This is a genomic window from Mesorhizobium kamtschaticum, assembly GCF_056174585.1.
This window is the reverse complement of record NZ_CM149691.1, coordinates 6378253-6434731: the sequence shown is the minus strand read 5'-3', so window position 1 is coordinate 6434731 and position 56479 is coordinate 6378253. Positions and strand designations below refer to the sequence as shown.

At 63.6% G+C, this 56479-nt stretch carries 51 protein-coding genes and 6 pseudogenes (2 of these 57 running past the window's edge); 31 read left to right on the top strand and 26 right to left on the bottom strand.

Going from position 1 to position 56479, the window contains the following annotated elements; genetic code table 11:
* From ehuC to doeB, 7 genes and pseudogenes are all read left to right on the top strand, one after another.
* Positions 1 to 108 carry the end of an ectoine/hydroxyectoine ABC transporter permease subunit EhuC gene (gene ehuC, locus AC0V7N_RS31960; protein WP_475452228.1) on the top strand. The gene continues 552 nt to the left of window position 1, outside the view, so only the last 108 of its 660 coding nucleotides appear in the window; the start codon falls outside the window, past its left edge; its stop codon occupies positions 106 to 108.
* 34 nt (positions 109 to 142) lie between these two features.
* Positions 143 to 801, top strand: a pseudogene (ehuD, locus tag AC0V7N_RS31955) (ectoine/hydroxyectoine ABC transporter permease subunit EhuD).
* A 3-nt stretch (positions 802 to 804) separates the two neighbouring features.
* A complete protein-coding gene (gene eutA / locus AC0V7N_RS31950) occupies positions 805 to 1581 on the top strand; it encodes an ectoine utilization protein EutA (RefSeq protein ID WP_475452224.1) in 777 nt (258 codons plus the stop codon).
* 183 nt (positions 1582 to 1764) lie between these two features.
* Positions 1765 to 2754, top strand: a complete 990-nt coding sequence (gene eutB, locus AC0V7N_RS31945; RefSeq protein WP_475452222.1) for a hydroxyectoine utilization dehydratase EutB — start codon at positions 1765 to 1767, stop codon at positions 2752 to 2754.
* Positions 2751 to 3743, top strand: a complete 993-nt coding sequence (locus AC0V7N_RS31940) for a cyclodeaminase (protein ID WP_475452220.1) — start codon at positions 2751 to 2753, stop codon at positions 3741 to 3743. Before eutB ends, AC0V7N_RS31940 begins: the two co-directional genes overlap by 4 nt.
* A gap of 135 nt (positions 3744 to 3878) precedes the next feature.
* Entirely contained in the window at positions 3879 to 5057 is a 1179-nt protein-coding gene (gene doeA, locus AC0V7N_RS31935) for an ectoine hydrolase DoeA (protein ID WP_475452218.1), read from the top strand.
* A gap of 5 nt (positions 5058 to 5062) precedes the next feature.
* Positions 5063 to 6067, top strand: coding sequence for a N(2)-acetyl-L-2,4-diaminobutanoate deacetylase DoeB (gene doeB / locus AC0V7N_RS31930; RefSeq protein ID WP_496627503.1), 1005 nt, complete (start codon positions 5063 to 5065; stop codon positions 6065 to 6067).
* Between the two features lie 19 nt (positions 6068 to 6086).
* Here doeB and AC0V7N_RS31925 read toward each other — a convergent pair whose 3' ends face one another.
* Positions 6087 to 6290, bottom strand: a complete 204-nt coding sequence (locus AC0V7N_RS31925; RefSeq protein WP_496628041.1) for a helix-turn-helix domain-containing protein — start codon at positions 6288 to 6290, stop codon at positions 6087 to 6089.
* A 304-nt stretch (positions 6291 to 6594) separates the two neighbouring features.
* Positions 6595 to 7035, bottom strand: a pseudogene (locus AC0V7N_RS31920) (DJ-1/PfpI family protein); the annotation flags it as partial.
* A gap of 145 nt (positions 7036 to 7180) precedes the next feature.
* Between AC0V7N_RS31920 and AC0V7N_RS31915 the strand changes: the two are divergent.
* The 8 genes from AC0V7N_RS31915 (at position 7181) to AC0V7N_RS31880 (ending at position 14988) form a co-directional block, all read left to right on the top strand.
* Positions 7181 to 7819, top strand: a complete 639-nt coding sequence (locus tag AC0V7N_RS31915) for an HD domain-containing protein (protein WP_475452212.1) — start codon at positions 7181 to 7183, stop codon at positions 7817 to 7819.
* Between the two features lie 103 nt (positions 7820 to 7922).
* A complete protein-coding gene (locus tag AC0V7N_RS31910; protein WP_475452210.1) occupies positions 7923 to 8603 on the top strand; it encodes a GntR family transcriptional regulator in 681 nt (226 codons plus the stop codon).
* A gap of 228 nt (positions 8604 to 8831) precedes the next feature.
* Positions 8832 to 9281, top strand: a complete 450-nt coding sequence (locus tag AC0V7N_RS31905) for a DUF3024 domain-containing protein (protein ID WP_475452208.1) — start codon at positions 8832 to 8834, stop codon at positions 9279 to 9281.
* On the top strand, positions 9278 to 10603 hold the full coding sequence (locus tag AC0V7N_RS31900; protein ID WP_496627502.1) for a DUF6880 family protein: 1326 nt from the start codon (positions 9278 to 9280) through the stop codon (positions 10601 to 10603). The genes AC0V7N_RS31905 and AC0V7N_RS31900 overlap by 4 nt, the downstream gene beginning before the upstream one ends.
* A gap of 86 nt (positions 10604 to 10689) precedes the next feature.
* Positions 10690 to 10959, top strand: a complete 270-nt coding sequence (locus AC0V7N_RS31895) for a hypothetical protein (RefSeq protein WP_496627501.1) — start codon at positions 10690 to 10692, stop codon at positions 10957 to 10959.
* 1 nt (position 10960) lies between these two features.
* Positions 10961 to 11542, top strand: coding sequence for a hypothetical protein (locus tag AC0V7N_RS31890; protein ID WP_475452204.1), 582 nt, complete (start codon positions 10961 to 10963; stop codon positions 11540 to 11542).
* A gap of 97 nt (positions 11543 to 11639) precedes the next feature.
* On the top strand, positions 11640 to 12434 hold the full coding sequence (locus tag AC0V7N_RS31885; RefSeq protein ID WP_475452203.1) for a DeoR/GlpR family DNA-binding transcription regulator: 795 nt from the start codon (positions 11640 to 11642) through the stop codon (positions 12432 to 12434).
* A gap of 76 nt (positions 12435 to 12510) precedes the next feature.
* Positions 12511 to 14988 carry a GcvT family protein gene (locus AC0V7N_RS31880; RefSeq protein ID WP_475452201.1) on the top strand — a complete coding sequence of 826 codons (2478 nt, stop codon included), beginning with the start codon at positions 12511 to 12513 and terminating at the stop codon, positions 14986 to 14988.
* Between the two features lie 799 nt (positions 14989 to 15787).
* On the opposite strand, the gene AC0V7N_RS31875 is transcribed toward AC0V7N_RS31880, so the two are convergent.
* The gene (locus AC0V7N_RS31875) at positions 15788 to 16657 is read right to left on the bottom strand and encodes a LysR substrate-binding domain-containing protein (protein ID WP_475452199.1); all 870 of its coding nucleotides are present in this window, start codon (positions 16655 to 16657) and stop codon (positions 15788 to 15790) included.
* A gap of 148 nt (positions 16658 to 16805) precedes the next feature.
* Between AC0V7N_RS31875 and AC0V7N_RS31870 the strand changes: the two genes are divergently transcribed.
* From AC0V7N_RS31870 to AC0V7N_RS31820, 11 genes are all read left to right on the top strand, one after another.
* The gene (locus AC0V7N_RS31870; protein WP_475452197.1) at positions 16806 to 18512 is read left to right on the top strand and encodes a Na/Pi cotransporter family protein; all 1707 of its coding nucleotides are present in this window, start codon (positions 16806 to 16808) and stop codon (positions 18510 to 18512) included.
* A gap of 142 nt (positions 18513 to 18654) precedes the next feature.
* Positions 18655 to 19854, top strand: coding sequence for a 2-aminoethylphosphonate--pyruvate transaminase (locus AC0V7N_RS31865; RefSeq protein WP_475452195.1), 1200 nt, complete (start codon positions 18655 to 18657; stop codon positions 19852 to 19854).
* A 25-nt stretch (positions 19855 to 19879) separates the two neighbouring features.
* Positions 19880 to 21136: a phosphonoacetate hydrolase gene (phnA, locus tag AC0V7N_RS31860; RefSeq protein WP_475452193.1), complete on the top strand. Its 1257-nt coding sequence runs from the start codon at positions 19880 to 19882 to the stop codon at positions 21134 to 21136.
* 263 nt (positions 21137 to 21399) lie between these two features.
* Complete coding sequence (gene phnY / locus AC0V7N_RS31855; protein ID WP_475452191.1) at positions 21400 to 22857, top strand: phosphonoacetaldehyde dehydrogenase; 1458 nt, start codon at positions 21400 to 21402, stop codon at positions 22855 to 22857.
* 73 nt (positions 22858 to 22930) lie between these two features.
* Positions 22931 to 24289 (top strand): (R)-1-hydroxy-2-aminoethylphosphonate ammonia-lyase, encoded by a 1359-nt coding sequence (gene pbfA, locus AC0V7N_RS31850; protein WP_475452189.1) that lies wholly within the window; start codon positions 22931 to 22933, stop codon positions 24287 to 24289.
* Positions 24286 to 24864 (top strand): NAD(P)-dependent oxidoreductase, encoded by a 579-nt coding sequence (locus tag AC0V7N_RS31845; RefSeq protein WP_475452187.1) that lies wholly within the window; start codon positions 24286 to 24288, stop codon positions 24862 to 24864. The genes pbfA and AC0V7N_RS31845 overlap by 4 nt, the downstream gene beginning before the upstream one ends.
* Positions 24824 to 25327 carry a 2-hydroxyacid dehydrogenase gene (locus tag AC0V7N_RS31840; RefSeq protein ID WP_475452185.1) on the top strand — a complete coding sequence of 168 codons (504 nt, stop codon included), beginning with the start codon at positions 24824 to 24826 and terminating at the stop codon, positions 25325 to 25327. The genes AC0V7N_RS31845 and AC0V7N_RS31840 overlap by 41 nt, the downstream gene beginning before the upstream one ends.
* 230 nt (positions 25328 to 25557) lie before the next feature.
* Entirely contained in the window at positions 25558 to 26589 is a 1032-nt protein-coding gene (locus AC0V7N_RS31835) for a 2-aminoethylphosphonate ABC transporter substrate-binding protein (RefSeq protein WP_475452183.1), read from the top strand.
* A gap of 32 nt (positions 26590 to 26621) precedes the next feature.
* Positions 26622 to 27767 (top strand): ABC transporter ATP-binding protein, encoded by a 1146-nt coding sequence (locus AC0V7N_RS31830; protein ID WP_475452181.1) that lies wholly within the window; start codon positions 26622 to 26624, stop codon positions 27765 to 27767.
* The gene (locus AC0V7N_RS31825) at positions 27760 to 28617 is read left to right on the top strand and encodes a 2-aminoethylphosphonate ABC transporter permease subunit (protein ID WP_475452179.1); all 858 of its coding nucleotides are present in this window, start codon (positions 27760 to 27762) and stop codon (positions 28615 to 28617) included. The genes AC0V7N_RS31830 and AC0V7N_RS31825 overlap by 8 nt, the downstream gene beginning before the upstream one ends.
* Before the next feature lie 2 nt (positions 28618 to 28619).
* Complete coding sequence (locus AC0V7N_RS31820; RefSeq protein ID WP_475452177.1) at positions 28620 to 29417, top strand: ABC transporter permease subunit; 798 nt, start codon at positions 28620 to 28622, stop codon at positions 29415 to 29417.
* A gap of 14 nt (positions 29418 to 29431) precedes the next feature.
* Here AC0V7N_RS31820 and AC0V7N_RS31815 read toward each other — a convergent pair whose 3' ends face one another.
* From AC0V7N_RS31815 to AC0V7N_RS31780, 8 genes are all read right to left on the bottom strand, one after another.
* Positions 29432 to 29887, bottom strand: a complete 456-nt coding sequence (locus AC0V7N_RS31815) for a MaoC/PaaZ C-terminal domain-containing protein (protein WP_475460585.1) — start codon at positions 29885 to 29887, stop codon at positions 29432 to 29434.
* On the bottom strand, positions 29884 to 30960 hold the full coding sequence (locus AC0V7N_RS31810) for a Gfo/Idh/MocA family protein (protein ID WP_475452175.1): 1077 nt from the start codon (positions 30958 to 30960) through the stop codon (positions 29884 to 29886). The genes AC0V7N_RS31815 and AC0V7N_RS31810 overlap by 4 nt, the downstream gene beginning before the upstream one ends.
* Positions 30953 to 31282 carry an L-rhamnose mutarotase gene (locus tag AC0V7N_RS31805; protein ID WP_475452173.1) on the bottom strand — a complete coding sequence of 110 codons (330 nt, stop codon included), beginning with the start codon at positions 31280 to 31282 and terminating at the stop codon, positions 30953 to 30955. The genes AC0V7N_RS31810 and AC0V7N_RS31805 overlap by 8 nt, the downstream gene beginning before the upstream one ends.
* A 10-nt stretch (positions 31283 to 31292) precedes the next feature.
* Positions 31293 to 32405, bottom strand: coding sequence for a mandelate racemase/muconate lactonizing enzyme family protein (locus AC0V7N_RS31800; protein ID WP_475452171.1), 1113 nt, complete (start codon positions 32403 to 32405; stop codon positions 31293 to 31295).
* A gap of 5 nt (positions 32406 to 32410) precedes the next feature.
* Positions 32411 to 33508 (bottom strand): ABC transporter ATP-binding protein, encoded by a 1098-nt coding sequence (locus AC0V7N_RS31795; protein WP_475452169.1) that lies wholly within the window; start codon positions 33506 to 33508, stop codon positions 32411 to 32413.
* 4 nt (positions 33509 to 33512) lie between these two features.
* Positions 33513 to 34379 carry a carbohydrate ABC transporter permease gene (locus AC0V7N_RS31790; protein WP_475452168.1) on the bottom strand — a complete coding sequence of 289 codons (867 nt, stop codon included), beginning with the start codon at positions 34377 to 34379 and terminating at the stop codon, positions 33513 to 33515.
* On the bottom strand, positions 34379 to 35275 hold the full coding sequence (locus AC0V7N_RS31785; RefSeq protein WP_475452167.1) for a carbohydrate ABC transporter permease: 897 nt from the start codon (positions 35273 to 35275) through the stop codon (positions 34379 to 34381). Before AC0V7N_RS31785 ends, AC0V7N_RS31790 begins: the two co-directional genes overlap by 1 nt.
* Before the next feature lie 132 nt (positions 35276 to 35407).
* The gene (locus tag AC0V7N_RS31780) at positions 35408 to 36727 is read right to left on the bottom strand and encodes an ABC transporter substrate-binding protein (protein ID WP_475452164.1); all 1320 of its coding nucleotides are present in this window, start codon (positions 36725 to 36727) and stop codon (positions 35408 to 35410) included.
* A gap of 169 nt (positions 36728 to 36896) precedes the next feature.
* On the opposite strand from AC0V7N_RS31780, the pseudogene AC0V7N_RS31775 reads away from it, so the two are divergent.
* Positions 36897 to 37681, top strand: a pseudogene (locus tag AC0V7N_RS31775) (IclR family transcriptional regulator).
* A 65-nt stretch (positions 37682 to 37746) separates the two neighbouring features.
* On the top strand, positions 37747 to 38583 hold the full coding sequence (locus tag AC0V7N_RS31770) for an amidohydrolase family protein (protein ID WP_475452162.1): 837 nt from the start codon (positions 37747 to 37749) through the stop codon (positions 38581 to 38583).
* 6 nt (positions 38584 to 38589) lie between these two features.
* Here AC0V7N_RS31770 and AC0V7N_RS31765 read toward each other — a convergent pair whose 3' ends face one another.
* From AC0V7N_RS31765 to AC0V7N_RS31730, 8 genes and pseudogenes are all read right to left on the bottom strand, one after another.
* Positions 38590 to 39558, bottom strand: coding sequence for an ABC transporter permease (locus AC0V7N_RS31765; RefSeq protein ID WP_475452161.1), 969 nt, complete (start codon positions 39556 to 39558; stop codon positions 38590 to 38592).
* Between the two features lies 1 nt (position 39559).
* The gene (locus AC0V7N_RS31760) at positions 39560 to 40510 is read right to left on the bottom strand and encodes an ABC transporter permease (protein ID WP_475452159.1); all 951 of its coding nucleotides are present in this window, start codon (positions 40508 to 40510) and stop codon (positions 39560 to 39562) included.
* Positions 40507 to 41256, bottom strand: a complete 750-nt coding sequence (locus AC0V7N_RS31755; RefSeq protein WP_475452158.1) for an ATP-binding cassette domain-containing protein — start codon at positions 41254 to 41256, stop codon at positions 40507 to 40509. Before AC0V7N_RS31755 ends, AC0V7N_RS31760 begins: the two co-directional genes overlap by 4 nt.
* Positions 41249 to 41986 carry an ATP-binding cassette domain-containing protein gene (locus tag AC0V7N_RS31750; protein ID WP_475452157.1) on the bottom strand — a complete coding sequence of 246 codons (738 nt, stop codon included), beginning with the start codon at positions 41984 to 41986 and terminating at the stop codon, positions 41249 to 41251. Before AC0V7N_RS31750 ends, AC0V7N_RS31755 begins: the two co-directional genes overlap by 8 nt.
* A gap of 66 nt (positions 41987 to 42052) precedes the next feature.
* Positions 42053 to 43237 carry an ABC transporter substrate-binding protein gene (locus tag AC0V7N_RS31745; protein ID WP_475452155.1) on the bottom strand — a complete coding sequence of 395 codons (1185 nt, stop codon included), beginning with the start codon at positions 43235 to 43237 and terminating at the stop codon, positions 42053 to 42055.
* A 24-nt stretch (positions 43238 to 43261) separates the two neighbouring features.
* Positions 43262 to 44407: an extracellular solute-binding protein gene (locus AC0V7N_RS31740; protein WP_475460583.1), complete on the bottom strand. Its 1146-nt coding sequence runs from the start codon at positions 44405 to 44407 to the stop codon at positions 43262 to 43264.
* A 14-nt stretch (positions 44408 to 44421) separates the two neighbouring features.
* Positions 44422 to 45581 (bottom strand): annotated as a pseudogene (locus AC0V7N_RS31735) (CaiB/BaiF CoA transferase family protein).
* Between the two features lie 2 nt (positions 45582 to 45583).
* Positions 45584 to 46135 carry a MaoC family dehydratase gene (locus AC0V7N_RS31730; RefSeq protein ID WP_475452152.1) on the bottom strand — a complete coding sequence of 184 codons (552 nt, stop codon included), beginning with the start codon at positions 46133 to 46135 and terminating at the stop codon, positions 45584 to 45586.
* Positions 46136 to 46334: 199 nt separating this feature from the next.
* On the opposite strand from AC0V7N_RS31730, the gene AC0V7N_RS31725 reads away from it, so the two are divergent.
* The gene (locus tag AC0V7N_RS31725) at positions 46335 to 47432 is read left to right on the top strand and encodes a lactonase family protein (protein ID WP_475452151.1); all 1098 of its coding nucleotides are present in this window, start codon (positions 46335 to 46337) and stop codon (positions 47430 to 47432) included.
* 37 nt (positions 47433 to 47469) lie between these two features.
* Here the strand turns inward: AC0V7N_RS31725 and AC0V7N_RS31720 are convergent, their stop codons facing one another.
* From AC0V7N_RS31720 to AC0V7N_RS31710, 3 genes are all read right to left on the bottom strand, one after another.
* Complete coding sequence (locus AC0V7N_RS31720) at positions 47470 to 48450, bottom strand: Tim44 domain-containing protein (RefSeq protein WP_475452148.1); 981 nt, start codon at positions 48448 to 48450, stop codon at positions 47470 to 47472.
* Between the two features lie 76 nt (positions 48451 to 48526).
* The gene (locus AC0V7N_RS31715; protein WP_475435466.1) at positions 48527 to 48826 is read right to left on the bottom strand and encodes a TFIIB-type zinc ribbon-containing protein; all 300 of its coding nucleotides are present in this window, start codon (positions 48824 to 48826) and stop codon (positions 48527 to 48529) included.
* A gap of 194 nt (positions 48827 to 49020) precedes the next feature.
* A complete protein-coding gene (locus AC0V7N_RS31710) occupies positions 49021 to 50010 on the bottom strand; it encodes a zinc-dependent alcohol dehydrogenase family protein (protein WP_475452146.1) in 990 nt (329 codons plus the stop codon).
* Positions 50011 to 50112: 102 nt separating this feature from the next.
* On the opposite strand from AC0V7N_RS31710, the pseudogene AC0V7N_RS31705 reads away from it, so the two are divergent.
* Positions 50113 to 51014: pseudogene (locus tag AC0V7N_RS31705) on the top strand (LysR family transcriptional regulator).
* A 185-nt stretch (positions 51015 to 51199) separates the two neighbouring features.
* A complete protein-coding gene (locus tag AC0V7N_RS31700; RefSeq protein WP_475452142.1) occupies positions 51200 to 52846 on the top strand; it encodes an acetolactate synthase large subunit in 1647 nt (548 codons plus the stop codon).
* Between the two features lie 44 nt (positions 52847 to 52890).
* Here the strand turns inward: AC0V7N_RS31700 and AC0V7N_RS31695 are convergent.
* The 4 genes and pseudogenes from AC0V7N_RS31695 to AC0V7N_RS31680 all read right to left on the bottom strand — a co-directional run.
* Positions 52891 to 54005, bottom strand: a pseudogene (locus tag AC0V7N_RS31695) (substrate-binding protein).
* 135 nt (positions 54006 to 54140) lie between these two features.
* On the bottom strand, positions 54141 to 54842 hold the full coding sequence (locus AC0V7N_RS31690) for an ABC transporter ATP-binding protein (protein WP_475452139.1): 702 nt from the start codon (positions 54840 to 54842) through the stop codon (positions 54141 to 54143).
* 2 nt (positions 54843 to 54844) lie between these two features.
* On the bottom strand, positions 54845 to 55549 hold the full coding sequence (locus tag AC0V7N_RS31685; protein ID WP_475452137.1) for an ATP-binding cassette domain-containing protein: 705 nt from the start codon (positions 55547 to 55549) through the stop codon (positions 54845 to 54847).
* Positions 55546 to 56479, bottom strand: the 3' portion of a protein-coding gene (locus AC0V7N_RS31680; RefSeq protein ID WP_475452135.1) for a branched-chain amino acid ABC transporter permease. Its footprint extends 53 nt past the window's final position; 934 of the gene's 987 nt are visible here — the last part of the coding sequence; the start codon falls outside the window, past its right edge — the gene reads right to left on this strand; it ends in the stop codon at positions 55546 to 55548. Before AC0V7N_RS31680 ends, AC0V7N_RS31685 begins: the two co-directional genes overlap by 4 nt.

Below are 56479 nucleotides of genomic sequence, written 5' to 3'. Positions count from 1 at the left end.
TTCACCACCATCCTGATCATCTATTTCATCCTGGCGCTGCTCATCTCGTGGGGCGTGCGCTCGCTGGAGCGCCGGCTGGCGCGTGGCCTTGATGGGGTGCGCGTCTGATGGCCAATACCCTTCTGATAAATCGGACCTGCTGATGGAATGGGATTGGGATTTTGTTCGGCAGATCCTGCCGACGCTGATCCAGGGGGTGAAGATCACCATCCTGGCGACGCTGCTCGGCTCGGTGCTGGCGGCGATCGTCGGGCTTGGCATTGCGCTCGCACGCCGCTCGCCCAACAAGGCCCTGTCGCGCACCGTCGGCTGGGCGGCCGATTCATCCGCGGCACACCGCTTCTGGTGCAGCTCTATTTCATCTTCTACGTGCTGCCCGACATCGGCATTCTTCTGCCGCCGCTCGTCGCCGGTGTCATAGGGCTTGGGCTGCATTACGGCACCTATACGGCCGAGGTCTACCGCGCCGGCATCGACAATGTGCCGCGCGGCCAGTGGGAAGCCGCCAAGGCCTGCAATCTCAGCGCCACGCAGACCTGGACGCACATCATCATTCCGCAGGCCATCCCGCCGATGATCCCGGCGCTGGCCAATTACTTCATCGCCATGTTCAAGGAGACGCCGTTGCTGTCGGCGATCACCGTGCTGGAGCTGATGAACCAGGCGAAGAGCGTCGCCAACACCTACTATCGTTACATCGAGCCGATCACTTTGGTCGGCGCTTTCTTCCTCGCCATCAGTCTTTGCTCGGTCGTGCTGCTGCGCTGGCTGGAACGCCGCTACGGCAAGATCGAGAGGTAGTTCGTGAAACCCTTGCCCGAGATCAAGGTCCACCCGAAACGGCCCACGCTCGATGACCGCCCGCTCGAGCGGCGCGTCGGCCTGATCATCCTTGCCACCGACCACACCAGCGAGCCGGATTTTCGCCGCATGGTGGCCAGCGAGCGCATCGGCGTCTATGTCGCGCGCATTCCCTATGCCAACCCGACGACGCCGGAAAACTTGCGCAAGATGCAGCCGGCGCTGACCGCGGGCGCGGCGCTCATCCTGCCCGACGAGCCACTCGATGCCATCTGCTATTCCTGCACCTCGGCCTCGGTGGTGATCGGCGACGCCGAGATCGAGGCGGCGATCCAGGCCGCCAAGCCCGGTGTTCCCGTCGTCACGCCGCCAATGGCGGGCGTGCGTGGGCTGAAGGTACTCGGGGCGAAAAAGATCAGCATCCTCACCCCCTATACGGTCGAAACCTCCAGGCCGATGGCGGCCTATTTCGCGGCGCGGGGTTTCGAGATCGCCAGCTTCACCTGTCTCGGTTTCGAGGACGACCGCGAGATGGCACGCATTCCGCCGGCGACGCTTGTCAATCTGGCGCGCGAGGCAACACACGCGCAGGCTGACGCATTGTTCGTGTCCTGCACGGCACTGCGCGGTGCGCTCGCGGTGATCGGCATGGAAGAAGCGATCGGCCGCCCGGTGGTGACCAGCAACCAGGCCAGCGCCTGGAATTGTTTGCGGCTGTGTGGTGACGAGACGGCTCATCCCGAATTCGGGCGGCTGATGACGTTGCCGCTGGTGCAGTAAGACCATGTCCTGCATGCACGAGCGACCCCCTCTGGCCTGCCGGCCATCTCCCCCTCGAGGGGGGAGATTGGCTGCCGCGCGGCTTTCGCCAATTACTGACGTCGCAGGAAGAGTGGCAGCGGCGAAGCTGCTGATCTCCCCCCTCGAGGGGGAGATGGCCGGCAGGCCAGAGGGGGTCGCCCGATGACGAGCGCCGTCGCCCTTCAGGACATCCGTATCGCTCGTGACCGTATCGCCAACAAGATCGAGCGGACCCCAGCCGTATTGTCCCATAGCCTGTCGGAGCGTCTCGGCCTCCCCATCCACCTCAAGCTCGAACACCGCCAGACCACCGGCAGCTTCAAACTGCGTGGCGCCTCGAATGCCATCGCTTCGCTGAGCGCGGAAGAAAAGGCACGCGGCGTAGTCGCGGCATCGACCGGCAATCATGGCCGGGCGCTTGCCCATGCGTCAAAGCTCGAAGGCATGCGCGCGGTGATCTGCATGTCGCGGTTGGTGCCTCAGAACAAGCTCGACGAAATCCGCCGGCTCGGCGCCGAAATTCGCATCGTCGGCAACAGCCAGGATGACGCCCAGCAGGAGGTCGAGCGGCTGGTGGCGCAAGAGGGATTGGTGATGCTGCCGCCCTTCGACCACCCCGCCATCATCGCCGGGCAAGGCACGCTCGGGCTGGAGATGATCGAGCAGGTCCCGGACGCTGCTCTCATCCTGGTGCAGCTCTCCGGCGGTGGGTTGGCCTCGGGCGTCGCAGCCGCCATCAAGGGCATCAGCCCCGGTACAAAAGTCATCGGCGTTTCGATGGCGCGTGGTGCGGCGATGAAAGCGAGCCTCGATGCCGGCCGGCCTGTGCTGGTGGAAGAACTGCCGACGCTGGCGGATTCGCTCGGCGGCGGCATCGGCCTCGACAACAGGCTGACCTTTTCCATGTGCCGCGACCTGCTCGACGACGTCATTCTGCTCAGCGAGGACGAGATAGCCGCCGGCGTCCGCCATGCCTACGCTGAGGAGCGCGAGATCGTCGAAGGCGCCGGCGCGGTCGGCATCGCCGCGCTGCTCGCCGGCAAGGTCAAGGCAAACGGACCGGTGGTGGTTCTTCTCTCCGGCCGCAACATCGACATGAATGCGCACCGCAAGATCATCTGCGGCGACGCGATAGCGGAGCGTGCCGCATGAGCCGGATGACGATCCTCACCGAGAGAGAACTGCGCAAGATCGTGACGCTCGACCTCGATGCCGTCGCCTGCGTCGAAAACGCTTTTCGCGCGCTGGCCACCTTGCCGGTGGCGATGCCGCCGATCCTGCGGCTCGATATTCACGAGCACCGCGGCGAGGTCGACGTGAAGTCGGCCTACGTACCCGGTATCGACGGCTTCGCCGTGAAAATCAGCTCCGGCTTCTTCGGCAATCCAAAACTCGGCCTGCCGAGCGGTGGCGGCATGATGGTGCTGCTTTCGGCAAAGACCGGTGTGGTCGAGGCGCTGCTGCTCGATAATGGCTACCTGACCGATGTCCGCACCGCTGCGGCAGGCGCGGTCGCGGCGAAGCATCTGTCGCGCGAAGACTCCGCTGTAGCAGCGATCTTCGGCGCCGGTTTGCAGGCAGGCCTGCAATTGGAAGCACTGCGCCTTGTCAGGCCGATCGTCGAGGCGCGCATCTGGGCGCGCGACGCCGCCAAGGCCGAAGCCACTGCTGCTCGCTTGAGCGAAAAACTGGGCATCATCGTACGCGCCGAGCCCGACGCGGCAAAGGCGGCTACCGGCGCCGACATCGTCGTCACCACGACGCCGTCGACAGAGCCGCTGATCAAGGCCGGCTTCGTCTCCGCCGGCCAGCACATTACCGCCATGGGCTCGGACGCCGAACACAAGAACGAGATCGCGCCGGCGATCCTGCGCATGGCCGATCTCTATGTCGCCGACAGCGCCCGCCAGACACAGCGTCTGGGCGAACTGCACCATGCCATCGCCGCCGGGGTTATGGCAGCCGACGCCGAAGTGACCGAGCTTGGCCAGATCATCGCCGGTGCAAAGCACGGCCGGCGTTCGGCCAGCGACATAACCATCGCCGACCTGACCGGCACCGGCGTGCAGGACACGGCGATCGCCACGCTCGCCCGCGACCGGGCTCGGGCGGCCAATGCCGGAACCATTTTCGAAAGCTGATGCTGGCCAAAGCGTGATCCGGAAAAGTGGGAACCGGTTTTCCGAAAAGATCACGCTCAAACAAGAGACAGACGACGAGTCGGATTCAACGAAGTTGAAACAGGCTCTAGGCCCAACAAACGAGGACCAAGAACAATGCAACCAAACCTGAAATTCTCGCGCGGCGAATTTGCCGATCGCCTCGCCAAAACGCGGCAAGCCATGGAGGTGAAGGGCGTCGATCTGCTTGTTGTCAGCGACCCCTCCAACATGGCCTGGCTGACCGGCTATGATGGCTGGTCGTTCTATGTGCATCAGGCCGTCATCGTATCCCCGTCGGGCGAGCCGGTCTGGTACGGCCGTGGCCAGGACGCCAACGGCGCCAAGCGCACCGCCTATCTCGCGCATGACAACATCGTCGGCTATGCCGACCATTACGTGCAGTCGACCGAGCGTCATCCGATGGACTTCTTGTCCAGGGTGCTCGCCGATCGCGGCTGGGGCAAGCTCACCGTCGGCGTCGAGATGGACAATTACTGGTTCTCGGCCGCCGCCTTCGCCTCGCTGCAAAAACATCTGCCCAATGCCCGCTTCGTCGACGCCACAGCCCTGGTCAACTGGCAGCGCGCGGTGAAGAGCCCGACCGAAATCGACTATATGCGCAAGGCTGCCCGCATCGTCGAAGCGATGCACCAGCGCATCGTCGACAAGATCGAGATCGGCATGCGCAAATGCGATCTCGTCGCCGAGATCTATGATGCCGGCACGCGCGGCGTCGACGGTATTGGCGGCGACTATCCGGCGATCGTGCCGCTGCTGCCGTCGGGCGTCGATGCCTCGGCGCCACATCTGACCTGGGACGACCAGCCGATGAAGCGGGGCGAGGGCACCTTCTTCGAGATCGCCGGCTGCTATAACAGGTACCATTGCCCGCTGTCGCGCACCGTCTTCCTCGGCAAGCCGACGCAGGAATTCCTCGATGCCGAGAAGGCGACGCTGGAAGGCATGGAGGCAGGCCTGGCAGCGGCAAAGCCCGGCAACGCCTGCGAGGACATCGCCAATGCCTTCTTCGCCGTCCTGAAGAAGTACGGCATCGTCAAGGACAACCGCACCGGCTATTCGATCGGCCTGTCCTATCCGCCGGACTGGGGCGAACGCACGATGAGCCTGCGCCCCGGCGACCGCAACGAACTCAAACCCGGAATGACCTTCCACTTCATGACCGGCCTGTGGCTGGAGACGATGGGATTGGAAATCACCGAATCCATCCTGATCACCGAAACCGGTGTAGAGTGCCTGGCCAATGTGCCGCGCAAACTGGTGGTGAAGAATTGAGCCCGATGTCCAGCCTCCGCCCATCGCCGATCGCGCCGACTGTCGATTTCGATCGTGACGGCGTCCAGCACGGTTTCCTGCGCTTGCCCTACAGCCGCGACGATTCGGCGTGGGGCTCGGTGATGATCCCGATCTGCGTCATCCGCAACGGCAACGGGCCGACGGCCCTGCTCTCCGGCGGCAACCATGGCGACGAGTATGAGGGGCCGCTGGCGCTCTACGATCTCGCCCGCACGCTCGACCCGAAAGACGTCAGCGGCAGCGTGATCATCGTGCCGGCGATGAATTATCCGGCGTTCCGCGCCGGCACGCGCACCTCACCGATCGACAAGGGCAACATGAACCGCAGCTTTCCCGGCCGGCCGGACGGCACGGTGACCGAAAAGATCGCCGACTATTTCCAGCGTGAGCTGCTGCCTCGCGCCGACATCGTCTTCGACTTTCACTCTGGGGGAAGAACGCTCGACTTCGTGCCATTCTGCGCGGCCCACACTTTGCCCGACAAGGCGCTGGAGCAGAAAGCTTTTGACGCGGTCGCGGCATTCTCCGCACCCTTCTCGATGCGCATGATCGAAATCGACTCGGTCGGCATGTACGACACGGCGGCCGAGGAAATGGGCAAGGTCTTCGTCAGCACCGAGCTTGGCGGCGGCGGCACCTCGCGTGCGCAAACCGTGCGCGTCGCACGGCGCGGTATTCTCAATGTGCTGCGCCACGCCGGCATTGTCGCCGGTGCGGTCGAGAAGGGCAGAACCCAGTGGCTGGACATGCCGTCCAGCGATTGCTTCTCCTTCGCCGAAGACGACGGCATGATCGAAACCATGGTCGATCTCGGCGAGCCGGTCGAAGAAGGCGCGGTGCTGGCGCGCATTCATTCCGTTGGCCGCACCGGCGTCGCTCCACAGGAGATCCGGGCAAAAATGTCGGGCATGCTGGCGGCGCGGCATTTTCCCGGCCTGGTCAAGGCCGGCGATTGCGCGGCGGTGGTTGCCGTCGAAGTGGAAGGTTAGACGAAAGCAAGCCGCGCTTTCAAAGCACGGTCTGCGTCTCATCGACCTGAACGCGCCGGTAGGCGGCAGGTGTCACCCCGACCTTGCGCTGGAAGGCGCGTCGAAAGGTGTCGACGTCCGAAAAGCCGCATTGATCGGCGACCAGTTTTGGCGCCGCACCGGTTTCCAGCAGGCGCTGCGCCGCCTCGACCCGGATCGCCTCGACCCAGGCTGACGGCGTAATGCCGACCTCCTGGCGAAACAGCCGGGCGAAGTGGCGCGGAACTCATGCCGGCGCGGCTGGCGAGCTGATCGACGCCATGCTCTTCGGCGGGGTTGGCGATCACCCAGCGTTGCACCTGTTGCAGCGCCGACCGTCCGGTCGGGCTGCCGGCGCCCTTGCGGCTGTACTGAAGCTGGCCGCCGCTACGGCGAAAATACATGACGAGCTGAGCGGCGACGCGACGCGCGATCTCGGCGCCGAGATCCTCCTCGACCAGCGCCAGCGCCAGATCGAGTCCGGCGGTCACGCCGGCCGCCGTCCTGATCTTGCCGTCGCGGGCGTGGATGGCGTCGACATCGAGGATCACCTCGGGAAAGCGCTCGGCGAGCCGGTCGGCCACGGCCCAATGCGTGGTGGCGTGGCGGCCGTCGAGCAAGCCGGCTTCCGCCAGCAGGAAGGCGCCGGTGCAGACCGATCCATAGCGTCGGGCAGTGGTGCTGACGGCGCGTAGCCAGTCGAGCACAGGCGCACTGTGTCGCGATCGTCCCAGATGCGGCGCGCCGGCCACCAGCATCGTGTCGAAGCGTGGCATGCCAGCCTGTCCGATGACGAAATCAGGCAGCAGCCGTGCCCCCGAGGAGCAGGTTACCGGGCCGTCCACCGCTGCAACGACCGATAGGACATAGGCTTGCCGGCCGGCCTGCAGATTGGCCTCGGCGAAGACATCGAGCGGCCCGGAGACGTCGAGCAACTGCGCGCCTTCCATGGCGAGGATACCGATCCGCAAAGCCATCTGTCCGCTCTCCAGGTCTGTTTTCTCAGTGTTTTGGCAGAAATCATCGCAACAAAACAATTTCTGCCATAGCCGATAGCGCCTAGATTGTCACCTCAGATCATCAGGAGACGACATCATGGCCACCATCCCCAACGCCGCCGCTATTCCCGACAGCAGACTGGCGCGCGCCATCACCACCTTCATCCACGACACCGAGACCGAACTGCTCTTCAACCATTCGAGCCGTGTCTATCATTTTGGTGCGCTGGCCGGCCTGCATCGCGGGCTCAACTTCGATCGTGAACTGCTCTATGCCGGTGCGATGTTCCACGACATCGGGCTGATGCCGAGTCACTCAAGCCAGCATGAGCGTTTCGAGGTCGATGGCGCTCACGCCGCGCGCGACTTCCTGCGCAGCCATGGCATTGCCGAGGAGGATGCCTACACGGTCTGGACCGCGATTGCGCTGCACACCACGCTGGGCGTCCCGGTTCACATGCATCCTGTCGTGGCGCTGGTGACGGCCGGCGTCGAGATGGACGTGCTCGGGCTGACCCACGCGCAATATTCCGACGAGGAGCGTGAAACGGTTGTGCAAGCCTTCCCACGGACGCCGGCCTTCAAGGAAGACATCATCCAGGCCTTCTATGACGGCATCAAGCACAAGCCCGACACCACCTTCGGCAACGTCAAGGCCGATGTGATCGCCGACAAGGAACCGCATTTCCACCGCGGCAACTTCTGCTCGGTGATCCGCAATTCCGCCTGGCGGTAGGAGCGGCAGGGTCTCAACGCCCGTGTCGGATCGTACACGAGGATACTCATATCCAGTTCCGCGGTTTTTCATTACGCTGCACCCCGTGACAGGGGAGCATCGATTGCGCGGATTTTCCGAAGGCTTGATTGAAAGACCGCAGACGGTGGCGGAGCAGGTCGCCAACGTTCTGCGCGAGGCCATTGCCAGCGGCACCTTGAAGGCCGGCACCGCGCTGCGCCAGGACGAACTGGCCGAGCAGTTCGGCTTCAGCCGCATGCCGATCCGTGACGCGCTTCGCCAGTTGGAAGCCGAGGGCATCGTGTCCATCCACCCGACCAAGGGCGCGCATGTCGCTCGGATGGACGGCGCCGAAATCAGCGAAATCTACGCGGTGCGCGGCCTGCTCGAATGCGAAGCGCTGCGGCTGTCTGTTCCCACCTTGTCGGACGGCAAGCTCGATGAGGCCGGGCAGGTGCTCGACCAGATCGACGCCGAGCGCAACGTCGGCCGCTGGGGCGCGCTGAACCGCACCTTTCACCTCTCGCTCTACCATGCTTGCGGCAACCAGCGTCTGCTCAGCCTGATCGAGGCGCATCACAACGCCGCAGATCGCTATGTCCGCATCCTCTTGTCGAACCTCGACTATCGCACCCGCTCGCAAAGCGAGCATCGCGACCTGCTGGCCGCTTGCCGCCAGCGCGACGGCAAGAAGGCCGTGAGCGTTCTGCGACAGCATCTTCGCGAAGGAAGCGAAACCCTCGTCAAGGCGATAGAGGGCGGCGGCCTGTCGCGAAAAGCCTAGGCTCGGCTGAAAGCGAATTTTAGCCCTCGTTGGAGATCAACGATGCAGTGTTCGCCAGAACGTAGCGGCTCCGCCGTGGCCGTCTAGCTTGGCGGGAAACCCTCGCTGCTACCCGGAAGCCCGATGTTGTGGTTTCCCCAGTGGGCAGGTCAATGGGTCACGCTCCCGCAAATGATGCTTGGTGTGTGTTGATCCAAAAGCATTGCCTCGCAGGATCGGTCGATTATCATGTTCTATGTTGAGTCCGGAGCTCTTGGCGACAGGTGGCGCGGAAAGATCGCGATGGCGAAGCGGGCAACGCAACGGATGTGGGTCAAAGAGCTTTCGTCCGACGAGAGGCTGGCCATCGCCGCTGCCTGCGAGCGTTTCATCGCCGATGTTCTGAAACCGCGGTTCATCCCCGGTCAACCGAATCGGTTCGACCATCTAGCCGACATCTTCGGGAAGTGGCGAGGAAGCAAATACGGTTTCTCCGCGCGCTACCATTCGGATGACGGCGAAGCATTCGACGCCCCCTTCGCCCGGCTCGACCATGTGGAGGAGCATCGCGCCGAGACCCGGTTCGACCTCATGTGGCACAGACACACCGGAGCATGGTGGCGGCTGCATGCGAACCTTGCGTTGGACGAGGCCCTGCGTCTTATCGCGGCTGACTCGAGGCTCCAGCCGTCACTATGAACCGCAAGAACAGCCGCCCTCGCTTCGATGTCGACGCCCTGCGCGATCTTGTCGGCAGCAAGGTCTTCTCGCGCGGCGAGACCTATTGGCGTGACGGGCTGGTGAAATTGTTGATCGTTGGGCCGAAGCGGGTGTTGGCCCAGGTTGCCGGTACTGAGGACTACCGCGTGGAACTGCTGGGAAGTGGCGAGTCCGTTGACGGTTCTTGTTCCTGTCCCGCCTTTGGCGATTGGGGCTATTGCAAGCATTTGGTGGCGACGGCGCTGGCAGCAAATGCGGCAGGCAGCGACACGGAAGCAGAAAGCCTCGACGTCTTCGCGGGTATTCGCCAATATCTGAATGGCAAGGACATTCCAGCGCTCGTCGAGATGATCATGGATTGTGTTGAGCGCGATCCTGTCCTGTTTCGGAGGCTGGAGACCGCCACGCTTGCTGCACATGGCGACAAAGCGACCCTCGAGACGCGTCTCGGCAAGATGATCGGCGCCGCCACCGCCACCAATGGCTTCGTGGACTACAGCGAAGCCGCCGACTGGGCGCGAGGTGTCGACGAGGCACTCGACCTGATCGCCGAACTCTCGGGCAAGCATGCCGGCGTCGTGATGGGGCTGGCGATGCGGGCCATCGATCGGATCGAGAGCGCCATCGACGATATCGACGATTCCGACGGCCATTGCGGCGCGCTTCTCGACCGGGCATGTGAGATGCACCGAACTGCCGCCCAGGCGGCACCGCGCGACCCCTTGCCTCTCGCACGCGACCTTTTCGCCCGCGAGATGAGCGGAAACTACGACACCTTTGCTGGCGCGGCCGGGCTCTATGGCGATATTCTTGGCGAGGACGGATTGGCCGAATATCGTCGCCTCGCCACCGAGGCCTGGGACAAGCTTCCCGCGACCTCCAGCAAGGACCGCGCTGGCATGGGGCCGCCGATGGACCATTTCAGGCTGCGGGAAATCCTCGATTTCTTCGCCGAACGCGATGGCGACGTGGAGGCGCGCATCGCGCTTCGTGCCAAGCATCTGGCCTCACAGGGAAGCTATCTGCAAATCGCAAGATTCTGCCTCTCGCAGGATCGGACGGAAGAGGCCTTGCGTTGGGTGGAGGACGGCTTGTGGATGTTCGAGGACGATCGGCCGGATGAGCAGCTCATTGCCCTTGCAGTCGACCTGCTCTCCAAGGCCGGTCGGGTCGCGAGGCCGAGGCGCATTTGTGGCGTGCCTTCGAGAAGGCGCCGAGCCTCGAACTGTATCGGCGGCTGTGCAAGGCGGCTGGCGCGGCCGCGCGCGACAAAGCGATCGAGCGCCTCCAATCCAGGCTGACGCACGGAAAGCCTTCCGCCTGGCATTTTCCGGCCGATCTGCTCATCAGCGTCCTGATTGAGGAGAAGCAGTTTGAAAAGGCTTGGTTGAATGTGCACGAATATGGAGCTTCGGAAGGGCTGAAGCAGAAACTTGCGCAGGCCAGTGAAGCGACGCATCCGCGCGAGGCACTGAAGGTCTACGCGGCACGCGTCGACCAGATGGCCCAACTTGGCGGTAATGGCGGCTATGCGGAGGCGGCAGCACTGATCGGTCGCATGGCCGGCCTGCGCGGCGCGTCCGAACATGCCGCTTACCTGACGGATGTGAAAGCCCGCTTCGGCCGCAAACGCAATTTCATGAAACTGTTGGCCTGAGATGCGGCGCGCGGCTATCGAGCAACAAGACCGATACATGCTGGAACGCCAGCGGCAGTTTCGTGCGGCGGCGGATGTCGTCACCGATGCCTGGACACGCTTCCAGGAAGTGGCTGCGGTGGCTGTCATCGGCTCCGTCGCGAAGCCGCTTTGGAAGGAGGTGCCGCGCTTCAGCGAATTCCGGCGCGCACGGATCGAGGTCTGGCATGAATGTGGCGATCTCGATCTGGCGCTGTGGCTCGATTCGCAGGAACGGCTTGGCGAACTGCGTCGCGCCGCAGCACTCGCCCTGCGCCAGGCGTTCGAGAAAGGAACCGGGATCAGCGTTGCCGATCACCAGCTGGACGTCTTTCTGATCGAACCAGGCAGCGATGCCTATCGCGGTCGGCTCTGCAAATTCAGTCAATGTCCGAAGCAGAAACTTGACTGCCTGGTTCCCGGTTGTGGCGAGATCGCCTTCAATAGGCGCATCGCCGAATTCACGCCGCATGCCGATCTGCTCGCCCTGGCCGAAGGCGCTATGCTCTACAAGCGCGGCGTTGGCCGGATCCGCTCTGCGCTTGATCTGCCCCAGACCCGTTGAAGTCCTTCACCGGTCATCGGGAAGCTTGGCGAAAGTTTGCGTCTGCTCACATTAACTGCCACATATTGCAACATCAATGCTCGACTCGAGGATCGCCATGTCTCCCGTCAGTCGCCTGCCGGCACGCGCCCTTGCCCCGCGCCGCCACGACGAGATCCTGAGGCGGCTGAGCGCCCAGGGTTCCGTCAGTGTCGCCGAGCTGGCCGCGTTCTTCGATATTTCGCGCGAAACCATCCGTCGTGACCTGAAGCTGCTTTCGGACCAGGGCAGGCTGGGCATCGTGCATGGCGGTGCTGCTCGCTTCGAACCGAGCGAACCAGCGATGAGCCTGCGCAGCCAGGAAAATGCCGGTGGCAAGGCGGCGATCGGCAAGGCGGCCGCCGGCCTGGTCAGGGATGGAATGGTGGTCTTTCTCGATTCCGGCACCACCACCTTGGCCGTCGCGCAGGCCCTGGCCGGACTGCGCGATCTCACCATCTGCACCGCCAGCCTGAAGATTGCGCTGCATCTTTGCCATGTCCCCGGCATACGCGTGCACATGCTGGGCGGCGAAATCGATCCGGGCGAGGAGGCGGCTTCCGGTATCGACACGCTCGATGCCATGGCCCGCTTTCGCGTCGATATCGCCTTTCTCGGTGGCGGCGCCCTATCCCCCGACGGTGAGGTCACGGACTTCACCCGCGCCGGCGCCGAGCAACGCGGCCGCATGATCGCGCTCGCCAGAAAAGCCTATTTCGTGCTCGACAGCAGCAAGTTCGGCAAGCTGACGCCGCTCAGGGTTCCGAATTTCGAACGCGCTGCCGGCGTGATCGTCGACGCCGATCCCGAACCCGCCCTTGCCGGGGCGCTTTCGCAAAAGGGGCCTGAACTCATCGTTGCGACCCTGATGTGATATTTTGTGACTTTTTGAGTTGATATTTGGTTTTGGTGTGTTAGTCTCCGCCATCCCTTCAAATGGCGGAACGCTCATGGCACATGAATTTCCCACCCAGGCCCGTGTTGTCATTGTCGGCGGCGGCATCATCGGCTGTTCGGTCGCCTACCATCTGACCAAGCTCGGCTGGACCGATGTCGTGCTGCTCGAGCAGGGACAGCTCAGCGGCGGCACCACCTGGCACGCCGCAGGCCTTGTCGGCCAGTTGCGCAGCCATTCCAACATGACCAGCCTGATCCGATATTCGACGCAGCTCTACAGTGAACTGGAGGCCGAGACGGGGCTTGCTACCGGCTGGAAGAATTGCGGCTCGCTGTCGGTGGCGCGAACGGCCGATCGAATGACCGTGCTGAAGCGCACGGCCGCGTCGGCGCGCGCGCAAGGGGTGGAGATCGATGTCATATCGGCGAAGGAAGCCGGCGATCTCTGGCCTGTGATGGCGACGGACGACCTGGTCGGCGCTGTCTGGTTGCCTGGCGACGGCAAGGCCAATCCAACCGACTTGACGCAGTCGCTGGCCAAGGGTGCGCGCAACCGCGGCGCGAAAATCTTCGAGCGGGTCAAGGTCACCGGCATCAGCGTCAAGAATGGCGTCGCCTGCGGCGTCGAGACGGACCGTGGCGACATCGCCGCCGAGATCGTCGTCAACTGCGCCGGCCAATGGGCGCGCAAGGTCGGGCTGATGTGCGGCGTCTCGGTGCCGCTGCATTCGGCCGAACACATGTACATCGTCACCGGCAGGATCGAGGGCGTGCATCCGGACTTGCCGGTCATGCGCGACCCCGACGGCTTCATCTATTTCAAGGAAGAAGTCGGCGGCCTGGTGATGGGCGGCTTCGAGCCGCATGCCAAGCCGTGGGGCATGAACGGCATCCCTGAGAATTTCGAGTTCGCACTGCTGCCCGACGATTGGGACCAGTTCGAGATCCTGATGGAAAACGCGCTGATCCGCGTGCCGCAACTGGCCGAAGCCGAGGTCAAGAAATTCTACAACGGTCCTGAGAGCTTCACGCCGGACAACAATTTTCTCCTCGGCGAGGCGCCGGAGTTGAAGAATTTTTATGTCGGCGCCGGCTTCAACTCGATGGGCATCGCCAGCGCCGGCGGTGCGGGCAGGGCGCTGGCCGAATGGATCGTCAACAGTGCGCCGACCATGGATTTGTGGCCGGTCGACATCAGCCGTTTCGCCTCGTTCAACAACAATCCCCGCTGGCTGCATGACCGGGTCAAGGAAACGCTCGGCTTGCACTACGCCATGCCGTGGCCGAACCGCGAACTGGACACGGCACGGCCCTTCCGCCGTTCGCCGCTCTACGACCGGCTCTCGGCAAAAGGCGCCTGCTTTGGCTCGAAAATGGGCTGGGAGCGCGCCAACTGGTTTGCGGCGCCGGGCGAGAAGGCCGAGAACGACTATGCGTTCGGCCGCCAGAACTGGCACGAGGCCGTCAGGCGCGAGATGAAGGCGACGCGTGAAGCGGTTGCCATCTTCGACCAGACCTCCTTCGCCAAGCTCCTCGTCCAGGGCCGCGACGCCTGTGCCGTGCTCAACCGGATCTGCGCCGGCAATGTCGATGTGCCGGTCGGCACCTCAGTCTACACAGGCGTGCTCAACGCGCGTGGCGGCTACGAGAGCGATCTCACTGTGATGCGGCTGGCTGCCGAAAAATTCCTCATCGTCACCGGCTCGGCGCAAGCGGTTCACGATGCCGACTGGATCGTCAAGAACATCCCGTCCGATGCCCATGCCATCCTGACCGACGTCACCTCATCATACGCGATGCTGGCCTTGATGGGGCCGCGCTCACGCGATCTCCTGAGCAAACTGTCCTCGGCGGATCTCTCCAATGCCGGCTTCCCCTTCGCTACCATGCGCGAGATCGATATCGGCTACGCCACCGCCTATGCCAACCGCATGACCTATGTTGGCGAGCTCGGCTGGGAACTGATCGTGCCGACCGAATTCGCCGTTGGCGTCTATGAAGCGCTGCATGAGGCGGGCCGTGAATTCGGACTGCTGGATGCCGGCTACTACGCGCTCGACGCCTTGCGCATCGAAAAAGGTTTTCGCGCCTGGGGGCGTGAGTTGACGCCTGATATCAACCCCTGGCAGGCCGGGCTAGGCTTTGCCGTGGCCATGGACAAGCCGGGTGGTTTCATCGGCCACGACGCGCTGCTCGAGGCAAAGTCGTCGGCGGCACCTGCCAGGCGCGTCGTGCTGTTCACCCTCGACGATGCCGATCCGATGCTGTGGGGCGGTGAACTGATCCTGCGCGACGGCAAACCGGTCGGCGAAGTCCGTTCGGCTGCTTACGGCCACACGCTTGGCCGCTCGGTGGCGCTCGGGCTGATCGAGAATGAAGCCGGTGTCGATGCCGCGTTCCTCACCGGCGGCCGTTTCGAGATCGACCTTGCTGGTGTGCGCCATGCTGCGACAGCGCACCTGCGCAGCCCTTACGATCCGAAGTCGGAGCGTGTGAAGGCGGATGTGGTGGAGGTGAGGGCGGCGGCTTAGGATCAAAACTCAATCAGCTGGCCGCCCAACGGCCGAGATGGCTGCAATGCTGCCATTCGTTTCGTCGTTGGGACCTGGCAAATAGTGCCGAGGCTGACCTGAGACTAAGGAACGCCTGTGGCCCAGGTCGGCTTCTGATCTCTGCTAGCTAGCAATTCACAAATGCGTACAATATTACAAAATAGAACCAAGCGTTGAGACACCATATGGACGAAGAGGTCGAACAACTTCGTGCTGCCGCTCGAGCCATGGTTGTGACAAAAGTGCGTAACGCTAAGCTGCTAGATGCAGCGTTTGCAATTGTCACTTACAACAGCTCTCATCGACGGTTCGGCCCACTCCGTGAGCCGCCGCTTCCGATTGACTTACGTGTGCTGAGGGATCGCTTTTCGGAGAGCGAAATCAATGACGCACGTCGCCGGGTGCGCGCACTTTTCCGTGACGCTTACCAAGCCGGCGAGGATGTACTCTCGCATCGACTCACACATGCGGAGACAGTCAGTAGGCTTCGCCAGGGTCATCCCGGCTTTTCCGACAATTGCTACGAGGAGACGATTCATCAAGGATGCCTTATGGCCCGCTGACGTGGCGGTCGCCAATTCGCTCCCTTAGGTGCTCTCTCGGCGTGAGCACAAGTCGGAATTACTCTGTATGTCTGCGTTGGGGTCAGGTTTGCTGTAAACCTCTCTGGCGAAGGCATAGCTGGGGAACTCGGTCGTTTAGACTTGTGTGATTTGATTCTGGACAAAGAGCATAATCCCGAAAAGTGGGAACCGGTTTTCGGAAAGATCAGGCTCGCCTAATCCGCCGACATCGATCTTGCCATGTCGAGGAAGGCGCGCACCAGCTTGCCGCCGCTGCGTTCGCGCAGGCAGATCAGCGCTTCGTCCATCAAGGTTTCAGGGGCGTCGATGGTGATCGGCACCAGCCGCGAATCCTGGCCGAATTCGGCCGCCGAGACAAAGCCGATGCCGGCGCCCGAGGCGACGATCTCGCGGACGGCTTCGCGGCCTTCGGCCTCGATCACGGGCCTCAGTTCGATCTTCGAAGCAGCGGCCAGGTCTTCGAGCTTCTGGCGCGTCTTCGAACCGCGTTCGCGCATCACCAACGATTCCTGCGCGAGTTGTTTCAACGTCAGCGATGTCTTGCCCGCCAGCGGATGATCGACGGAGGCGAAAGCGATGATCGGCGTAGAGTTCAGTTTCAGCACCTCGAAATCGCGCCCGGTCGGCACCTCGCCCAAGACGCCGATGTCGGCATCGTAGCTGTAAAGACTGCTGATCACCGTCTCGGTGTTGCCGGCGCGCACCGAGACCTGGACGCCGGGATAGCGAGCCCGGAAACTGCCAAGGATGTGCAGCAGATGGTGCGCGGCGTCGGCGACAATGCGCAGCGTGCCCGAGCGCAGCGCGCGGGACTCCGTCAGAAGTTCGAGCGCCTGCTGTTCGGTATCGAACATGCGGTGGGTTATCTCGAGCAGCTTCTGGCCCGAATGAGTCAGCGTGACCTGCTTCTTGTTGCGGTTGAACAGCAGCACATCATACTCTTCCTCGAGCTTGCGCACCTGGTCCGAGATCGCCGGCTGGGTCAGGAACAGCGCCTCGGCGGCGCGTGAAAAACCACCGGAGATGGCCACCTGATGAAAGGCCCGAAGCTGAACGTAGCGCATCTTCTCCGCCTCCGAGACGCTGAAATCGACCGGACCTTATCATAAGGTGAGCTAACTAAAAGATAGAAACGAACGATTTGACTTATGTCGAGTCGGTCATCACCCTTACCATGGGTCGACGTCCCTGCCGGCCGTTGGAGGCGTCGCCATGCAATTTTCCATTATCCTGCTGCATCTGGCGGGTGCCGTCATGCTGCTGCTCTGGGCCGTGCGCATGGTGCGCACCGGTGTCGAGCGCGCCTGTGGTCCTGCATTGCGCGATGCGCTGAGACAAGCCCGGAGTGCCCGGGTTCGGTCGGCTTGCGTCGGTACGGTGCTTGCCGTGCTGCTGCAGAGTTCCACCGCCGTCGCCATCCTCGCGGCCGGCTTTGCCGCCAGCGGCATGGTCTCGGTATCCGCGGGACTGGCGATCCTGCTTGGCGCCGACCTTGGTTCGGCGCTGGTGGTGCAGGTGCTGTCGTTCGACCTCAGTTGGTTGATACCGGCGCTGATCCTGATCGGCGGCGCGATGTTCCTGAAGTTCGAGGTGCGAGGTATCAAGCAAGGCGGGCGCATCCTGATGGGTGTGGCGTTTGTTCTGTTGTCGCTGCACATGATCGGCGAGGCGACCGCGCCGATGCGCCAGAGCACGCTGCTGCCCCTGGTGATTTCCTATCTGCGCGCCGACTATTTCACCGCCTTTGCCGCCGCAGCGCTGTTCACATGGCTGATCCATTCCAGCGTGGCAGCGATCCTGTTGTTCGTCACGCTTGCGGCGCAAGGTGTCTTGCCTGTCGAAGTCGGCCTGTTCTTCATCCTCGGCGCGAATTGCGGCGGCGCGCTGATCGCCGTGTGGCTGACGCGCGGCGAGGCCGTCGAGGCGCGCCGCGTCCCGCTCGGCAATCTGATCTTTCGTGGCACGGCCGCGCTCGGCGCCCTGTTCGCGCTTCAGGCTGTGGCGTTCCCCACGGCTCTGTTCGGCGCAACCGAAGGCCGGCAACTGGTCAATTTGCATCTTGCCTTCAATCTGGCGCTTGTCGTCTGCTGTCTGCCCCTCACCGGCTTGATGGAAAGGCTGGTCACCTTGCTGATCGTCGACAAGCCGCCGGCAAAGGCGGAGGAGGGGACGGACCTCATGTCGCGTCGCAGCAGCGCACTTGATCGCACCGTCATGCGCACGCCTGGCCTTGCTTTGGCTAGTGCGACGCGCGAGTTGCTGCGCATGGGCGAGGTTGTCGAGGTGATGCTGCGCCCGGTGATGGATTTCTTCGACGCCGGCACCACTGAGCAGATCCGCCAGGCACAGAAGCTCGATGAAGAGGTCAACCGCGCCCACACCGACATCAAGCTCTACATTGCCGAGGTCAATCGCGGCAGCATGACCGCGACCGAGGCCCAGCGCGGCATCGAACTCACCGATTTCGCTATCAATCTCGAACGCGCCGGTGACATCGTCGCCAAGAACCTGCTCGTGCTCACCCAGGAATTGCGCGACAAGAACCTGCGCTTTTCACGCGACGGCTGGAGCGAACTGTCCGGGCTTCATAACCGTGTCATGGCTAACATGCAGCTTGCGCTCAACGTGCTGGTCTCGAGCGATCTCGAATCGGCGCGGCAACTCGTCGTCGAGAAGGAGCGGATGCGCAAGCTGGAACGCATGAGCCATGACCGTCACCTCAAGCGCCTGCAGTCGGGAATGCCGCAAAGCATCGACACCAGCGACATCCATCTCGAGGCGGTCAGGGCGCTGAAGGAAATCAACTCGCTGATGGCCTCGGTCGCCTATCCCTTGCTGACGCAAAGCGGCGATCTGCTCGAAAGCCGGCTGGCCAAGGGCGGCGGGGTCGCGGACGAGATGGCTTCCGCAGTGGCATGACAGGGCGGAACCACTCGATGAAGCCGGCAAACTTATCCATCGCCTAAATCGATACTTCGATACAAAATAACGATTTTACAAATATGTCGTTCGGGCCGAGACTAAGGCCATATCAAAAAGCAGCGATCTGTCGGAGGACACCATGCTCGCCGAGACCAAATTTGCCGCGGAGCCGCTGGCCAGTCCGGCGCTGGGCGAGCCCTATCTGCTGACCCCGGGACCACTGACCACGGCCTATTCGGTCAAGCAGGCGATGCTGCGCGACTGGGGATCCTGGGACGGTGATTTTCGCGGCATGACATCAGACATGCGCCGCCGCTTGCTGGCGCTGACCGGCGACGCGCGTGACGAGTTCGACTGCGTGCCGATGCAAGGCAGCGGCTCCTTCTGTGTCGAAGCAATGCTCGGCTCGTTCGTCCCGAAGGACGGTAAGGTGCTGGTGCTGGCCAACGGCGCCTACGGCCTGCGCGCCGCGCAGACCATGCAGTATCTTGGCCGCGCCTATACGCTGATCGACAAGGGCGACTATCTGCCGCCGCGCGGCGACGAGGTGGCGGCCGCGCTTGAGGCCGACCCCGCCATCACCCATGTCATCGCCATCCATTGCGAGACCAGCTCCGGCATTTTGAACCCGGTCGCCGAGATTGCCGAGGCCGTCCATGCCAAGGGCCGCAAGCTGCTGGTCGATTCGATGAGCGCCTTCGGTGCCGTCGCACTCGACGTCAACGAGATCCACTACGAGGCGATGGTCTCGTCCGCCAACAAATGCATCGAGGGTGTGCCCGGCTTCGGCTTCATCATCGCCCGCAAGAGCGAATTGGAGGCCGCCAAGGGCCGCAGCCATTCGCTGTCGCTCGACGTTCACGCCCAATGGGCGCACATGAACAAGACCGGCCAGTGGCGCTACACGCCGCCGACGCATGTCGTTGCCGCCTTCCTCGAAGCGCTGCGCCAGCATGAGGCCGAGGGCGGCGTCACTGGGCGTGGCGCCCGCTACACCAGGAACCGCGACGTGATGGTGGCCGGTATGCGCGACCTCGGCTTCGAGACCTTGCTTGGGGATCGCTGGCTGTCGCCGATCATCGTCACCTTCTTCAACCCCGCCCACGCCAACTTCGCCTTCGACCGCTTCTACGAGCTGATGAAGGACAAGGGCTTCATCATCTATCCGGGCAAGCTGACCGCCGTGGATAGCTTCCGCGTCGGCTGCATCGGCCAGATGGACGAACATGTCATGCGCCGCGTCGTCGAGGCGGCGGCTTTCTCGCTTCATGAAATGGGCGTCGACACCGCCGCTCCACCCGCAGCCGCACTCGCCGAGCGCGCCAAACTCGCCGCCTGAAGCGGCCGATCTCGAGGATTTTTCAATGAACCAGATGTCTCCCATCAACGTCGCCGTCAACGGCCGCACCTACGCCTGGCCGCGTGTGCCGGCGATCGCCATCTGCCTTGACGGCTGCGAGCCGGCCTATCTCGACGAAGCGATAGAGGCCGGGCTGATGCCGGCTCTGGTCAGGATCAAGCAGAAGGGCACGGTGCGCTTTGCCCACTCGGTCATTCCGAGCTTCACCAACCCCAACAATCTGTCGATCGCCACCGGCCGTCCGCCATCCGTGCATGGCATTTGCGGCAACTATCTCTACGAGCGCGAGACCGGCAAGGAAGTGATGATGAACGATCCGCGCTTCCTGCGCGCGCCGACGATTTTTCAGGCCTTCTACGATGCCGGCGCCAAGGTGGCCGTGGTCACCGCCAAGGACAAGCTGCGCGCCCTGCTCGGCAAGGGACTGGCGTTCGACGAAGGCCGCGCGCTGTGCTTCTCGGCCGAAAAGTCCGACACCACCACCAAGGCCGAGCATGGCATCGACAATGCCTCGAAGCATTTCGGGCTGCCTGTGCCGGAGGTCTATTCAGCCGAACTGTCGGAATTCGTCTTTGCCGCCGGCGTCCAGCTGCTGAAGGAGTTCCGCCCCGACATCATGTACCTGACCACCACCGACTATGTGCAGCACAAATACGCACCGGGCGTGCCGCAGGCCAACGCCTTCTACGAAATGTTCGACAAGTACCTGACCGAGCTCGATGCGTTGGGCGCGGCCATCGTCGTCACCGCCGACCATGGCATGAAGCCCAAGCACAAGGCCGACGGCTCACCCGACGTCGTCTATGTCCAGGACCTGCTCGACGAATGGCTGGGCAAGGACGCGGCCAGGGTCATCCTGCCGATTACCGACCCCTATGTCGTGCATCACGGCGCGCTCGGCTCGTTCGCCACCGCCTATCTGCCTGATGGCGCTGACAAGGCCGATATCATGGCCCGGCTCGCCAAGATCGACGGCATCATGTTGGTCGTCGACAGCCCGACCGCTTGCGAGCGCTTCGAGCTGCCGGCTGACCGCATCGGCGACATCGTGTTGATCTCGACCGAGAACAAGACCATCGGCACCTCGGAACATCGCCACGATCTGGCAGCGCTCAACGAGCCGCTGCGCTCGCATGGCGGGCTGACCGAGCAGGAGGTGCCGTTCATCGTCAACCGCGTGCTGCCGGATTTACCGAATGAGCCGACCTTGCGCAACTTCGACGCGTTCTATTGCGCCACCATGGCAGCGGCACTGGCGTGAGGGTTGAGTTGGGCGCCGGTAGGACGTGTAGCCATCCATGATAGTGCTGGTCGAGCCCCACTCCGGCCCTTCGGGCCACCTCTCCCCCGATCGACGGGGAGAGGAAGGGCGCTGAGCTCGACAGCCTTGGCTCCCTTCCTCTCCCTCCGGAGGGGAGAGGTGGCGCCGCGGAGCGGCGACGGAGTGGGGGAAGCCATTGCCGAGACGCGATGGCCTAGCCGACAAAAGACCAATGTGGCTCACTGAGCACTGGGAAGACTCACATGACCAAGCTTGACCCTGCCATCAAAGTTCGCCACGAGCCGATGCGTATCGCCGGCAAGAAGGTCGATGCCGACGGCGTCGTCGAGGTGCGCTATCCCTGGAACGACACCGTTATCGGCACCGTGCCTGCCGGCCGCGCCGAGCATGCGCGAAAAGCCTTCGAGATCGCCGCCGGCTACAGGTCGAAGCTGACCCGTTACGAGCGCCAGCAGATCCTGTTTCGCACCGCCGAAGCTCTGGCGTCGCGCCGCGAAGAAATCTCCGATCTCATCACGCTGGAACTCGGCATCTCCAAGACGGATTCGCTCTATGAGGTCGGCCGGGCCTATGACGTGTTCACGTTGTCGGCGCAGATGTGCATCCAGGATGACGGCCAGATCTTCTCCTGCGATCTCACCCCGCACGGCAAGGCGCGCAAGATCTTCACCACGCGCGAGCCGCTGAAGGCGATCTCGGCGATCACCCCGTTCAACCATCCGCTCAACATGGTCTCGCACAAGGTGGCGCCGGCGATCGCCACCAACAATTGCGTGGTGGTCAAGCCGACCGAACTGACGCCGATGACGGCGCTGCTACTGGCCGATATTCTCTACGAAGCCGGCCTGCCGCCGGAAATGCTGTCGGTAGTGACCGGCTGGCCGGTCGATATCGGCAACGAGATGATCACCAACGAGAATATCGACCTGATCACCTTCACCGGCGGCGTGCCAGTCGGCAAGATGATCGCCCGCACCGCCGGCTACAAGCGCCAGGTGCTGGAACTCGGCGGCAACGATCCGCTGATCATCCTCAATGATTTGTCGGACGAGGATCTGGCAAAGGCGGCGGACCTGGCGGTGGCCGGAGCGACGAAGAACTCCGGCCAGCGCTGCACGGCGGTCAAGCGCATCCTCGTCCAGGAAAGCGTCGCCGACCGCTTCGTGCCGCTGGTGCTGGAGCGGGCAAAAAGAATCCGCTTCGGCGATCCGATGGACCGCTCGACCGACCTCGGCACCGTCGTGCACGAGAAGGCGGCAGCACTGTTCGAAGCGCGTGTCCATATGGCGGCCGAGCAAGGTGCCGAAATCCTCTACAATCCGGGCCGCCGGGGCGCACTGTTGCCGCCGATCGTCGTCGATCGCGTGCCGCACACATCCGAACTGGTGATGGAAGAGACGTTCGGGCCGATCATCCCGATCGTGCGCGCACCGGACGACGACGAGGCGCTGATCGCACTGTCCAACTCGACCGCCTTCGGCCTTTCGTCGGGCGTCTGCACCAACTCCTTTCCCCGCATGCAGAAATACATCGCTGGCCTGCAAGTCGGCACGGTCAACATCTGGGAAGTGCCGGGCTACCGGATCGAGATGTCGCCCTTCGGCGGCATCAAGGACAGCGGCAATGGCTACAAGGAAGGCGTCATCGAGGCGATGAAGAGCTACACCAATGTGAAGACATTTTCGCTGCCCTGGTCCTGACCGGACCATAGCAACTGACAGACCAACCGAGGGGGCGTTTTGACGCTCCCTCATTCGCGTTTCGGAGACCATGATGGCCGCGATATCTGAGCTTGTGCACACCGAGGGCGATTCCAACACGACAGCGGCACGCGGCCGCTGGGATGCTGGCCAGGACGATCCCCGCATTCGCGGCCTGCTCGATCGCGATGCGGCCGCCTTCATGCACCAGAGCCTGTCCAGCCCCTGCCTTTCGACGATCGCCAAGGCGGAAGGCATCTGGATCGAGGACACCGTCGGCCGCCGCTTCATGGATTTCCACGGCAACAGCGTGCATCACCTCGGCTATGGCCATCCAAGACTGGTGGCCGCGATCAAGAAACAGCTTGATGACCTCTGCTTCGCGCCGCGCCGCTTCACCTGCGAGCCCGCTGTCGAACTGGCGGAGAAGCTGGCAGAACTGGCACCCGGCGATCTCGGCAAGGTGCTGTTCACCACCGGCGGCTCGGACGCCATCGAGGTGGCGCTGAAGATCGCGCGCGCCGCGACCGGCCGCTTCAAGACGGTGTCGTTCTGGGATGCGTTTCATGGCGCCGGCTTCGGCGCCGCAAGCGTTGGCGGCGAGGCGACCTTCCGCTCGCACATCGCCGGCCCTATGATGACCGGCACCGAGCATGTCGCGCCCTGGGACGGCTATCGTTGCCCCTATGGCCACGATTCGCTGGAAGCCTCGGGACTCGCCTGCGCCAACATGATCGCCTATGTGCTTGGCCGCGAACAGGACGTGGCGGCGGTCGTCGCCGAGCCGATGCGGGCGACGCCCAACCCGCCGCCGCCCGGTTTCTGGAAACGGGTGCGCGAGGCCTGCGACCGGCACGGCACACTGCTGATCTTCGACGAGATCCCGACCGGCCTCGGCAAGACAGGAAAATTCTTCGCGCATGAGCATGATGGCGTGACGCCCGACATCGTCGTTCTCGGCAAGTCGCTCGGCGGCGGCATCCTGCCGATCGCCGCCGTCATCGCCCGCCGCGACCTTGACGTCACCGGCGGCTTTGCCATCGGCCACTACACCCATGAGAAGAACCCGGTGACCACGCGCGCGGCGCTGACCACCATCGACATCATCCTGGAAGAAGGGCTGGTCGAACGATCGGCCGAGCTTGGCCGGCATATGCTCGGACGCATGCAGGACCTGATGGCCCGCTCGCCCCATGTCGGCGACGTCAGGGGCAGGGGGCTGATGGTCGGCGTCGAACTGGTCGAGGATCGCGCCACGCGGCGGCCCGCGCGGGAGCTTGCTGAGCGCGTCTTCTACGCCTGCCTGGAGCAGGGCCTGAGCTTCAAGGTCAGCCAGGGCAATGTGCTGACGCTGTCGCCACCGCTGGTCATTTCGAAAGCCGACCTCGACCGCGCGCTCGACATTGTCGAGGCCGCCGTGCTGGCCGCATGATCGTGAAGGCCATCCGCACCGATCGGGAACTCGAGTGCCCCGGCATCGATGCCGGCTTGCGGGCGCGGGGCGTCGAGCTGGTGACGCTGCCTGACGGCATTGCCGAAGACGATCTCATCGAGGCCGTCGCCGACGCCGATCTTCTGCTGATGTGCTACACGCCGATCACGGCGCGGGTGATCGAGGCCGCTCCCAAATTGAAAGGCATTGTCAAATACGGCGTCGGCATCGATGCCATCGACATTCCTGCCGCGATGCGGCGCGGCATTCCTGTCGTCAATGTGCCCGAATATGCCGAGGAAACCGTCGCCGAAGGCGCCTTCGCCCTGATGATCGCGCTGGCCAAGCGGCTGCCGGCTATAACGGCGGCGGTGTCGCGCGATGGCTGGGTCTGGCCCGAACAGCGCTGGCTCGGGCGCGACATTTCCGGCGCCACGCTTGGCCTCGTCGGCTGCGGCAAGATCGGGCGCAGCGTGGCGCGCATGGCAGGCCAGGGATTTCATACCCGGGTTCTCGGCTTCGATCCCGGTGTCGATGCCGCGACCATGCACGCCCGCCGGCATCGAGAAGGTTGACGACCTGCAAGCCATGCTGCGCGTCTGCGATTTTGTCTCGATCCATTGTGTGTTGAACGACAAGACGCGCGGCCTGATCGGCAAGGCGGAACTCGCCTGCCTGAAGCCTTCCGCCATCATCGTCAACGTCTCGCGCGGCGCGCTCATCGACGAGGCGGCGCTTGTCGAGGCTGTTGTCGCCGGGCGCATCGGTGGTGCCGGGCTCGACGTTTATTCGGTGGAGCCGCTTTCCAGGTCGGCTCATCCGATGCGTGAGCTCTTTGATCGCGACAACGTGATCCTGTTTCCGCATCTCACCTTCTTCACGCACGAGGCGATGCGTCGGCTCGAGGAAGACACGCTCGCGCGCTGTTTCGAGGTCATCGAGGGCCGGCCAGTGACCATCCGCTCAAATGACCACGTTTGCGGGCGCAGACGTCAGGCGTCCAGTTCAGCTGATAAAGCATATCTTTCAACGGGATAGGCGCCTTCCGCGTCGCCGCAATCGCGCCCGCGACAGCGATGCGACAGTTCCATGACAAATATCAGCAGAAGCTTGCCTGTCATAAAATAAATAGATTTTACTTATCGATCGCCGATCCCCAGAGTTGTCACAACGACGACATCCAATCGGCTCAACGTCCGCCAGAGACACGAAGCCGATCGGTCCTAGTGCATCGCAGAATGTGCCATCAATCACAGGGGAACTGATCCATGAAATCGCGAAACACAACCATCGCAATGGCCTTCGCCGCGTCGCTCTCGGCGTCGTCGGCTCTCGTCGCACCGGCGTTCGCCGACGGCGTCGTCACCATTTATTCCGCCGACGGCCTGCATGACGGCAATGGCAGCTGGTATGAGACTGAATTCGCCGCTTTCACCAAGGCAACCGGCATCACCGTGCAGTATATCGAGGCCGGCTCCGGCGGTGTTGTCGAGCGCGTCGCCAAGGAAAAGTCGAACCCGCAGGCCGACGTGCTGGTGACCTTGCCGCCCTTCGTCCAGCGCGCCGCCGCCGACGGCCTGCTGCAGGACTACAAGCCGGCAGGCGCTGACCAGATCGACGGCGGCACCGACAAGTACCGGCCGCTGGTCAACAACTACATGAATTTCATCTACAACAGCGCCGTGCTTTCGGAGGCACCGAAGGCCTACGACGATCTGCTCGATCCGAAGTTTAAGGGCAAGATCCAGTATTCGACCCCCGGTCAGGCCGGTGACGGCACCGCCGTCATGCTGCAGATCATCCATGCCTTCGGCGGCGAGGATGCCGGCTTCGCATTCATGAAGAAGCTGCAGGACAACAATGTCGGCCCGTCGGCCTCGACCGGCAAGCTGACCGCGCTGGTCAACAAGGGCGAGCTTCATGTCGCCAATGGCGATCTGCAGATGAACATGTCGCAAATGGCCGACAACCCGAACATCAAGGTGTTCTGGCCGGCGGGACCTGACGGCGTGCGTTCCACCTTCGCGCTGCCCTATGAAATCGGCCTGGTCACCGGTGCGCCGAATGGCGACAACGGCAAGAAGCTGATCGACTTCCTGCTTTCCAAGGAAGCCCAGTCGACCGTAAGCTCCGTTGCCATCGGCATGCCCGCCCGCAAGGACGTGACGCCGACCGACGCCAACTTCGCCAAGCTGCAGGAGGCGATGAAGGGCCTGACCATCTGGTCGCCGAACTGGGACGAGGCGCTGAGCAAGCTGCCCGACTACGTCAAGAAGTGGAACGAAGCGACCGGAAGTTGACCTCCAAAGGAAACCATCCGGAGAGCTCCGCCATGTCGGCTGTCGCCTTTACTGGTACCAGTGTCATGGACATCGACGCCGCGAAAATTCGCGGCGCCGGTTCCAATGTCCACTTCGACAAGGTCAGCGTCGCCTATGGCGCGCATGTCGTTCTGCATCCGCTGACCCTGGACATTGCGCCGGGTGAAATCCTGGCGATGATCGGCCCGTCCGGCTCCGGCAAGACCACCGCCTTGCGCGCCGTCGCCGGCTTCGTGCGGCCGGCAAGCGGCCGCATCCGCATCGGCGCCACCGACGTCACCGATCTGCCGCCCTACGAGCGCGGCCTCGGCATGGTGGTGCAGAATTACGCGCTGTTTCCACATATGCGGGTCGAGGACAACGTGGCCTTCGGCCTGCGGGCACAAGGCGCCGACAAGGCGCTGATCGGCGAACGGGTGAAAGATGCGCTCGCCACTGTCGGCATGGCGACTTTCGCACGGCGCTATCCGCGTGAGCTTTCGGGCGGCCAGCAGCAGCGTGTCGCGATTGCCCGCGCGCTTGCCGTGCGGCCGCGCGTGCTGCTGCTCGACGAGCCGCTGTCGGCGCTCGATGCGCAGATCCGCCGCAACATGGTCGAGGAGATCGCCCGCCTGCACCGCAGCCTGCCGGGCCTGACCATCCTCTACGTCACCCACGACCAGACCGAAGCGCTGACGCTTGCCGACAAGATCGCCATCATGCGCGACGGCAGGGTCTGTTCGCACGGACCGACGACAGAACTCTACCGCCGCCCGCCAAACCGGTTTACCGCCGAATTCCTCGGCCGTGCCAACCTGCTGCCGGTGACGGTTGCCGAACCCGCTGGCTCGAAGGGATTTGCCACGGCAAGGCATGGCGACGCGGTGCTCACAGGCGCCGGGCGTGACGAGAAGGCCGGCGACAAGAGCCTGCTCTGCATCCGGCCGCAGCACCTCAGCCTAACGGCCGACAGTGAGCACAGCAACCGCATCGTCGGCACGCTGAGGGAAGTCCACTGGCAGGGCGAACTCACCCATCTTGTGCTCGATGTTGACGGCACGCCGGTGCGCGTCTCGGCAACGAAGCTGCCGATCGCTTTACCCGAACCCGGTGCCAAGGTGCCGCTGTTCTTCGCGCCCGCCGACACCTCGCTGCTTCCGGAAGACGCCGGTGTCTGACGCCGTCGCAATTGGCGCGCCGGCGATCAGGCGGGAACCCGGCAAGTTCTGGATCGTGCCGCCGGCGGCCTTGCTGGCGCTGCTGTTCTTCTACCCGCTAGCGCTCATTGCCCGGCAAGCCTTCCTCGACGACAGCGGCGTTGCCAATGCCGCCGAGATTTTTCGCGTGCTGCATTCGCGCTTCTTCCTCAACGCGCTGATCAACACGGTGACGATCTCGGTTGCCGCCACGGCCGGATGTCTGATCGTCGGCCTCGTGCTGGCGCTGATCCTTGCTTTCGTGCCGTTCCCCGGCAGCGGTTTCATCGCCCGGCTGATCGACACCTTCATCGCCTTGCCAACCTTCCTCGTGACGCTTGCCTTCACCTTCCTCTACGGCTCGGCCGGCATGCTCAACGCCGGGCTGATGGAGACTTTCTCGCTGCCGCTGCCGCCGGTCGATTTCCTCTATTCGACCTGGGGCGTAGTGCTGGCCGAAGTCACCGTCTACACGCCCTTCATCCTGCGCCCGCTGCTCGCCGCCTTCTCGCTGGTCGACCGTGGCCAGATCGAAGCGGCGAGCGTGCTTGGCGCCAGGCCATTCCGCATCGTGCGTCAGGTCATTCTGCCGGCGGCAATTCCCGCGCTCATTGCCGGCGGCAGTCTCTGCCTGCTGTTGACCGTCAATGAATTCGGCATCGTGCTGTTCATCGGCGCCAAGGGCGTCATCACGCTGCCGCTGCTGATCTACGGCAAGGCGATCCAGGAATCGGCCTATCAGGTCGCCTGCATCATCGCCGTGGTCAACATCGCCCTGTCGCTCGGCCTGTTCGGCCTCTACCGTTTCGCCGCCGGCCGGCTGGGAGTCTAACCATGCTGGTCTGGTCCCGCCCTGGTCGCATCGTGTTGTGGGTGCTGTTCGCGCTGATTTTCGGCGTGCTGTTCCTGGCGCCGCTGGCGGTCATTCTCCTGTCCAGCCTCGCCGACCAGTGGAACGGCGTGCTGCCCAACGGCCTGACGACGGAGCACTACACCGATGTCATCAGGGGGTCGGCGTGGAATTCGGTCAAGGCCAGCCTGATCACCGGCTTCCTGGCCAGCGCTCTAGCGCTGGTCAGCGGCACCTGGGCAGCTCTGTCGCTCCGCCTGCAAGGGCCTTCCTTGAAGCGCCTGCTTGGCCTGCTGTTCTTCATCCCCAGCGCGGTGCCTTCAGTCTCTGTCGGCCTTGGTTTGCTGGTGGCGTTCAGCCATCCGCCGCTGCTCCTCAACGGTACGATCGCGATCGTCATGATCGCGCATTTCGTGCTGATCTCGGCTTTCACTTTCGGCAATGTCTCGGCCGGCCTGGCGCGTCTGTCGCCCGACTTCGAACAGGTCGCGTCGAGCCTCGGCGCACGGCCGGCCTACCGGCTCTGGCACGTCACGCTGCCCTTGCTGGCGCCTTATCTGGTCGCGGCCTTTGGCCTGAGCTTCGCGCTGTCGATGGGTGAGCTTGGCGCCACCGTGATGGTCTATCCGCCGGGCTGGGTGACGCTGCCGGTGTCGATCTTCAGCCTCACCGATCGCGGTGACATCTTTGCCGGTGCGGCGCTGACCATGATCCTGGTGGCGGCAACGCTGGTCCTGCTGCTCGGCTTGGAGCGCATCACGAAGCGCGCCACCGGCTCTTAGGGTTGCGCTGAATTTCAGCCCTGCGCCGGCTTGCGTTCGACGATGTAGATGTGGTCGGCCGCTAGCACCACTTCGCCGCGCTGGTTGATCACCTCACAGCGTTCGATCACGCGCCCTGAGCCCGGCCGCTTCGGATCGTCTTCCTTGGCCGTGATGGTGGTGCGGGTTTTGATCGTGTCGCCAATGAACACCGGCTTGATGAAGCGCAGCCGGTCATAGCCATAGGAAAAGGCGACAGGGTTGACGATGCTGGCTGTCAGCCCGATGCCGACCGAGAACACCAGCGTGCCATGCGCGATGCGTTGGCCGAACGGCGTCGTCTTCATGTACTCGGCGTCCATATGGTGTGGAAAGAAGTCGCCGGTGTGGCCTGCATGGACGATGAAGTCGGTCTCGGTGATGGTGCGGCCGCTGGTCAGCCGCGACGAGCCGATTTCATAGTCTTCCAAATAGGTGATCTGTTCCATCAGGGTCTTTCCGCGATCGGCGTCGCCGGGGCCGCGCTCGATTTATAGGCGGCTTCCACCAGCGCCATGGTGTTCCAGGCGTCCTCGACCGAACTGACCAATTGTTCGTCTTCGCCCGCGGCGAAGCGCTGGACATTGGCCATACGGCCGACAAAGGCATCGGGGAACCATTCTCCGGCCAAGGGCACGGCGACCCAGTCCGCTCCGCCTTTCGGATAGATCTCCAGTATATCCGGTTCGCCCCGGGGATAGTCGAGGTTGAGGCCGAGCTTCAGGTAGGCCGCACCTTCCGTACCGCAGATGCGAAATTCGCAGGCCTGGTGCCGGCGGCCGAATTTGTGGTCGTGGTTGATCGACAGCGCGCAGCGCACGGTCTCACCATAGTCGAGAATGGCGCTGGTGCGCGTCTGCGCCACCTTGTGGTTGGGATGGCCGAGCGTTTTGGCGTGCACGCCCTTGGGGTCGCCGAGCAATTGCCGGATCAAGTCGAGATAGTGGATCGAGTGCATGGCGATTTCGACGCGCGGCGCCTTGAGCAGGAACTCCCACAGCTGCCACGGCGTCGTCAGCGCCAGCCAGGCGTCGAAATCGACGACCTCGCCTAGCCAACCCTTGGCGATGGCGTCCTTGAGCGCCAGCATCATCGGCGCGAAGCGGAGCTGGAAATTCACCGCCGCCTTGAGCTCCTTGGCGCGGCAGATTTCGAGGATTTCGGTCGCCTCGCCAAGATAGTTGCCCATCGGCTTCTGGATCAGTGCGACCGCGCTGTCGGGCAACGCCTTCAGGATCTCGGCGTGCCGTCCCGGCGGCGTTGCCAGATCGAAGATCGCATCCTTGACGGAAGCGGCTTCGTCGACCGACCGGAATGCCGTCACACCCCATTTTGCGGCGAGGACCTGCGCCTTGGCCTGGTCCGGATCATAGAGGCCGGCGATCGGAAAGCCCGCTTTGCGATAGGCGGGAAAATGCGCGTCGCCGACGATCGATCCGGCACCAAAGGTAACGATCGGTCGGGGCTTTGACGGGTTTGGCCAGGACTGGATGAGCGAGGCAGGGTCGAAACCGCCTTCAGTCATGATGGAAGACCTCATCCATGGAAGCCCACCACTCGCCCTCCTTACGGGTCGTGAGCGGCTCCTGGCACGGCATGCAAACGGCCCACCATTCCTGCGTCCTCGGGTCGGCTGCCATCCTGGCCATGTCGGCGGCATAGTCGGTGCCATGATATTCGAAGGTGGAAAACAGCAGGTTCTCCGGCCGCTTCAGATAGATCGAATAATTCTTGATGTTGCAGGCCGAGATCATGGTCAGCACGTCGGGCCAGACGGCGGCATGGAGGCGGACATACTCCTCGACCTTTTCCGGCTTCAGCCCCAGCACCATCCCCATCCGCTGCATGTCCGTTCCCCTATTTGGTGATCGCCGTGGTGAATTCGGCGATGCTCATGGCCTTGACCGCGTCCCAGTCCCAGTCGATGCCGATACCGGGCTCGTCGGGCGCCAGTGCGTGGCCATCCTCGATGCGCATATGCTTGCCGGTCAACTCGTCGAGTTGCGGAATGTACTCGACATAGCGGCCGTTCTGAACAGCGCAGGTCAGGCTGACATGCAGCTCCATCAGGAAATGTGGGCAGACCGGAATATCGAAGGCCTCCGCCGCATGCGCGATCTTGAGCCACGGCGTGATGCCGCCGATGCGGCCGACATCGACCTGGACGATGGAGCAGGCGCCTTTTTGCATGTATTCGCGGAAATGGCGGATGGAATAGAGCGACTCGCCGATGGCGATCGGCGTCGGCGTCGAGTTCGACAACCTGATATGCCCGGCGATATCGTCGGCCGGCAGCGGCTCCTCGATCCAGGCAAGGTCAAGCTCGCGCAGCCGCGCAGCGCGCCGGATCGCCTCGTCGACTGAAAAACCCTGATTGGCATCGGTCATGATCTCATAGCCGTCGCCAACCGCCTTGCGCACCGCCGACAAGCGGGCGAGATCCTCAGATCCATGCGGCTTGCCGATCTTCACCTTCGAGCCGCGAAAGCCCTTAGCCTTGGCGGCCAGCGCATCGTCGACAAGTGCTGCCGTCTCGATGTGCAGCCAGCCGCCCTCGGTGGTGTAGAGCGGACAGCGGTCCTTGGCGCCACCGGCCAGTTTCCACAGTGGCAGGTTTTGCTTCTTGGCCCTGAGATCCCAAAGTGCGGTATCGATTGCGGCGATCGCGATTGCCGTAATCGCGCCGATCGTGGTGGCGTGCGTTGCGAATTCGAGATCGTGCCAGATCGCCTCGATCATGTCGGGGTCGCGGCCGATCAGGCGCGGCACCAGATGGTCTGACAAAAGCCGCATCACCGACGAGCCGCCAGTGCCGATCGTGTAGCTGTAGCCGGTGCCGACCGCGCCGTCGGAATCGGTGATGGTGACGATGGGCGTTTCCTGGCTGACGAAGCTCTGGATGGCGTCGGTGCGCTTGACCTTGGGCACAAGGTCCACCATCCGCAGTTCGACTTTCTCGATTCTGGCCATGTCCGTCAGCTCCGCAATGTCTTTCCGGTGTCGGTGGCGAACAGATGCGCCTGCGACATGTCGAGGCTCATGGCGACCTGCTCACCCGGCCGCAGCGGTCGCGGGTTCAGCATGCGCGACACCCAGTCCGTGCCGTTGAATTCGACGAACACCAGCGTCTCATTGCCGAGCGGCTCAGTGACTGTGACGGGCAGCTCGATCTGGTGGACGTCGGCGGCACCACCGGAGCTGATGCCATGGCCCGCCGGATAGATGTCATCGGGCCGCAGCCCGAACACCACCTTGTCGCCGGTCGCGACATTGGCCCTGAACTGGCCGGGCAGCGGCAGCTTTTCACCACTGGAAAAGACCATCTGGCCGTCATCGATCGTTGCCTCATGCAAATTCATCGGTGGCGAGCCGATGAAGCCGGCAACGAAGCGCGTCGCCGGCCGCCGGAACACCTCGTCGGGCGTGCCGACCTGTTCGATATGGCCGTCGCGCATGATGACGATGCGGTCGGCCAGCGTCATCGCCTCGACCTGGTCGTGGGTGACGTAGATCACCGTCGACTGCACCTTGGCATGCAGCTTCTTGATCTCGGTGCGCATCTGCGTCCTGAGCTTGGCGTCGAGATTGGACAGCGGCTCGTCGAACAGGAACACGTCGGGGTCGCGCACGATGGCGCGGCCCATGGCGACGCGCTGGCGCTGGCCGCCGGACAGTTGCGACGGGCGGCGGTCGAGCAGGGTGTCGAGGCCGAGAATGGCCGAGGCCTCGGCGACCCGGCGCTCCATGTCTTCCTTGGCGACACCGGCGATCTTCAGTGAGAAACCTAGGTTTTCGCGCACCGTCATGTGCGGATAGAGCGCGTAGGACTGGAACACCATCGAGATGTTGCGCGAGCGCGGCGGCAGATCGTTGACAACACGTCCGCCGATTTCGATCGAGCCGGCGCTGATCTCTTCGAGCCCCGCGATCATGCGCAACGTCGTCGACTTGCCACAGCCGGACGGGCCGACCAGCGCGATGAATTCGCGGTCGGCGATATCAAGGTCGATGCCATGCACAATCCCGATATTGCCGTAGCGCTTGGTCAGTTTTTTGAGGGAAACCGTTGCCATGGGATCAGCCTTTCACCGCGCCGGAGGTCAGGCCGCCGACAAGGTGTTTCTGGACGATGTAGGTGAGGGTGAGCGCCGGGATGATCATCACCACCGCCAGCGCGCACATGCCGCGCCAGTCGATGGTGAACTCGGCCGTATAGTCTAGCAGGCCGACCGGCAGCGTCTTGGCGCTGACCGAGCGGGTCAGCTGCGAGGCCAGCGCGAATTCGTTCCAACAGGTCAGGAAGGCAAAGATGGCGGCCGAGGCGATGCCAGGCCCGGCAAGCGGGAACTCGACCTGCCAGAACGCCTGCCAGCGCGTGCAGCCATCGATCTGCGCGGCTTCGGCGAGATCCTTCGGCACCTGGCGGAAGAAGCCGTCGATCAGCCAGATCGTGAACGGCACGTTGAGCGCGACATAGGCAAGGATCAGCCCGAAATGCGTGTCGATGATGCCAAGCCGCACATACAGGAAGAACAGCGGCAGCGACAGTGCGATGCCCGGCACCGTGCGCGTCAGCATCAGGCCGAGGAAGACACTGGATTTGCCGCGGAAACGATAGCGCGCGAAGGCATAGCCGCCGGCCATGCCGATGGCGACCGCAATGACAGTCGAGGTCACCGAGATGATCAGCGAGTTGCGGAAATATTCGATGACCGGAATGCCGCCCTTGCCGATGCCTGAGAACATCGAGACATAGGCGTCGAACGAAATCTCTCGCGGGATCCACACCGGTGGCTTGGCCATGATCTCGACGGTCGGCCGCAGCGACGAGATGACGATCCACAGCCCCGGCAGGCAGATCGTCAGCATCGCCAGGAACAGGCCGATACGATAGACGATGCCGAGCAGCCGGCGCTTCAGGCGGGCGGAAGAATTCTCGTCCATCACCACTCCGCACCGATCTGCGTGCGCGCCGCGGCGAGCTTGTTGAAGAAATAGACGGTGAAGGCGATCGACAGCAGGATCGAGAAATAGGCCATGGCGTTGGCCATGCCCATGCGCCCGTCGCTGTAGGCGGTGCGCGCCACCAGCGTCCACAACAGTTCGGTACGGCCCGCCGGTCCGCCATCGGTCATGATCTTGACGATGTCATAGGCGCGCGCCACGTCGAGCGAGCGGATGGTCATGGCGATGTAGGCAAAAGGCATCACAAACGGCCATGTCACATAGCGGAATGTCTGCCACGGCGTGCAGCCATCGACCCGCGCCGCCTCGATCGGCTCCTTGGGCATGGCGAGCAGGCCGGCCAGGATCAGGATGGCGAAGATCGCCGTCGACGACCAGATCTCGGCGATCGAAATGGCGATGAAGGCGAGATGGCCTTCGATCAGCCATGGGATGGCGTCCTGCGTGATGCCGAGCGACTGCAGGGCGTTGTTCACCAGGCCGATATTGTCGTTGAACATGAACTTGAACTGGAAGCCGACCAGGATCGGCGAGAACATCATCGGAAACATCATCAGCGTGCGCAGGATGCGCTGGCCGCGCGTCGCCTTCTCGACCAGCATGGCGAGGCCGAGGCCAAGCAGCATTTCGAGATTGAGCGCGATGGTCAGCAGCAGCACGGTGCGGCCGAACGCCCACCAGAAATCGGTGTTGGCCAGGATCGACAGATAGTTCCGGAAACCGATGAAGACGTAAAATGTCTCGGGCTTGGTCAGCCGGAACGGCGTGAAGCTGGAATAGAGCGACAAGAGCAGCGGCACGACGACGACCGCCGCCAGCACGATGAAGGCTGGAAGCAGCAGCAGGAATGGCGCGGATGGCTTGAAGCCCATCATCAGAATTCCTGAGATGTTGCATTGGACTGGCGCCGAGGCGGACGCGACGAAAGGGCCATGTATCGCCGAGCATACGCCAAGACGCGATCGCCTCCCCCATCACGATGGGGGAGGCAGCCTTGGAAGTCGTTTCTACAGCTTGCCGGCGTCCAGGAGGATCTGCGTCGCCTTGGCGGCCGCTTCATCCAGAGCCTGCTTGGAGGTCTTGTCGCCTAGGATTGCCGCCTGCAGCTCAGGGTAGACGGCGTTGGAGATTTCGATCCATTCAGGCGTCTGCGGCACGGCGAAGGCGTGCTTGGCTTCTTCCTGGAAGGCGGAAAGAACCTCCTTCTTGTAGGGATCGTTCTCGGCCTGCTTGAGGTCCCAGTCCCAGACCGCGGTGCGGGTCGGCAACGGGCCGGCGGCCGCTTCGAGCTTCTGGCTGTCCTCGTTGGTCAACCACCACACCAGCGAGGCCGCGGCCTCCTTGTTCGGGCAGTTCTCGGTCACCGAGAAGCCGTGGAAGCCGGACCAGCCGGTGCGCTTGCCGGAGGAACCCTTCGGCGCGACTTTCACGCCGACATTGCCGGCGACCTTCGACGACTTCGGATCGTTGAAGAAACCGGCCCAGCCCGGCCAGTCGAGGTTGATGGCGACGGTGCCCGAGGCAAAGCCCTGGCCGAGATCGTCCCAGAGATAGTTGGTCGTGCCGGCCGGCACGGCCTTGGCCTTGTAGAGATTGACGAACCAGTCGAGCGCCCGGATGCCGGCCTCGGAGTTGAAGACCGGCTTGCCGTCCTTGTCGAGATATTCGCCGCCCTCGGCGACGACCATCTCGTAGAAGCGGCCATTGATCGCTTCTTCCTTGCCGGCAAATTGCGTGCCGTAGAAATTGGGCGGGTTGGCGAAGAACTCGGCCTGGTCGGTGACCTCCTTCCAGGTGTCCGGCGGCACCAAATCATAGCCGTATTTCGCCTTGAACTTGGTCTTGTTGTCGGCGTTCTCGTAGAGGCTCTTCTGATAGTAGAGCGCCGAAACGTCGAACTGTGCACGCGGCAACATCTCCAGCTTGCCGTCGATGGTCGCCGACTTGATCGTCGACGGCACGAAGGCGTCGATCTCCGACTTGGGCAGCAATTTGCTGAGGTCGGTGTAGAGGCCGGTATATTGCGGCGCGAAGGACGAATGGTTCCAGCCGACGCACCAGTTGGCGCTGCCCGAGGCGATGTCGGACTTGAGCTCCTTGTCGATGTCGAAGCCGTTCTTCTTGGTCAGGATGTTGACCTTGGCGCCGGTCGCCTTCTCCCATTCGGGAATGCGCTCGTAGAGCTTTTCATATTGCTGGCCGCCGATCAGTTTCACGTCGACGGTCACGCCTTCGAACTTGCCGGGCAGGTCGCCGGCAAGGGCCGTGCCTGCACCGAATGCAAGCAACAATGCGCCGGCGGACACGCCGGAAAGCAGTCTGTTCATTGGTATCCTCCCTTGGTGCGCCTTGGCAGGCGACCGCAACTCGTCTGATGACAAGAAGTGCTACATTCATATACAAACAAAACATTCATGGATACGTCAAGGCGAAATTTGTTTCCGCCGGCAGCGTTCCTGCGTATATGAAGGGCAGAATTCACTGGAGAGATGGCCCATGGATGACAGCGAAGACGAGCGCTACCGCGCGCCGGCGCTCGACAAGGGGCTCGACATCCTTGAGTTGCTGGCTGGCGTCGACGGTGGCCTGACGCAGGCCGAAATCGCCAAGAAACTCGACCGCAGCCCCAATGAGTTCTACCGCATGCTCGACCGGCTGGTGCGGCGCGGCTATGTCACAAGGCTGGATGGCGACCGCTACTCGCTGACGCTGAAATTGTTCGGCCTGGCGCAATTGCATGCCCCTGTGCGGCGGCTGGTCTCCTACGCCACGCCGCTGATGCGTGAACTGGCCGAGACATCGCAGCAGGCCAACCAACTCGTTGTTTTTGATCGCGGTTCCGCCGTCGTCATCGCCCAGCAGGAGGCCCCGGACTACTGGGCATCTCGATCCGGGTCGGCTCCCACATCAGCCTGTTCGACACCGGATCTGGCCACGTGCTGCTCGCCTTCCGCTCGCAGGAAGAGCGGCAGATGATGATTTCCGAATACGTCCGCAGCACCGACAAGACGCCGCAATCGGCGGAGTTCTTCACCCGGCTGGACCAGATCCGTGACCGCGGCTACGAGATGATGGCCTCGATGCAGACAGCCGGCGTCTTCAATCTCTCGGCACCGGTGCGCAGTTCCGATGGCAGGGCGATCGCAGCGCTGTCGATCCCCTACATCACCGTCATCAACACGCCTGCCGCGCCCGACATCACCCGGACCATCGAGCTCTTGCTGGCAACGTGCGAGAAGCTGTCGCACCTGGCAGGCTCGACTGTCGGTTCATCGGCATAAATTCTTATTTGAATGAAGAATTCCTCCGTGAGATGATTTGAACAGCCAAGAGGAGGAGCCTCGCCATGATCATCGACACCCATCTGCATCTCATCGATCGCTCGGCCTTGCGCTATCCCTGGCTTGCCGGCGTGCCGGCGCTCAACCGCGATTTCTCCTACGAGGAATACGCCACCGAGGCGCAGCGTGTCGGCGTCGAGCGCGTGCTGCACATGGAGGTCGATGTCGATCCGGCCGATATCGAAGCCGAGACCGCACGGGTCGAAGGTCTGTCGCGGCAGCCCGGCAGCATGCTCACCGGAGTGATCGCATCGTGCCGGCCGGAAGGGGCTGACTTTGCCACCTATCTCGAACGCCAGCAGACAAATCCTTTCGTCAAGGGCTTCCGCCGTGTCCTCCATGTCGTGCCGGACGATCTCTCGGAAGGCGCGCTGTTCCGCGACAACATCAAGCGGCTTGGCGGCACCGGCCTGACCTTCGATCTCGTCGTGCTGCCGCACCAGATCCCCAAGGCGACAGCGCTGGCCGACCTGGCGCCCGACGTCCAGTTCGTTCTCGACCATTGCGGCGTGCCCGACATCAACGGCAACGCCGAGCATCCTTGGCGTGAGCACATGAGCGAGATCGCGCGGCGCCCGAATGTCATGGCCAAGATATCGGGCGTCGTTGCCTATGCCGGCCCTGCCTGGACGGTCGAGACATTGCGGCCCTATGTCGAACACACTATCGCTGCGTTCGGCTGGGACCGTGTCGTCTGGGGCAGCGACTGGCCGGTCTGCACGCTTGGTGGCGGTCTCTTGACCTGGGTTGGCGCGACCCATGCGCTGCTTGCCGGCTGCAGCGTCACGGAGCGCGACAGGCTGTTGTCGGGCAATGCCCGCAAGCTCTGGCGGTTGAAGTAGCCGCGGTCAGATCGTCGTCGAGACGTGCCGCTCGCGGCCGTAGAGCGAGACCAGCAGCACGATGATGAAGCCCAGTGCTGCTTGCACCGCAGAGGGCTGGAAGCCAAGGCCGATCAGCAGCGTGTTGATCTCGGTCAGCACCAGCACGCCGGCGATGGTGCCGAGATAGCTGCCCCGCCCGCCGACCAACGCGGCGCCACCGACGACGACCGCTGCAATGGTCTGGAACAGATAGGGTTGCCCGACATCGCCATAGGCTGAGCCGGTGAAGCCGAGCAACAGCACGCCGGCCACGGCAGCGAAGAAGGCGCTTGCAGCATAGGTGATCACCCACATGCGGACCGGGTCGATCAGCGCCAGCGGCGCCGCCCCCGGATTGCTGCCCAGCGCATAGAGCCGGCGGCCATAAGGCGTCCGCTCCAGCACCAGCACGACGAGTGCCGCCAGCACGACGAGGCTCGGCACCAGCCATGGGACCGGCAGCGGTCCCGCCGATCCGCCGATCGACACGAAGCTGGAAACCGCTTGCGGTGCCGAGCCTGACGGGAAGCCAGCCGTCCACAACAGCACCAGCCCTTGCACGACCATGCCGATGCCGAGCGTGACGATGAGCGGCTGGATGTCGAGGCTGCGCGCGATCAGCCCGTTCAGCCCACCGATGACGAGTGCGAGCACACCGACGAGGCCGCAGACCAGGACAAAATTCCAGCCATCGCCGTAGAGCTGCGCGGCCACGACATTGGCGAAGCCGATGACGAAGGGTATCGACAGGTCGATGCCACCCATGATGACGACCAGCGTCTGGCCGATCGAGGCGACCGCCAGCAGCGAGGCAAGCACCAGCATGGCGCGTATCGCGAACGGCGCGGAGTAGCCGGGAATGAGAACTGTACCGGCGAGATGCAGAAGGGCGGCGACACAGAAGGCGCCGACGACGCGGGCATTGGTTGTCGCAAACAGGTTTCGCCCAATCATGTCAGCGCCCTCTCGTGGCAAGACGTTCCTGCAGCGCAGTCAGCATCACGGCCAGAACCAATATGGCGCCATAGGCGATCTGCAGCACGAAGGTCGAGACGTTGAACGTCGTCAGCACGCTCTGCAGCAGGAAGATGTCGATGGCGCCGATCGCGGCGCCGGCGACGCCGCCACGGCCGCCGGCCAGGCTGACGCCGCCAAGCGCTACGGCGGCGATGGCGATTAGCGTGTAGGTCGGCCCGATATTGGGATCGGCCGAGCCAATCAGCGCCGTCAGCATTAGCCCTGCGCAGCCGCCGAGGATGCCGGTCATGACATAGGCGATGAAGCGCACGCGTGTGACGTCGACGCCGGCGGTGTAGGCGGCACGGTCGTCGCTGCCGACCGCCATCAGCTGGTCATAGTAAGGCGTGCGCCGCACCAGCCACCAGGTGATGAACATCAAGGCCAGCGGCAGCATCGACAGCGGACCGGATAGCGCCTTGAGCCAGGCCGGCGCCGGCCCGATCGGCGCCGGCAGGATCGTCAGCGTCACGCCGGTGAGGATCAGATAGGTGCCGAGCGTGGCAACGATCGGCTGGATGCGCACGATTGTCGCCAGAAAACCGTTCGCCGCGCCGACCAGAGCGCCAATGAGCAGGGCTGCCGGAACGAGCAGCAGCGGCGATGAGATGCCGGCCTTGAGGAACAGCACCTGGATTACCATGGCGTTGACGAAGCCCATCAGCGGTCCGACCGAGATGTCGATGCCGCCGCGCCCCGCAAGGATCACCGGCGTCGAGGCGATGGCCGCGCCGATCAAAGGCGCGGCCAATCCGACCAGCGCGCCCCATGATCCGGGCTGGAACCGCCCCGGGCTCAGGATGAGATTGACCGCAAGCAGGACGACCAGCAGCACGACAGCGAAACCGACACTTCGCCCAAAAGACAGGATGCGCTTGACCGGGGTCATGCCGCACGTCCGAACATGGCGGAGATCACACCATCAGTGGTCAACGCCTCGCCGGCGATTTCGGCGGCGACCTCATTTTCGCGGAACACCAGCACGCGCTGGCAGAGGAGAAGAATCTCCTCGATCTCGCTGGACAGAATGACCAGTCCCATCCCGTCGGCTGCCAGTCCGCGAAACACGTCGTAGAGCACATGCCGCGTCGCCACATCGACGCCGCGCGTCGGGTCGTTGAGCAGCAGGATCGCAGGCTCCAGCGCCAGTGCCCGCGCCAGCAGCACCTTCTGCTGGTTGCCGCCCGACAAAGTGGTGATCGGTGCATCCGGCCGGGGCGCTACGATCGACAGTTTTTCGCGGTAGATGTCGTAGCGCGCTCTTCGCGCTGCCGGGCTGATCAGGCCGAGACGGGTGTCGCGTGACAAGGTCGAAACGGCGAAATTGTCGAGCACCGATTGCGTCGGGAAAATGCCGTTCGCACGCCTGTCGCGCGGCAGATAGGCGATGCCGCTGGCGATGGCCTTGCGGAACCCGGTGATCTTGCGGGATGCGCCGGGCAGGGCCAGTTCGATCGAGCCGCCAAGCGGCGGCGCCAGGCCGGCAAGCATTTTGAGGAACAGCTCCTGGCCATGGCCATCGAGGCCGGCAAGGCCGACGATCTCGCCGGGAGCGATCGCTTGCGTGATCGGGCCGGCGCCGGGCGCGATGACGAGGTCGCGAATGGCGAGGCCAGGAGCCGTGTGATCAGCCATGCGCCAGCTCCGCCGCGGTACGTGGCGCCATCGCCTTCAACAGTTCAGCCGGTGTCGAGGCGCCACGCTCCTCGGTGCGCACCACGCTGCCGCCGCGCAGGATCGAGATGCGATCCGACAGCGACATCACCTCGTCCATCCTGTGCGTGATGAACAGGATGAGGCAACCTTCGCCGGCCAGCGCGCGCATCAGTGAAAAGACGGATTCGCGGTCGGCGAAGTCGAGCGCTGCGGTGACCTCGTCGAGGATCAGGATTTTTGGGTTGCGCACGATCGCACGAGCGAGAACCACCAGTTGCTGCGCGGCCAGAGGCAACAGGCCGGCGGGCGTGTCGAGCGGAACGTTAGTTACGGCGAAGCGCTTCAGTGCCGCGGCAGCCCTGTCGCGACGCTCGTTCCTGGGAACGATACGCCGGACCAACCCGTCGAGCCCAAGCAGAATGTTGTCCGTCACGCTGCGATCGGGTGCGATCAGAACTTCCTGGAACACCGTGGCGAAACCCTGCACCTGGAAGGCCGACGGGTTTGCACCCGAAAACGGCTTGTCCTGCAGCAGGATCACGCCACTGTCCGGCTGGACGATGCCGGACAAGAGCTTGACCATCGTGCTCTTGCCCGAACCGTTCTCGCCCAGGATGGTGTGGATGGTGCCCGCCCGGAACGCGATCGAGGCGTCGGCCAGCGCGATCGTCTCGCCATAGCGTTTGGATATGGTTTTGATTTCAAGCATGCCGTGTTTCGAAGCTGGCAAGCCGGCTCCCCGAAAGGAGCCGGCTCGTTGGGTCTGTCGATGATGTCACTTCGCGCAGGCGTCGGGTACTTTCGAATAGTCCCAGCCCTTGGTCGGCGCCGGGTTCGAGAAATAGGCGTCGAGCCATTCCTCCGGCATCGGATCCTTGGGTGGGATCGGGAAGATCGAGACGGCATCCGTCGTCATGCAGTCCTTGTACCATTGGCCGAGATCGGCGCTGTGCACCGGCGGGATCGGGATCAGCAGCGTGTTCAGCTTCGGCTTCTGGCCGTCGAGCATGCGCTCGCCGACGCGGAACAGCGTTTCGGCGGTCCAATGCGGCAACACCGCATGACCTTCGAAGCGGTACTTGTCGGGGTTGGCCTTCCAATAGCCGAGCGCGTCGCCGGTGATCGAGCCGGTGATCAGCGGCGCCGGACGGCCGGCTTCAGCGAAGGCCTCGGCGACGACACGGCTTTCGCTGCCGGTCGTCCACACCGCATCGATCGGCGCCGGGTTGGTGGCGATCGCCTGCAGCACGACGGTCTTGGTGACGTTGGCCGTCCAGTTGCCGTTGACGTTGCGCGAAATCTTCATCTTGGGATTTTCGGCCAGCGCCTTGTCCGCGCCCTGCCGCTCCTGCACCACGATCGGATGGCCGGCAATGCCTTCGACGAGCAGGATGCTGGCGCCGTCCGGCTGTGCCTTGCCGATCGCCGTCATCATGTCATAGCCCCAGCGCGCATAGTTGGAATCGACATTGATCGCGTTCGGGCTGGTCACCGAGCCGGCTGCCGTGATGAACGGAATGCCGGCCTTGGCGGCTGCGTCGACGGCGTCGTCAAGTGCCGTCGCCGAGCCCGGGATCGAGGTGATGATCGAGCATTTCTTGTCGATGAAGGCGCGGATCTGGTTGATCTGCTGGCTGGCATCGTTGTTGGAGTCAGACACTTCGAAGCTGGACACCGTGCCGTCGGCGATCAGCCCGTCGACCAGACGCTTCAACTCCTTGGTGACCGTCACGCGCCACGGATTGCCCTGGTAGGATTCCGAGTGGCACCATTTCCACGGCTTCGGCGGCGGGGTGAAATTGTCCCAGGCCGAAGGCAGCACCTTCTGGGGCGCGCCGTCATACTGCGCCTTGAGTTCGGTCGGCAGTCCGCCGATGACGCCTTGCACGTCCTGGGCAAAGGCAATCGTGATGGATACAAAGGCGGTTGCGGCCAAAAGGCCGCGCATCATGTTTTTCATTGTCTCTCCTCCGTTCGGTTTCGTTCAGGCTCCTCCACCGGCAGCGCCGGACACCTGCGCAGGAGAACTCTCCCGGAACAGGCGATTGAGATCGGCAACGACCTGGGCGGCTCTGTGCCCCGAGGTCATGCCGGAAAGGATGCGGTCGGACGCCGCCTGCTGGAACGCCATGTAGCCGTCATGGCGCGGTCGCACCCATGCGCCCTCAAGCGTCGCGCGCGTGTCGCGATAGAAATTGCCGGTCGCTTCATTGACGGGCCGGTCTTCCCAGGCGGCGCCATGGCCCGGCTGTCCGCCGGCGGCGGCATAGGGACCGCGCTGGACATCGCCGCTGGCGACCCAATAGGCGAAGTCGGTCGCTGCATCTTTCGCCTTGGAAAAGGCTGACACCGCTATGCCGGTGCCGCCGAGCGCCGAGCCGACGGGACCATCGGAGCCGATGGTCGGAATGTCGGCGAAGGCCAAGCGGTGCGCGCGAAACCCTGATATCGCATAGGAGACATAGCCATAGATCAGCGGCGCGCAGACAATCCGGGAGCCGGCCTCCGCCATCCGTTCCGAAACGGCGATCGGGTCCATCTCGAAGCAGGCCGGTTCGACCAGCGCTGCGATCTCGTGCATCGCTTCGAAGACTTGGCTGCCGGTCTCGATGTCGATCAGATCGCGGGGCGGATCGGTGGCGCAGGGATGACCAAGATTGCCGGCCAGCGTGTAGAACATCATCAGCACATGCGGCGGCCGCAGCGGCAGCAGCACGCGGCCTTGCCGGGCGAGATCGAGCACCTCGCTCCAGCGCGCCGGCGGCGCATCGAGCGCGTCCGGCCGCCAGGCCTGGACCTGGCTGGCGGCATCGATCGGCAAGGCCCATTGCCGTCCCTGCCAGTTGTAGCTCGGATAGGACTGGCCGACGCTGCCCGAGGCAAGTGCCGCACGTTCCGCTTCGCGGCCGGCGACATCCAGCGGCTCGAGGCAACGCTCCGCCGTGATCTGGCCGACATGCGGATGGTCGATGACGATGAGGTCGTAGGCGCGCGCCAGTTCCTCGACCGGAAAGGATTCGAAATCCTGCAGCGAACGCTTGTCCCATGCAATGGCAACGCCGGTCTTCTGCTGCCAAAGCGACGAGCAGGCGACCATCGGATCGTAGCCGCGCGGATGGCTCCAGGTCATGCCCTTGAGCGTGGTCACAGGCCGAACTCCGCGCGGATCGCCGCACTGTGCTCGCCGATGCGCGGTGCGGCCCGATCGACCTTGGCCCTGATCCCATCGACCCTCAGCGGTGAACTGGTGGTGAGGATCGAGACATCGTCCTCGCGTGTCACCGTCTGCAGCATGTCGAGCGACTGAAAACCTTCGCTGGCCAGCATTTCCGGCCAGGTCAGCACCTTGGCGCACCAGATGTCGGCTGGCTCGAGAATGGCTAGCCACTCGTCGATGGTCTTGGTGGCAATTCTCTGCGCGATGATCGCCTTGATGTCGTCGCGCGCGGTGAACCACGATGCCGGCCTGTCGCGATAGGGTGCCAACTCTTCGAGTGCCAGCAGATCGGCCAGCTTGGGGATCGGCGTCATGGCGATGGCGAGATAACCGTCCTTGGCTGGATAGACGCCATAAGGCGCCGACAGATAGGCATGCGCGCTGCGGAAATTGGAGCGCTTGGGCAAACGGCGGCCATCGTTGAGATGCGTGGTCAGCACCTCGAACTGGAAATCGACCAACGCTTCGAGCAGGCTGGTCTCGATATGGCTGCCCTGGCCGGTGATGCCCCGCCGGACGAGCGCCGCGAGGATGCCTTGCGCGCAGGCCGCACCCGCCAGCATGTCGCCGATGGCAAGCCCGAACGGCACCGGCCCCTGGTCCTCGTCGCCATTCAGCCACATCACGCCTGAGCGCGATTGCGCCAGCAAATCCTGGCCGGGCCGCTTGACCCATGGGCCCTCTTCGCCATAGCCGCTGATCGAGGCATAGACGAGCCGCGGGTTGATCTTGCGCACGGCCTCATAGTCGAGGCCCAGTCGCTCGATGACTCCCGGCCGGAAATTCTGGATCAGCACGTCCGCCTTGGCGAGAAGAGCGCGCAGCGCCTTGAGATCGGCCTCGTTCTTGAGGTCGATGGCAAACTCTCCTTGGCGCGGTTGATGGCGTGGAAGATGGTGGAATCGCCGCCGATCTCGGTATCGCTGAGATAGAGCCGGCGCGACAGGTCGCCGCCATCCGGACGCTCGATCTTGATGACACGGGCACCGAGGTCGAGCAGCCTGAGCGAGCAATAGGGCCCGGACAGGAACTGGCTCATGTCGACGACGACAAGACCGGCGAGCGGCAATTCGGCTGGCGCCGGCATCTCTATTTCTCCGTCTTGCCGACGAAATCGGCCGGGTTGCGGTACTTCACCGTCTGCAAATGCTCGCAATAGAGAACGAGTTCGCCTTCGCCCTTGAACACCTCGTAGCTGGCGCGGATCAGCCCCATTTCCTTGTAGCGGGGCTTCTTGTCGAGGTTGGAGCGGATCGAATAGATCGTGTCGCCAATGAAGACAGGCTTTATGAAACGCAGCCTGTCGTAGCCATAGGAAAAGGCGTTGACGCAGTTGGTGGCGACCAGCCCGAGGCCCGCCGAAAAGACAAAGGCGCCGGCGATCAGCCGCTTGCCGAAAATGCCTTCGCTCTCGGCAAACATCTGGTCCTGCACGTAAGGGTGGATGTCGAGCACCAGCGTGTTGAACAGATGGCTGTCGCCTTCCGCCATCGTGCGCCGCAACGAGCGGATTTTCTGGCCGACCGGCCAGTCCTCGTAGAACCAGTTCTCGGCATTCCACACCGGCAGCGCGGCATGATCCTCCGGCATGTTCTTGGGATACGTCGAGGCAATGCCGACAGTGGGGGCGAAGTCGTTCATGGCTGACTCTGTTGCTCTCGCGAAAGGGTCCGTGCAGCCGTTCGAACGCGCGTCAAGGCGCCTGATTGCACGACGTCTCCTCCCGTCAATCTTCTTTTGTAAATAGTATTTTCACATATGGGGTTGCGTTGCAAGCGAGGACAGGCGAAATTTTGACCGATCCCGCAGTGCTCAAGCGACGGCGGGCAGGGAGGAAAAGATGAGCAGTGCATGTCTGGTGTTTGTCGGCAGCCTGAACCGGGAGGCCCCCTATTTTCAGGGCGCGCGCGGCGTCGGACTCAGCGTCTACAGTTTCGACGAGGCGACGCTGGAAATACGAAAACTGGCTGAGACCAATGACGTCGACAATCCGACCTTCCTGTCGGTGACACCGGATGGCTCGCGCATCTATGCCAATTCGGAAGTGTTTGCCTGGCGCGAGGGCACAGTCTCGGCCTACAGCTTCGATCGTGGCTCAAACACGCTCACCTATTTGAACAAACAGCCATCGCTCGGCAGCATCACCGCGCACAACACCATCACCCGCGATGGGACGAAACTGCTGGTTGCCAATTACGGCATGGGCGAGGGCGGCCCGGACCGCGCTGTGGCTGTCTATGGCTTCGACAGGGATGGCGTGTTGACGCCGCCGCTGGCCAGCGTTTCACACAAGGGCACCGGCCCCAATGCGGCGCGGCAGGAACGCTCGCATGCCCACAGCGTGACCGAAACCATTGCCGGTGGAACGGCCATCGTCGCCGACCTCGGCATCGACCGGCTGGTGTCCTACCGGATCGAGCGGGATGGCAGCTTGACGAAGCTTGCCGAGTCCGCGCTGACGCCGGGCGCCGGTCCGCGTCATCTCGCGCTGCATCCGAACGGGCGTTTCGTCTTCGTCATGAACGAGCTGGATTCGACCGTCGTGTCGTTGGCGCTGGACGAGGCCTCAGGCAAGCTGTCGATCATCGACGCCAAGCCGGCGGTGCCGGCCGAGGCGCGCGACAGCAATCATTGCGCCGACATCCAGATCTCGCCGGATGGCCGTTTCATCTACGGCTCCAACCGTGGCCATGACAGCGTCGTCATCATGGCGATCGATCAGCAGACGGGCGCGTTGAGCCTCGTGGGCTATGTTCCTTGCGGCGGCGCCACGCCGCGCAATCTGGCGCTGACGCCGTCGGGCGGTCATCTGTTTTCCGCCAACCAGAATGCCGACCGCATCTCGATCTTCGCGCGCGACGCCGCCAACGGCATGCTGACGGACACTGGACGCGCCATCGAGATCGGCACGCCGATGTGCGTCAGGATCGTGCGCTAAACTGTCTGCAACTGTCCTCGGACAAACTGGCCGGGTCTCAAGCCTGTTGTATTGCCGAGAGCTTCCAGTTCGAGCCATTCTCTCGCACGAATGTCCACAACTCGGTCGTCTCGGTCGGATGATCCTCATCGCCCTCGATGACCTTGCCACTGGCCCTTTCGCGCGTCACGTCGCGAGATTCGTAGCGCAACGCGGCCGTGGCGTAGTCGCGGTCATCCTCGCGCCAGCTTTCGGCGATGTCGGCCTGCAGCAAGGTGACATCGGAGACCTCGTTCCTGAGACCTTTCTGGGCATTGTCGGCCAGTTCTTCCGAGAGATAGGACACCATTTCGGGCGTCGTCGCCCGGCGGAGCGCGGCATGGTCTTCGCGCCCGAATGCTTCCTGGACATCGGTCAGCAGTTGCTGGAACGCATCGAGATCGGTCTGGGCCAACGTGATCTCCTCGGAACCGGTGGCCGGCGAGCCTCCGCCCGAACCGCCGCCAAAACCGGGGATTGTGAAGGAGCTTGCCGTCTGTCCCGTTGCGCGGTTCTCAAATCGCGACGTCTGGCCATTGCCTGCCCCGGCGAGCGCCGGGGCAGGGCCACGCGCGGATTGCGACCGGAAGAAGCGGATGGCCAGCATGATCGCGCCACCGATGAGCAGGGCCTGAAGCAGGAAGCCGAACATGCCGGCCATGCCGCCGAAGCCCTGGCCCAAGAGCAGCCCGATCAGGCCGCCGATCAGCAGGCCGCGCATCATCGTTCCGCCGAAGCCGCTCATGAAGCCGGGCCTCTGCGGGCCGGCCTGGGGCTGCCGGGCGGCAGAGTTCACACCGGTGTTGGGCGTCATCGAACGCTCGACCGGAGCGGTCGGCGCCGGTGCGGTCCTGGTCGGCGGCGCCGACTGGAACGTGCGCGTGCCGCGACTGCCGAAACTGCCGCCGCGCCGAGCCTCGGCATGATCGATCGCGACCATGGAAAATGTCAGGATCAGTCCTGCAAAGAGGGTGGCAAATCGGCTTGTGCGAGACATCATCGAGGTTGGCCTTTATCGGTGTGATTGTTAGAAATTTTCAGCAATGCCGGCCCGGGTAGCGGACGGCGGCATGCGGTCAATCGAACAGCTCTTCGAAGAATGATTTCTTCCGCTTCGGATAGCGGTGGCCCTGCGAGCGCGAATAATCGTCATCGCGGCCATGGCCGTGCTGAGGTTGGGAGAATGCCGCCGGCTGTGGCTGCGGCGCGGGCGACGCCTCCCTGCCGGAACGCTCGATGATCTTGTCGAGTTCGCCTCGATCAAGCCAGACGCCGCGGCACTGCGGACAGTAATCGATCTCGATACCCTGGCGTTCGCTCATTGTGAGCGCGACGCGGCAGGAGGGGCAAACCAAACCAAGGAGGGAAGATGTCATACGGGGCTCCAAACCGAAAGGAATGAGCCCGCTTGACCGAAAAGTATGGAAACGGGCCCGTTAAAGCGGTCCGACATCACAAACCAGAAGCGATCGTCAGAGGGGCCCGGCCCGCACCAGACAGTTAGGGATGCGGAGCCGTGCCTTCAAGGGCGGTATTGCCGGCAAGAACGATTTGTTCGCGTTGCCGTCGCTCAGACCGTCACCACGATCTTGCCGAACTGTTCGTTCGATTCGAGATAGCGATGCGCCTCGACAATCTGGTCGAAGGCAAAGCTCCGGTCGATGATCGGCCTCAGCGTGCCTGTCTCCAGGCCTTCAAGGATAAATGCCCTGGCGGCCTCCAGTTTCATCCGATCGCCGGTGATCTCGTGGACGAGGTAGCCACGCAAAGTCAGCGTCTTGCCCAGGACGGCAGCCAAAGGGAATGGTGTCGGCTCTGGGCTAAGGCCACCATATTCGATCAGAATGCCGCCTCGCGACATGGCAGCCGTCAGTGGCTTGAAGATCGGGCCGCCGACCGCATCGAGCACCACGCGCACGCCGCACCGTCCAGCGATCTCGTTCAGCCGCGCCGCCAGATCCTCTTCGGCTGAGGCCACGACATGTGCCGCTCCGGCGTCGAGCAGGGCCTGTTGCTTCGTCGATGTCCGCGTCACCGCGATCGCCGTTGCACCAACCTTGTTGGCGATCTGGATCGCCGCAAGCCCGACGCTGCTTGAGGCCGCCGTGATGACGACGGCATCTCCACTGCTCAGCTTGGCGATATCGATCAGCGCGCCATAGGCGGTGAGATACTGCATCCAGATGGCTGCCGCCGTCTGCCAGTCGAGCGATGGTGGATGCTTGACTATGAGCCCTGAGGGATAGGTGACCAACTCGCCGTAAGCCGGCCAGCGAACCATCGATTGCGGCGGGATGACACTGACGGCATCGCCCGGCGCGAAATCCTTCGCGCCGTCGCCCACCGCCTCGACAACGCCCGCTGCCTCCAGGCCAAGCCCGGAGGGCAGGGCGGGTGTCTCGATATAGGTGCCTGCGCGCAGCAGAGCCTCGGCACGATTGAGGCCGAGCGCCTTGACGCGGATTTGAACCTCGCCCGGACCGGGTGGAGCGAGGTCGACATCCTCGATGCGCAGAACCTCGGGACCACCATGCTGGTGGAAGCGGACAATACGTGCCATTCGGGTTACTCCAAATTATCTGAACCGAATTAGCTATGCGGCCAAAGGTTTCATGGATAAATGGGCGTAATGATAAAGCAGTAGAAACCAGAGGTTTCGAATATGGATCGGCTCGAGAGCATGGCGGTGTTCGTTAGGGCGGTCGACCTTGGCTCGTTCGCGGCTGCTGCAGTCGCGCTCGACCTGTCCGGGGCGATGGTGGGCAAGCATGTCCGCTCTCTCGAAGAGCGGCTGGGCGTACGCCTCATCAACCGCACCACGCGCCGCCAGAGCCTGACCGATTTCGGCCACGCCTACTATGAACGCTGCCGTGTCGTGCTGGCCGAGGCCGAAGCCGCCGATGCGCTCGCCGCCGACCAGTTTTCCGAACCGCGCGGGAAACTGCGTGTCACCATGCCGGCGCATTTCGGCCGCCACTGCGTCACCCCCGTGCTGCTGCAACTGGCGCGGCAATATCCGATGCTGGAACTCGATTTGTCGCTCAGCGACCGCTTCGCCGATCTCGCCGAGGATGGCTTTGACCTTGCCATCCGGACCGGCGATCTCATCGACAAGGCCGGGTGATCGCGCGGCGTGTCGCGCGCCAGGGCATGGTTGTCTGTGCCGCGCCCTCCTATCTCAGAATTCATGGCGAACCGCGGCGGATCGAAGACCTCGCCGATCATGCGGCAATCGTCTATCGCCGGCTCGGTCAGGTGGTTCAGCCGTGGCTCTTCCCGCGCGAAGGACAACCCACACAGGAGATCATGCCCAGCGGCCGGCTGCGGCTCGACGATCTCGATGCCATCGCCGACGCAGCGGTCGACGGCATGGGGCTGGCGTGGCTGCCTTGGTGGCTGGTTCGCAAGCGCATTCGAGCCGGCGCGCTGGTGGCGCTGTTGCCGGACCAGCCGCGCTATCTCTACGACTGCCACGCCCTTTGGCTGCAGACGCCGCATCTGCCGCTCAAGGTGCGGCTCGCCGTCGACGCGCTGGCGGCCGCCTTGCCGAAATTGATGGCGTGATCACTGCACGCGCGGCGCGCCGGCCAGCCAGTGGTCCGCGCCGGCACAGCTCTTTGCCTCGCCCAAGGCGGCGGGCTGCAACACGCGCCTTTGACCCGCGGTCGAAGACTGCCTCTTTGCGGTGTCGCCTTCCCTGCCATATGAAGATGGCTGACGGAATGTGCGCATTGCAGGAGAGGCGGTTCATGACCAAAGGTTCGGATCTGTTCGTCGCGGCCCTCGAAAACGAAGGGGTCGAACGGATTTTCGGCATTCCGGGTGAGGAGAACCTGGATATCGTCGAATCCATCCGCCGCTCGTCGATCCAGCTGATCCTGACCCGCCACGAACAGGCGGCGGCGTTCATGGCCGCCACCTATGGCAGGCTCACCGGCAAGGCAGGCGTGTGCATCACCACGCTTGGCCCCGGCGCGCTCAACCTGACGACCGGCTCGGCCTATGCGCTGCTTGGCGCGATGCCGATGATCATGATCACCGGCCAGAAAGGCATCCTGTCATCGCGGCAGGCGCGCTTCCAGATCGTCGACATCGTCGCGGCGATGAAGCCGCTGACCAAGCTGTCGCGCCAGATCGTCTCGCCGAAGATGATCCCCTCGCTGGTGCGCGAAGCGTTCCGCGTCGCCGAGGAAGAGCGTCCCGGCCCCGTGCATCTGGAACTGCCGGAAGACATTGCTGCGGCGGAGTGCGAGCCGATCGCACTGGTGCCGACGCACCCGGTCGAACTGCCGCTGGCCAGCCCGGGCGCGCTTGATCGCGCCGCCCGTATGATCATGGAGGCCAAGCGTCCGCTGCTGATGTTCGGCGCGGCGGCGTCGCGGCCGCGCGTGACCCCCGATGTCGCCCAGTTCGTGCTGCGCACGCAAATTCCCTATTTCACCACGCAGATGGGCAAGGGCACCGTGCCCGGCGGCACCGAGCTCTACATGGGAACGGCAGCCCTTTCGGAGCGCGACTATGTGCACGAGGCCATCGAACAGGCCGATCTGATCATCACCATCGGCCACGATACGGTCGAGAAACCGCCCTTTATCATGGGCGCCAAAGGGCCGAAGGTTATCCATGTCGGCTATCAAACGGCCGATGTCGAGCAGGTCTATTTTCCACAAGCCGAGATCGTCGGCGACCTCGGCCCTTCGCTGGCGCTGCTGGCCGACCGCATCGAGGGCAAGATCCCCAACGCGCAGGCCCTGCTGCCGCTACGGGAAGGCATTTTGAGCCGGATCGCGGCGCGCGCCACCGAAGACCGCTTCACGCCGCAGCGCATCGTGCATGACGTGCGCGCCGTGATGCCGGCGGACGGAATCCTCGCCCTCGACAACGGCATGTACAAGATCTGGTTCGCGCGCAATTACCGCACGCGCATGGCAAACACACTGCTGCTCGACAATGCGCTGGCCACCATGGGCGCCGGCCTGCCATCGGCGATGATGGCGGCGCTGCTTTATCCGCAGCGCCGTGTCATGGCGATCTGTGGCGACGGTGGCTTTATGATGAACAGCCAGGAACTGGAGACCGCCGTCCGGCTCAAGCTCAACCTGGTTGTCCTGCTGCTCGAAGACCATGCCTATGGCATGATCCGCTGGAAGCAGGCGGTCGACGAATTCCCGGATTTCGGCATGACCTTCGGCAATCCCGATTTCGTCAAATACGCCGAGGCCTACGGTGCCAAAGGGACGAGGGTTGATGTGATCGCCGATTTGCGACCGGCGCTGGAACAGGCCTTCACCGGCGGCGGCGTGCATCTCGTCGTCGTCCCCATCGACTACTCCGAAAACACCAGGGTGCTCGTCGACGAATTGCGCGAGCGGCTGCCGGCGCCGCGGACGCCCTGACGGCAGCGGTAGCGCCGCCGTCAGGATCGCTCGGGTGTAAGACCCTATACCTTGCAGTAGGGCGTGACCGGCGCGATGGTGCCGAAATCCCTAGCGATCTCGTAGCTGATGCCGTCTGCCGCCGCCTTGCCGACATAGGAATGGCAGAGCGTGTGGTTGTTCGAGGCATCGACGCGGATCTTGCCTTGCGGCGCGTCGAACTCGATCGTCGGCAGCGCCTTGAGCACATCGTCATCCCTGAGCGATCCGGCCTTCTCGGCGGCCAGCGCGTAGAGATGCAGGCCGTTATAGCCGGCCTCGCCGATACCGTTGACCATCTTCTCCTGGCCGAATTTTTCGCGGAAGCTCGCGATGAACTTCTTGTTGACCGGATTGTCGAGCGCCATCCAGTAGGGCTGCGGCGCGTAGGTGCCGGCGGCGACGCCGGGCGGCAGCGCGTCCTTGTTGAAGACCTCGTCGAGCGGCGCGATCAGCGGCTGCTTGATGTCGAAGGAGCGATACTGCTTGAGCTGGGTGACGGCGTCGTTGCCGACCACCATCGACCACACGACATCGGGCTTCAGCGACTTGATCTTCTGGAAGGCCGGGCCGAAATCGGTGGTGCCGAACGGATAGTAATCGGCGCCGATGATCTTGCCCCGGCCTTCTCATAGGCCGCCGTGATCGCCTCGGTCATCTTCTGCGGCCAGGCATAATCGGACGCCATGACGTAGATGGTCTTGCCGAGATTCTCGGCCACCCATGGCATCATCGGGTCGACCTGCTGCATCGGGATCGGGCCGGTGGCGACGAAGTAGCGGTTGCATTCGCCGCCCTCGAAATTGGTCGGGTAGAAGAACAGCTTCTTGGCCTTCGAGGTCACTGACAGCGTCGCGCTGCGCTCGGGCGAAATGATCGTGCCCATGACCACGTCGACCTTGTCTTCGTTGAGGAGTTTTCGGGCCTTGTCGATGGCGCCCTTGGTCGTGGTCTGATTGTCCTCGATGAACAGCTCGACCTGGCGGCCGCCAATGCCGTTGGCGGCGTTGAGCTCGGCAGCGGCGAGCTTGTAGCAATTGAGCAGCGTCTCGCCGAGAATTGCCTGCAGCCCGGTGATCGGGATCGACAGGCCGACCTTGACTGTGTCGGCGGCGCGCAGGATCGACGGCGCGCCGATCATGGCGAAGGCGGCGGCAGCGCCGCCGGATTTCAGGATCGTTCTTCTGCTTATCATTTTTATGTTCCCTTCCAGTCCAGGCGCGCCCCATGCGCGCCTTACAAGTCAACAAGCTCCCAGGCGCGCTTCAGGCGCGCTCTATAGGGCCAACAGGTCCTTCAGCAGGCTCTCGTCGGCGAACGCCTCCGGCGTGCCTTCGTGCACGATCCTGCCCTTCTCCATCACCAGGCAGCGGTCGGCGGCCTTGAGAACGAGATCGAGATTCTGTTCCACGAGAACGATCGCGATGCCGCGCTCGCGAGCAATGCGCGGCACCAGTTCGGCGATCGACTGCACGATGTTCGGCTGGATGCCTTCCGAAGGCTCGTCGAGCAGCAGCACCGATGGCAGGCCGCAGAGCGCGCGGCCGATCGCCAGCATCTGCTGCTGGCCACCGGACAGCGTGCCGGCGATTTGCGCCTCGCGTTCGCGCAGGATCGGAAAATAGCCGAAGATGTCGTCCGGAATGCCGCCGTCGCCGCGATCCCTTGCGGCACGGGTGCCGACTTCCAGGTTCTGCTTCACGGTCAGCTGGTTGAAGATGCCACGCCCCTGCGGCACATGCGCGATGCCAGCTCGCGCCCGCCGGAAGGCCGGCGCATTGGTCAGGTCCTGATCGCCGAGAACCACGGCGCCACCGCTCACCTTCAAGCCGCCGGCGATGACCCGCAGCAGCGTCGTCTTGCCGGCGCCGTTGCGGCCGAGCAGGCCGACGACTTCGCCTGATGCCACGCTGAGGTCGATGCCGTTCAGCACCGGGAGCAGGCCGTAGCCGGCCGAGATCGCGAGTGTCCGCAGCATGGTCAGCGCCTCCCCAGATAGACGTCGCGGACCATTTCGTCGCTCTCGATGTCGTGGAAAGGACCGCTGCGCAGCCGGCGCCCCTGATGCAGCACCAGCGTCTCGCAGTTCAGTGCCCGCACGAAGCGGATGTCGTGCTCGACGGCGACGATCGAGAACTCGCCCTTGAGCCGCAGCAGCATCTCGGCTGTCGCCAGCGTCTCCTGCGGCGTCATGCCGGCGGTCGGCTCGTCGAGCAGCAGCAGCTTTGGCTCGATCGCCAAAGCCATGCCGATCTCCAGCCATTGTTTCTGGCCATGCGCGAGTTCGCCGGCCAGCGTGGTTGCGCGGCTGCCAAGCGCGACCAGGTCCAGCAGCTCACCAACCGGGCGAACCGGCGAGGGCACGCCCCAGCGTGCCACCTTCAGATTGTCCTCGACCGAGAGACTGGGGAAGACCGACGGGATCTGGAATTTTCGCGCGATGCCGAGCCGGGCAATGCGGTGCAGCGGCAGGCCGGCAATATCGTGGCCGAGGAACCGCACGCTGCCGCTGGTCGGGCGAAGCGTTCCGGTCAGCACGTTGAGGAAGGTGCTCTTGCCGGCGCCGTTCGGCCCGATGATGCAGCAGAGTTCCTTGTCGCGCACCGTCAGGTTCAACCCTTCCAGCGCCTGCAACCCGCCAAAGCGGATGCCGACATTCTCGGCGTGGAGCAGGACGTCGCTCATTGCGCGCGCCTCCGGCCCTTGAACAGGCTCTTCAGCCGCGCGTAGATCGACAGGATGCCGTCCGGCAGGACGAAGACGATGATGACGAAGACGCAGCCGAGCAGCAGCGGCCACAGGCTCGGGTTGAAGCTGCTGATCGTCTGCTGCGCACGCTGGATGAAGATCGCGCCAAGCACCGGACCGAGCAGCGTGCCGCGCCCGCCGACCGCCACCCAGACGATCACTTCGGTCGACAGCAGCAGTCCAGACAAATCGGGCGCCACCAGCCCGGCCATGCAGACATAGAGCGCGCCGGCAAGTCCGGCGATCGCGGCGGACAGGACGAAGGTGACGAGCAGCCGCAGCGGCGCGTTGTGGCCGAGCGCTGCCGCCCGGACTTCATTGTCCTGGATGGCGGTCAGCACCGTGCCCCAGCGGCCCCGGCTGATCGACCACAGCACCAGCACGACCACTGCAGCGATGGCCGCCACGAAGATGTAGCTTGGCACATCTTGGCTGAGATCGACATGTGTGCCGCCAACATCGAATTCGATCGGTGGGATGCCGATCAGGCCGCTGTCGCCGCCGGTGACCGAACTCCAGGAGACCGCGGCTTGCTGGCAGATGACGCCCATCGCCAGCGTGACGATGGTGAAATAGCTGCCGCGGATGCCGCCGAAGAACAGGAAATAGCCGATGATGGCGGCGACGAAGGCAGCCCCTGCGATCGCGCCCATGATGCCGAGCAGGCTGCCGAAGGGGATCGAGTCGTTGAGCGTGATCAGCGCCATGATGTAGCCGCCAATGCCGAAGAAGGCGGCGTGGCCGAAACACAGGATGCCGGTGCGGCCCCAGAAGAAGTCGAGGCTCGCCGCGAACAGGCCGAAGATCAGCGCGTCGCGGATCACCGTCAGCTGATAGCCGTCGGCGAAGAGCGGATAGATGACGGCG

Excerpts from the sequence above, each read along its gene's own strand:
- AC0V7N_RS31790 (WP_475452168.1), bottom strand. The coding sequence starts at position 34,379 with ATGGACGAGAATTCTTCCGCCCGCCTGAAGCGCCGGCTGCTCGGCATC.
- doeA (WP_475452218.1), top strand. The coding sequence starts at position 3,879 with ATGCAACCAAACCTGAAATTCTCGCGCGGCGAATTTGCCGATCGCCTC.
- AC0V7N_RS31745 (WP_475452155.1), bottom strand. The coding sequence starts at position 43,237 with ATGAAAAACATGATGCGCGGCCTTTTGGCCGCAACCGCCTTTGTATCC.
- AC0V7N_RS31905 (WP_475452208.1), top strand. The coding sequence starts at position 8,832 with ATGTTCTATGTTGAGTCCGGAGCTCTTGGCGACAGGTGGCGCGGAAAG.
- AC0V7N_RS31690 (WP_475452139.1), bottom strand. The coding sequence starts at position 54,842 with ATGCTGCGGACACTCGCGATCTCGGCCGGCTACGGCCTGCTCCCGGTG.
- AC0V7N_RS31750 (WP_475452157.1), bottom strand. The coding sequence starts at position 41,986 with ATGCTTGAAATCAAAACCATATCCAAACGCTATGGCGAGACGATCGCG.
- AC0V7N_RS31795 (WP_475452169.1), bottom strand. The coding sequence starts at position 33,508 with ATGGCAACGGTTTCCCTCAAAAAACTGACCAAGCGCTACGGCAATATC.
- AC0V7N_RS31685 (WP_475452137.1), bottom strand. The coding sequence starts at position 55,549 with ATGAGCGACGTCCTGCTCCACGCCGAGAATGTCGGCATCCGCTTTGGC.
- AC0V7N_RS31760 (WP_475452159.1), bottom strand. The coding sequence starts at position 40,510 with ATGACCCCGGTCAAGCGCATCCTGTCTTTTGGGCGAAGTGTCGGTTTC.
- AC0V7N_RS31875 (WP_475452199.1), bottom strand. The coding sequence starts at position 16,657 with ATGCGCTACGTTCAGCTTCGGGCCTTTCATCAGGTGGCCATCTCCGGT.
- AC0V7N_RS31865 (WP_475452195.1), top strand. The coding sequence starts at position 18,655 with ATGCTCGCCGAGACCAAATTTGCCGCGGAGCCGCTGGCCAGTCCGGCG.
- AC0V7N_RS31740 (WP_475460583.1), bottom strand. The coding sequence starts at position 44,407 with ATGACCTGGAGCCATCCGCGCGGCTACGATCCGATGGTCGCCTGCTCG.
- AC0V7N_RS31700 (WP_475452142.1), top strand. The coding sequence starts at position 51,200 with ATGACCAAAGGTTCGGATCTGTTCGTCGCGGCCCTCGAAAACGAAGGG.
- AC0V7N_RS31770 (WP_475452162.1), top strand. The coding sequence starts at position 37,747 with ATGATCATCGACACCCATCTGCATCTCATCGATCGCTCGGCCTTGCGC.
- AC0V7N_RS31730 (WP_475452152.1), bottom strand. The coding sequence starts at position 46,135 with ATGAACGACTTCGCCCCCACTGTCGGCATTGCCTCGACGTATCCCAAG.
- AC0V7N_RS31710 (WP_475452146.1), bottom strand. The coding sequence starts at position 50,010 with ATGGCACGTATTGTCCGCTTCCACCAGCATGGTGGTCCCGAGGTTCTG.
- AC0V7N_RS31725 (WP_475452151.1), top strand. The coding sequence starts at position 46,335 with ATGAGCAGTGCATGTCTGGTGTTTGTCGGCAGCCTGAACCGGGAGGCC.
- AC0V7N_RS31885 (WP_475452203.1), top strand. The coding sequence starts at position 11,640 with ATGTCTCCCGTCAGTCGCCTGCCGGCACGCGCCCTTGCCCCGCGCCGC.
- AC0V7N_RS31940 (WP_475452220.1), top strand. The coding sequence starts at position 2,751 with ATGAGCCGGATGACGATCCTCACCGAGAGAGAACTGCGCAAGATCGTG.
- AC0V7N_RS31840 (WP_475452185.1), top strand. The coding sequence starts at position 24,824 with ATGCCGCGACCATGCACGCCCGCCGGCATCGAGAAGGTTGACGACCTG.
- pbfA (WP_475452189.1), top strand. The coding sequence starts at position 22,931 with ATGGCCGCGATATCTGAGCTTGTGCACACCGAGGGCGATTCCAACACG.
- phnY (WP_475452191.1), top strand. The coding sequence starts at position 21,400 with ATGACCAAGCTTGACCCTGCCATCAAAGTTCGCCACGAGCCGATGCGT.
- AC0V7N_RS31900 (WP_496627502.1), top strand. The coding sequence starts at position 9,278 with ATGAACCGCAAGAACAGCCGCCCTCGCTTCGATGTCGACGCCCTGCGC.
- AC0V7N_RS31915 (WP_475452212.1), top strand. The coding sequence starts at position 7,181 with ATGGCCACCATCCCCAACGCCGCCGCTATTCCCGACAGCAGACTGGCG.
- AC0V7N_RS31765 (WP_475452161.1), bottom strand. The coding sequence starts at position 39,558 with ATGATTGGGCGAAACCTGTTTGCGACAACCAATGCCCGCGTCGTCGGC.
- eutB (WP_475452222.1), top strand. The coding sequence starts at position 1,765 with ATGACGAGCGCCGTCGCCCTTCAGGACATCCGTATCGCTCGTGACCGT.
- AC0V7N_RS31810 (WP_475452175.1), bottom strand. The coding sequence starts at position 30,960 with ATGACTGAAGGCGGTTTCGACCCTGCCTCGCTCATCCAGTCCTGGCCA.
- AC0V7N_RS31755 (WP_475452158.1), bottom strand. The coding sequence starts at position 41,256 with ATGGCTGATCACACGGCTCCTGGCCTCGCCATTCGCGACCTCGTCATC.
- AC0V7N_RS31870 (WP_475452197.1), top strand. The coding sequence starts at position 16,806 with ATGCAATTTTCCATTATCCTGCTGCATCTGGCGGGTGCCGTCATGCTG.
- AC0V7N_RS31780 (WP_475452164.1), bottom strand. The coding sequence starts at position 36,727 with ATGAACAGACTGCTTTCCGGCGTGTCCGCCGGCGCATTGTTGCTTGCA.
- AC0V7N_RS31835 (WP_475452183.1), top strand. The coding sequence starts at position 25,558 with ATGAAATCGCGAAACACAACCATCGCAATGGCCTTCGCCGCGTCGCTC.
- doeB (WP_496627503.1), top strand. The coding sequence starts at position 5,063 with ATGTCCAGCCTCCGCCCATCGCCGATCGCGCCGACTGTCGATTTCGAT.
- AC0V7N_RS31800 (WP_475452171.1), bottom strand. The coding sequence starts at position 32,405 with ATGGCCAGAATCGAGAAAGTCGAACTGCGGATGGTGGACCTTGTGCCC.
- AC0V7N_RS31830 (WP_475452181.1), top strand. The coding sequence starts at position 26,622 with ATGTCGGCTGTCGCCTTTACTGGTACCAGTGTCATGGACATCGACGCC.
- AC0V7N_RS31890 (WP_475452204.1), top strand. The coding sequence starts at position 10,961 with ATGCGGCGCGCGGCTATCGAGCAACAAGACCGATACATGCTGGAACGC.
- phnA (WP_475452193.1), top strand. The coding sequence starts at position 19,880 with ATGAACCAGATGTCTCCCATCAACGTCGCCGTCAACGGCCGCACCTAC.
- AC0V7N_RS31785 (WP_475452167.1), bottom strand. The coding sequence starts at position 35,275 with ATGATGGGCTTCAAGCCATCCGCGCCATTCCTGCTGCTGCTTCCAGCC.
- AC0V7N_RS31720 (WP_475452148.1), bottom strand. The coding sequence starts at position 48,450 with ATGATGTCTCGCACAAGCCGATTTGCCACCCTCTTTGCAGGACTGATC.
- AC0V7N_RS31880 (WP_475452201.1), top strand. The coding sequence starts at position 12,511 with ATGGCACATGAATTTCCCACCCAGGCCCGTGTTGTCATTGTCGGCGGC.
- AC0V7N_RS31715 (WP_475435466.1), bottom strand. The coding sequence starts at position 48,826 with ATGACATCTTCCCTCCTTGGTTTGGTTTGCCCCTCCTGCCGCGTCGCG.
- AC0V7N_RS31820 (WP_475452177.1), top strand. The coding sequence starts at position 28,620 with ATGCTGGTCTGGTCCCGCCCTGGTCGCATCGTGTTGTGGGTGCTGTTC.
- AC0V7N_RS31845 (WP_475452187.1), top strand. The coding sequence starts at position 24,286 with ATGATCGTGAAGGCCATCCGCACCGATCGGGAACTCGAGTGCCCCGGC.
- AC0V7N_RS31805 (WP_475452173.1), bottom strand. The coding sequence starts at position 31,282 with ATGCAGCGGATGGGGATGGTGCTGGGGCTGAAGCCGGAAAAGGTCGAG.